The sequence below is a fragment of the Variovorax sp. FG153 genome, from assembly GCF_057809595.1.
Window position 1 is genome coordinate 1 of record NZ_JBMDKG010000011.1, and the last position, 53,605, is coordinate 53,605.

The following is a 53,605-nucleotide window of genomic DNA, read 5'->3' on the forward strand; positions in this document are numbered from 1 at the left end:
GAAGGGCGGGGGACATTCGCGGAGGGAAGTACCCGATGCCCTGTGCACGCGCCCCAGACCCCAAACTGAATGAAACAGAAGAGATGAACCAACCACACCTGGGCCTCATAGTCCCCCCGAAAGCAGGCCAAGTCCCCATCGACGGCCCGCTTCTCTACGGCACCCGCATTCGCTTCAGCGCACGCGGCCTCGGCCTCGGAGAAATCTCGACGCGCGGCTACACCGAGGTCATCGACTCGGTGATCGGCAAGGCGCTGGAACTCAAGGAGGAGGGCGTCAGCGCCATCTCCCTCATGGGCACCTCGCTGAGCTTCTTCCGCGGCGCCGCCTTCAACCGGCAACTCGAAGTCGAGATGTCGCGCGCCACCGGCCTGCCCTGCACCACCATGAGCAACGCCATCGTCGAGGGACTGCGCAGCCTCGGCGTGAAGCGCGTCGCCGTGGCCACCGCCTACATCGACGAGGTCAACGTGCAGCTGCGGCGCTACCTCGAACAGAGCGATTTCGAAGCGCTGGCCATCGAAGGCCTGTCGATCTCCGATGTGCAAGCGGTCGGCCAGGTCGGCACGCAGGTGCTCGTGGACCTGGGCCGCCGCGTGTTCGAAGCGCGGCCCGGCGCCGACGGCATCCTCATCTCCTGCGGCGGCCTCGTCACGCTCGATGCCGTGCGCGAACTCGAATCGGTGTTGAAGGTGCCCGTGGTCTCGAGCTCGCCCGCGGGCTTTCGCGACCTGGTGCGCAAGGCCGGGCTCGATGCGCGCTCGCCGGGCAACGGCCGCCTGTTCGACTGAGCGAAAAACGCGCGCGTCCCGCCTCGCTTCGGACATGTCCTGCACAGGGACGCGCTGCGGTCTTTCCGTCGCGGTCATCGAACGGACTCAGTCTGCTGTCCATTCCCTGAACCATCCTGGAGGACAGCACCATGGCAGACGACCTGAGCCAACGCGGGCAACCCGACCGCTCGCGCATCAACGTGAACGAGGCGCACGAGATGCGCTACTGGACCCAGACCCTGGGCGTGACCGAGGCGCAGCTGCGCTCGGCCGTCGCGGCCGCCGGCGTCGAGGTCAAGGACGTGCGGACCTACCTCGGCAAGCCCTGATCGCCAGCGAGCGAACCTGCGTAGGCAGGTTCCTACACCCGGGCGGCGAGGCGCGGCCGATACTCTGTCGCTTGCCTCGCACCGGGACATCTCCCTTGAACTTCCCCCTCCTCATCGCCTCCCTCGCCGGCCCGACCTCCGGGCATCGCCATCCACATGCCGCCCCCGCGGCCAGAGCCGCGGCGCGATGAAGACCTCTCCCGGAGCGCGCAGCTGGATCGCCGCCGGCGTGCGCCACGAACTCCTGACCCGCGCCTTGCCCGCGCTGCGCCATGACATGGCGGCGCCGGTGTCGGTGATCCGCATGGCGCTGCTGATGCTCAAGCGCCAGCTCGCCGCCGAGACCATCGATCGCGCCGCCAGCGAAGAACGCATGGGCCTGGTCGACGGCCAGGTGTCCGAACTGGTCGAAGGCATCCGCTCGCTGCGCGACTGGGAGCTGGCCACCACCGACGACGGCATCACGCGCGCCGCGCTCGTGGCGCGCTGCGTCGCGCTGATGCGCGCGGCCTTCGACCTGCATGGCGTGTCGCTCGATGTGGACGATGCGCTCGCCGCCGGCGAGGACGACAAGCGCTGGCCCGCGGCGGCCGCGCTGCGCTACCTGTTCCTCGGCGCGCTCGGCTACCTGCACGACGGCGCGCCCGAAGCCGGCGCGATCCGGATCGAGGCGGACGGCGCCGAAGGCCTGCGCTTCGCGGCACTGCCGCGCGAGGCCAGCGCCGTCAATCCGGTGCTCGATGCGCACCGCGCGCCGCGCGCGCTGGCCATCGACGCGGTCGCGCTGCAGAGCCTGGCCGAGGACCTCGGCTACCGCATCGCGCTCGAGCGCGACAGCGTGCGCTTCTCGCTCGGCGCGGGCTGAACACGCGGCCGCGCTGGCGCGGCCTTGCGCACCGCCAGCGGCGCGTGCTTCGATGTTCCCGGGGATGTCGCCGGGCCCGATGCGGGCTTCGCGCTCTTGCGCTGCCGCGTCGCGGCCTGGAGCTCGCGCCGGTGTGCCTGCAGGAAGGCCAGCAGCCGCCGCTCCGCCGCATGCAGCCCGCGCGAGGGCCGCGCGCTGCGGCGTCCCGCGATGCGCTCGAGCAGGGCCGAGGCGGCATCGGCCTCGGTGCTCGCGAGCGCGCTGCCCAGCGACAGCACCGCGGGATGCACATAGGCCTTCTTGCAGACCGCGGGCGTGTTGCCGAGCTGCCGCGCCACGGTCGCGAGGATGTCCTTCGCGGTGTAGCGGCTGCCGTCCGAGGCGACCCGGCCCGGCTCGCAGGCCAGCCGCGTCAGTTCGAGCGCCTGCACCGTGCCGTGCCAGGTGCGGAAGTCCTTCGCGGTGAAGCGCTCGCCGCCCAGGCCCTTCTGGCCCTCGACCGCCTCGCCGAGGTAGTCGTTGACGTCGGTCGACGAGACGCTGTGCGGCTCGCCGTCCTCGCCCACGTACTGGAACAGCGCCTGCCCCGGCAGTTGCTGGCAGCCGCGCACGATCTTCGCCACGCGCGGGTCCTCGAGCGTGGCCTCGTGCATCACGCCGCTCTTGCCGCGAAAGCGCAGCCGCAGCGCCGCGCCCTTCACCGCCGCATGCCGGTTGCGCAGCGTCGTGAGGCCGTAGGAACCGTTGCTGCTCGCGTACTCCTCGTTGCCCACGCGCATCAGCGTGGTGTCGAGCAGCCGCACCAGCGCGGCCAGCACCTGCGCCCGGGCCGGCGCGCCCGTGCCCTTGCCGGCTTGCAGGTCGCGTTGCACCCGCGCGCGGATGCGCGGCAGCGCGCGCGCGAAGGCCTCGAGCCGGTCGAACTTGGTCTCGTCCTGCAGCGCGCGCCAGTCGGCGTGGTAGCGGTACTGCTTGCGGCCGCGCGCATCGAGGCCGGTGGCCTGCAGGTGGCCGTTGGGCAACGGGCAGATCCACACCTCGTCGTAGGCCGGCGGTATCGCCAGCATGCGGATGCGCGAGAGCTCGTCCGCGTCGCGCACCCACTGGCCGCGCGCGTCGCGGTAGCGAAACTTCGTGCCGTGCCGCAGGCGCCGGATGCCCGGCATGTCGGGGTTCACGTAGACCAGCCCGTTCGCGATCGGCGTGGGCTTGGACGGAGGCCGTCTCGCGGAGGATGCAGTGTCCGGCATGGTGGTTGCGTGGTGTAGACAGGCCTGTTGTGCCAGCGCCGACAATGCGCGGCTGTAGGACGCCGCGAGCGCCGCCGGTGCGATGGCCGCGCTAGCGTGTCCTGCCCTCATCCTCGAATCCACGGAGTCCACCCATGCCGTCTTCCCCCTCCCTGCGCTTCGCCCGCCTTGCTGCACTCGCCGCCGCCGCGCTGCTGGCCGGTGCCGCCAGTGCCGCCACCATGCCGCCCGCGCCCGGCGCCGAGGCCCGCGCCGAACTGCCCGTGAAGGTGAAGGTGTTCGTCGCCGCCATGTTCGAGATCGGCCAGAACACGGGCGACCGCGCGGGCGAATTCCAGCACTGGTACGAGCGCTACTGGAAGGGCGCGAAGCCGATGGCCGTGCCCGGCGCGCTGCAGCCCGTCTACTGCAATGCCCACGGCGTCTGCGGCGCGGTGCTCGGCATGGGCAAGGTCAATTCCTCGGCCTCGATGCAGGGGATCCTCTTGAACCCGCAGTTCGATTTCTCGCAGGCCTACTACGTGATCTCGGGCGTGGCCGGCACGCCGCCCTCGCGCGGCACCATCGGCGAGGTCAGCTGGGCCACCTGGCTGGTCGACTACGACCTCGGCCACCGCTGGGCGCCCGAGGAGAACAAGCCCGGCGAGCCCACCTTCATGCCGCGCAAGGGCTACGAGTCGTACCGCCGCTTCAAGCTCAACCCCGACCTCGTCGGCTGGGCCATGAAGCTCACGGCCGACACGCCGCTCAAGGATTCCGAATCGGCGCGCAGCTACCGGCTGCGCTATCCCGATGCCGCGGCGCGCCGCGCGCCCTTCGTCGGCACCGGCACCCACATGACGGGCGACACCTTCTTCCACGGCCCCGGCATGTCGAACCAGGCGCAGTACATCGCGAAGCTCTACGGTGCCGACGACTACGTGATCACCGAGATGGAAGCCGCCGCGATCACGCTCGTGATCCAGCGCACACACGGCACCGACCGCGTGATGAGCCTGCGCGGCGCGGTCAACTTCGACCAGGGCAATCCCAACGAGACCACCTTGCAGCATCTCGACCCCGCGCCCGGCGAAACGGCCGGCGGCTTCGCCGAGACGGTGGAGAACGTCGCGCTGGTGGGCACGCGCATGGTCGACCACATCGTGGCGAACTGGGGTGCGTGGGCGAGCGGCGTGCCCAGGCCCTGAAGTCGGGAGCGGACTTCCGGACGCGGAGGACGCGAAGGTTCCGCGAAGAGCGCGAAAGAACAGCCTTTGAAAGTGGGCCCTGCGTCTGCGGGCGGTGCACCCCTTGCCGGATGCCCCGATCGGTCGCAACCGCCGAACGGCAGCGGCTCACCTTCCTTTGTCTTCCTTTCGCGCTCTTCGCGAAACCTTCGCGTCCTCTGCGTCCGGCTGCCCGCATTTCCAGCCGCTCAAGGCACCCGCTGCAGATGCCACGTCACCGTGAAGTCGAACGGCGTCCAGCGGCTGACCGTCACGCCCGCGCGGCGCAGGCCGCGGCCGGTCCAGGTGTTGCAGGTCTCGAACAGGTGATAGGCGCCGTTGGCCTCGTAGAAGGCATCCTGCGCGTTGTAGTGCGCGCCCGCGATGGCCGTCGCCTGGCCCGCGGGCAGGGTGCTGCGCACATGCTCGATCAGGCGCAGGTACTGCGGCATCGACAGCGGCAGCCGGAACGCGTCGGGCCCGAACTGGTCGCGCCGCAGATAGCTCACGTGCAGCAGCGCGCGGTTGCGGCCCGACAGCGCGCCCAGCGCGCGCGAGACCGTGAGGTCGGCCCAGGTCGGCGTGTGCAGGTAGAACTCGCGGTCGCCCCAGCCCAGCGCCACGTACTCGGCACCGGGCGGCACGGCCGGGAAGTCCGCGAGCGGGAACAGCTTCTGCCAATCGATCAGCGCCGAGCGCACCGGGAACACGTAGTCGGTGTGCACGCCGTTGCTCAGCACCCAGGCCTCGACGTAGGGCGTGGCCGGCGCGGCGGTCTTCGCATGGCTGGGCCAGAACACCAGCGCGAAGGCCGTTCCCACGTAGAGCGCGATCAGCACCACGAGGCCGAGCAGCAGCAGCGAGAAGCGGCGCAGCCAGCGTGCGATGAAGGCCATGGCGTCAGAACAGCGAGGCGGTGGCCGACTCGGGCGCGGCGGCCGAACGCTGCGCGCCGCCCGCCGGTGCCAGCGCCTCGGGGCTGCCCGCGCGCGCCAGCGCGCCCACGCGCACGCCGAGCAGGCGCAGCGGGCGTTCGAGCGGCACGCGTTTCAGGCACAGGCCGCCGGTGCGGCGGATGGTCTTCGCGTCGTCGGTGAAACGGTCGATGGTCTGGTCGCGCGTGGCGATCCTGAAATCGTCGTAGCGCAGCTTGATGCCGATGGTCTTGCCCACGTAGCCCTTGCGCCGCAGGTCCTCGGCGACCTTCTCGCACAGCCGCGTGAAGATCTCGCCGAGTTCCGCGCGGTCGCGCACCGCGTGCAGGTCGCGCTCGAAGGTGGTCTCGCGGCTCATCGAGACCGGCTCGCTCTCGGTCACCACCGGGCGATCGTCGCGGCCCCACGCCACCTCATGCATCCAGGCGCCGGTGGACTTGCCGAAGTGGTCGATCAGCCAGCCGCGCTCGCAGGCCGCGAGCTGGCCGATGGTCTCGATGCCCAGGCGCTTGAGCTTCTCGTCGGCCTTGGGGCCGATGCCGTTGACCTTGCGGCAGGGCAGCGGCCAGATGCGCGTCTCGATGTCGTCCTGGTAGACCACCGAGATCCCGTTGGGCTTGTTGAATTCGCTCGCCATCTTGGCGATCAGCTTGTTGGGCGCCACGCCGATCGAACAGGTCAGGCCGGTGGCCTGGAAGATCGATTTCTGGATCAGCCGCGCCAGCGTGCGCCCGCCCTCGCGCTGGCCGCCGGGCACCTCGGTGAAGTCGATGTAGACCTCGTCCACGCCGCGGTCCTCCATCAGCGGCGCGATGTCGGTGATGATCGACTTGAAGCCGCGCGAGTACTTGCGGATCTCCTCGAAGTCCACCGGCAGCAGGATCGCCTGCGGGCACAGCTTGGCGGCCTTCATGAGCCCCATGGCCGAACCCACGCCGAACTGCCGCGCCGGATAGGTGGCGGTGGTGATCACGCCGCGGCCCACGTAGTCCTTGAGCCGCGCGAAGGCATCGACAGGGATGTCGGCCAGCGTGCCGCCGGGCGGCAGGTGGCGGATCGCTTCGTCGACGCTGCGCCGGCCGCCGCCGATCACCACCGGCAGGCCTTTGAGCTGCGGATAGCGCAGCAGCTCGACCGACGCATAGAAGGCGTCCATGTCGAGGTGGGCGATGCGGCGGATCGGGGGCGTGGCGGCGGGCTTGGAACTCACGGTAACGATTGTCTCGCGCTGCGCCGATGTTCGCCCGGGCCGTGCAAGAATGCATCGGAATTTCAATCCCCCGCGAGGACCAAGAACGTGTTCATGATCTTTTCATGGTGCCCGTTGCCCCGCAAAGCTGGCAGGTGCAAGGCGCAAAGCGCAGCCGGGCTGGTGGCCCGGCGAGCATTTGCAACGCCGCAGATGCCAGCTTTGCGGGGCAACCCGAAGGGCAAGGCAGCAAAGCGCCGCACTCGTCGTTGCGCACCTTGTCCAGGCATCAGCCTGGACTGCGGCGCGCGCCTAGATTGCGACGCTTTGCTGCCTTGCGGGCACCATGAAAAGATCATGAACACGTTCTAGGGAAAGGAATGCGCCATGGGTGACGACGAGGAAGGCGGCCTCTCGGTCGCGCTGACGCCGGTGCAGATGGCGGCGGTGCTCGGTGGCGAGGACGTGCCCGAGTCGGCGAGCCTCAGCAACCGGCTCTGGGGCACCGCGGCGCTGGTCGGCGGCGTGCTCGAGCTGGTCGGCGCGGGCGTGCTGTGCGTCGCGCCCGAGCCCACGATGGCGAGCAAGGTCGGCTGCGTGGTGCTCGGCGCCCACGGCAGCGACGTCACCGCCACCGCCGCGCGCCAGGTCTGGACCGGCCGCTCGCAGCGCACCGCCACCTCCATGACGGCCGATGCCGCCGCGCAGGCCATGGGCGCCTCGCCCGAGACCGGCGCGCAGGTGGGGCTCGCGGTCGACGTCGCGGTGCCGCTGTTCGTGGCCGGCGGCCTGGCCGCGTCGCGCGTCATCGCGGTGCGCGCGAGCCGCTTCAAGCTCGAGCCGGTGCGCCTCATCGAGCACGAGGGCGTGGCCGGTTCCAAGGCCGGCGGCCACACCATCCGCGAGCACGTCGGCAAGTCGGCGCAGGACCTGTTCGACCGCTTTGCGAAGAAGCCCAGCCTGCAGAAGTCCTCGTCCTTCTTCGATCTCGCCACCGCCGAGTCGGCCATCAGCCAGACCGTGCGCGTCAATGCGCGCGCGATCCGCGCCTGGTCGCGCTCGGCGCAGGTGGGCTCCAAGCCGGTGGCCTTCGAGCACGACATCGGCACCGTGGTCGGCATCGGCGTGCAGCGCGGCAGCACGGCCGTGAGCCAGCTCACCAAGGTGCGCGTGACCCTCAACATGAAGGCCTACAACGGCAAGCCCTTCTACATCCTCACCGCCCATCCGTTCTGACAGCCAGCACAACAATAGATCCCACGATGCGATTCGAACTGATCGACCACTTGACCAAGGTCTATTTCGGCCAGGACGCCGACATCCTCTTCGGCGAGACCGGCGCCGAGATCATGGCCTCGTACCGCGAATCGAGCACCCCGGCCGAATTGGCCGCGCTGCGTGCCGAGATCGCCGACTACCGGGGCTCGCACGACGACATCGAGGCCGCGTTCGCGCGCGACTTCGAGCGCGACTACCTGCCCGAGGATTTCGGCCGTACGGCGGCGGAGTTCTTCGACAAGGTGCTGGCGGCGGTGCAGTAGGCACGGCCTCCCATCGCGGCATAAGGCCAAGGCTTGCGCGGGCCCACGGCCGGAGCCATCATCCGCCCCATGCAAACCGTCGCTTCCATTCTCTGGCGCAGGCTCGACGTTCCGGGCCACGATGCCTGCCGTCTCGAACGCAACGCCAGCGCCTGGCAGCTCGACGGCGCCTCGGCCTTCCGCGCCGAGGACGGCCGCGTGGCGCAGCTGCACTACCGCGTGCGCTGCGACCTGCATTGGCATGCGCAATGGGGCACGGTGCGCGGCTGGCTCGGCGACAGCACGGTCGACCTCTCGATCACGCGCGACGCGCAGGGCCGCTGGAAGCTCAACGACGAGCCGGTGCCCGATCTCTCGCACTGCGTCGACCTCGACCTGGGCTTCACGCCCGCGACCAACCTGCTGCAGCTGCGCCGCCTCAGCCTGTCGAACGGCGAAGGCGCGGACGCGCCCGCGGCCTGGATCGACCTCGATGGCGGCGGGCTGGGCGAGCTGATGCAGCGCTACGAGCGCCGCGGCGACAACGCCTACCGCTACGTGGCGAAGCGCTTCGACTACGAGGCGGTGCTGGGCGTCACGGCCGATGGCTTCGTGCACGACTATCCGGGGCTCTGGGTCGCCGAAGCCTGAGCAGCGCCCCGGCCGCGCGATGCGGCCTCAATCGAACTGCGAGCGATCCCCCGCCACCAGCGCCCGGTTGCGCCGCCGGTCCTGCGCGATCTCGCGCGCGAAGTCCTCGCTGCTGCCGCCGGCCGGCAGGTTGTAGGCCTCGCGCAGCCGAAGCCGCAGCGTCTCGCCGCGCAGCAGGCGCTGGATCTCGGCATTGAGCCGCTGCACCACGGGCTGCGGCGTGTGCGCCGGCGCGAACAGGCCGAACAGCGAATCGCGGTTGGCGCGTTCGTAGCCGAGCTCGGCGAGCGTCGGCACATCGGGCAGGGCCTCGATGCGGCGCGGCGCGCCGACCGCGAGCGCCTGGAAGCGGCCGTTCTCGATGTACTGCAGCTGCTGCGCCGCGACGTTGGTCGACAGCACCTCGAACTGGCCGCTCAGCGCGTCGTTGAGCTGCGGCCCGCCGCCCTGGTAGGGGATGTGGGTGATGTCGGTGCGGCTCTGCACCCGCACCTGCGCGAGCACCAGGTGGCCGATGGTGGCCACGCCCGAGCTGGCCCAGCGCACCGCGCCCGGATGGGCGCGCGCCTGCGCGATCAGGTCGCCGAAGCCGCGGCCGGTGAAGGCCTGGGTGCCGACCACCAGCACGGGCGTGCGCATCAGGCTGGCCACCGGCACGAAGGCGCGCAGCGGGTCGTAGGCCACGCGCGCGAGCAGCGGATGCAGGGTGAGCGGGCTGATGGCCGAGAAGGCCAGTGTGTGGCCGTCGGGCACGGCGCGCGCGAGCGCGTCCATGCCCACGCTGCCGCCGGCGCCGGGCCGGTTCTCGATCAGCACCGGCACGCCGAGCGACTGCGCCAGCGGCTCGGCCAGCACGCGCGCCATGCCGTCGCTGACGCCGCCCGGCGGGTAGACCACGATCAGCCGCACCGGCCTGCTGGGCCAGGCCGATGCCGCGCCGGCGCGCGACAGGCCCAGCGCGGCGAGGCCGACGAAGGACGCGCCCGCGCCCAGCAGCAGACGGCGATGCAGCGCCCGCGTCATGGCCGGCCCTTCGCGTCGCCGGCCGCGAGGCCGCGCAGCAGCGCGGCGAAGCGGCGCGCGGGCAGGTTGTCCTCGTCGGCGCGCGACACCAGCGTGAGCGGCGCGTCGAGCGCGCCGCCATCGGCCAGCGGCGCATAGGCGATCGCGTGCGCGTGCACGCCGGTCATCGAGGCCGGCACCACCGACAGCCCGACGCCCGCGGCCACGAGGTTGAGGTTGGTCATCATGCGTTCGACCTCGGCCACCACGCGCGGGCGCAGGCCCTTGGCATGGCACAGCGCGAGCAGCTCGGCATAGAGGCCGGGCGCGCCGGGGCGGCGCACCAGGATCAGGTCTTCCTCGCAGAGCTTCGCCAGCGGCAGCGGGCGGGACGCCGCACGCTGGCTGCGCGCGGTGGCGAAACGGTGGTCGCTGGGCATCGCCACCAGCACCGGCTCGCGCAGCAGGGTCTCGAACGCCAGGCCGGCGGGCCGGTCGACCGGCACGCGCAGCAGGCCGCAGTGCACGCGGCCCGCGGCCAGCGCCTCGGTGATCTCGGCGGCGTTGTTCTCGCTGAGCTGCAGCTCGACGTCGGGGTACTCGCGGCGGAACGCGCGCAAGGCTTCGGGCACGAAGCGGTGCGCCGCGGCCGAACTGGTGAAGCCCACGGCCAGGCTGCCGGCCTGGCCGCTGGCCACGCGCGCCATGCGCTGCCGCATCGCGTCCATGTCCTGCAGCATGCGCAGCGCCTCGGCCTGGAACTGGCGGCCGGCGTCGGTCAGCGCCACGCCGCGCGGATGGCGCTTGAACAGCAGCACGCCGAGTTCGCGTTCCAGCGCCTTGATGGCTTGGCTCAGCGGCGGCTGCTGGATGCCCAGGCGCTCGGCGGCGCGCGTCATGTGGCCGGTCTCGGCGACGGCCACGAAGTAGCGCAGCGGTCTTATCTCCATATTTTTTTCATATCGAAAGTGCTGCTTTATTTTATTTGACCCTAGGTCAGGCTGCTTCTATCGTCCGGCCGCCTGTTCAATGAGCGGCCCCACGAGGCCGCGTTCCGGAGACAAAGACCATGCGCCCAACGCGCCCCCTGCCGACATCCGTGCCGACCCGACTCGGCCTTCCTTCCATCCTGCGCGCCGGTGCCACCGCGCTGGGCCTGTCGCTGATCCTGGCCGCCTGCGGCGGTGGCGGAGGAGGGGGCGGCGGCCTGCCGTTCCTGCCCATCGTGCCACCGGGCAACGGTGGCGACACGCCCACCAACCCGCCGCCAGCCCAGACCGCAAAGGCCTGCGCCGAGCTCGCCGGCATGACCCTGGCCGCCGCGCAGATCAGCCTGCCCACGCAGGGCGCCACCGTGACCAGCGCCACCGCGGTGGCCGCGGGCGATGCCGGCAACAACTACGGCGACTACTGCCGCGTGCGCGGCACCATCCAGCCGGTGGACCCGAATTCGCAGCTGATCAACTTCGCGCTGAACCTGCCCGAGCAGTGGAACCAGAAGACCATCCATTTCGGCGGCGGCGGCTTCGACGGTGTGCTGATCGACGGCACCGAGCAGATCCGCTTCGGCCCGAAGGACAAGCCCGCGCCGCTCGCGCTCGGCTACGCCACTTACGGCGACGACTCGGGTCACCAGTCGAGCAGCATCACCGACGGGAAGTTCGCGGCCAACGACGAGCAGCTCGCCAACTACGGCGGCCTCTCGCTCAAGAAGACACGCGACGTGGCGCAGGCATTGGTGCTCGCGCGCTACGGCGTCAAGCCGAAGAAGGCCTACTTCCTCGGCACCTCGACCGGCGGGCGCGACGCGCTGAGCTACATCCAGCGCTGGCCGCTCGACTACGACGGCGTGATCGCCAACGAGCCCGCGCTCAACTACACGGGGACGCGGCTGTCGAACGTGGCCGTCGGTCGGGCGCTCTACAACAACGGCGGCGCGGGCTGGCTGAACAAGAAGAAGACGCTGCTGGTGCAGGACATGGTTAAGCAGCGCTGCGACAAGCTCGACGGCGCCGTCGACAACATCGTGAGCAATGTCGAGAGTTGCCGCCAGCTCAACGCGCAGATCCTCTCGGACCTGCTCTGCCCCGGTGGCACCGATACCGGCGACACCTGCCTGTCGAAGGCACAGATCGACACGGTGAAGGCCATCGAATCGCCGCTCGAGTTCAGCAGCTACGCCCTGGCCAACGGCGTCAAGCGCGCGGGTGGCTACAACCTGCTGGAAGGCACGCTGGTCGCGGGCCCCTACACCACGCGCGACCTGGGGACGGACAACCAGCCCGACAACCCTGCCGGCACCAACGATGCCAACATGTACGTGACGGGTGACCAGTGGGTCAAGTTCTTCGTCACGCGCATCACCAACTTCGATACCCTGACCTTCGATCCGCTCAACCCCGGTGCATACACGGCGCGCGTGACCGAAGTCTCGAACCTCACCGACGCCACCAACCCCGACCTGTCGCCGTTCTTCGCGCATGGCGGCAAGCTGATCATGCTGCACGGCCTGGCCGACGAGGTGATCAGCAACAACTCGACCATCGACTACTACAAGCAGATGATCGCCACCATGGGCCAGACCATGGTCGACCAGAACGTCCGCTTCTACACCGTGCCCGGCATGGGCCATGGCACCGGCGTGTTCATCCCCAACTGGGATTCGCTCGCGGCGCTCGAAGGCTGGGTCGAAGGCGGTCTGGCCCCGGCCACCGCCGTGGCGGTCGATGCGGTGCCCGCCACCTACGGCCGGACGCGTCCTCTGTGCCAGTACCCGAGCTGGCCCAAGTACGGCGGCAGCGGCAGCCTCGATGCGGCGATCAACTACAGCTGCGTGACGGAAGCCGGCAATCCGCTGGCCTGTCAGAACCTGCCGGCAGCCGTCACCACCTACAAGGGCGGCAACAGCTTCGGCGAGGAACTCAGCGTGCGGATCGATCCGGCCACGATGGACTACACCGTGACCATCGATGCCAGCCTGCAGCGCAATGGGGCTCTCCCCCGCAGCGGCAAGCTGGTGTCGCAGGGACTGTGCAGCTACACCAGCGACGAGGCGGGTGCCGTGTTCACGTTCGCGCCGGGCGGTGTGCTGCAGGGAGGCGTGAAGGCTCCGGTCGGCACCAGCTTCGCGCCGCTGCTCGCGTTCCAGAACACCTTCGACAACGTGCTCGATCCCACGGAATTCAAGCCGGTGTCGGACATCTTCAACACGGTGGGCGTGCAGCAGGGCGCGAGCGGTGCGAAGGTCTATGCAGGGGCCGTGCGTCTGCGCGATGCGGGTACCTTCCAGTACTGCCGCAGCGTGGCGGGTGACGCCGGCAGTTTCATGATCTACAACGCCTCCTGCACGAACACCGAGAAGGGCTACATCACCTACGACGCCACGCACAAGGCATTCAACGTGTTTACCACCGCCAGCACCGCCACCAGCGGAGGCGATCGCACCGGCTCGATGGTGATCGGCCTGGTGAATGGCGCGGCGGTGCCGCTGCACCTGGTGCGCGCATCGACCGAAAATTTCGGCATGCGCTTCTACGCGCTGCAACCGAATGACGGCGAGGAACTGCCTCTTGGCACGGCGGACGGCAGCTACGCCATGTCGAGCGTGTCGGGCCTGAACAGTGCGGCCACGGCGACCGGCACGGACTTTAATCTGGCGGGCTCGGCGGCGACACTGGCCTACAACAAGCCAGTGCGCGGCGTGGTCGAGTCCAGTGCCGGCGCACCGGACCACTTCATCTTCAACAGCGGCGTCATCGGCTACGTGTCCGGCGCGGGCACGAGCGCGGGGCTGCAATTCGGAGTTCGCAATTGACGAAGAAGTCCTCTCGCACGTTGGCCTGGAAGGCACGCCTCGTGTCGACGGCGCTCGCGACCCTCGCTGCGTCGAGCGTTCTCGCACCCACGGCCCTCGCAGCGCCTGCCGGGCCCAGGGCGACCGCGTGTCCGGCATCGGTGCCGCAGGACGCCCGCTGCTACACCGGTGCCGACGGCACGGGCGCGCTCTACTGGATCGCGATCCCCAGGGACTGGAACCGCGGCGTGCTCGTGATGCACGCGCACGGCGGCCCTGAAACCGGGCCCCCCAAGCTCGAGCGCAGCGAGGAGGACCTCAAGCGCTGGGCCGTCACCGTGAAGGCCGGCTATGCCTGGGCCGGTTCCACCTACCGGCGCGGCGGCTACGGCGTGACCATGGCGGCGGAGGACACCGAGCGCCTGCGCCAGCTCTTCGTGCGCCATTTCGGCGAGCCGCGCCGCACGCTGCTGCACGGCCAGAGCTATGGCGCGGGCGTGGCGGCGAAGGCGGCCGAGCTCTATGCGCCGGCCGGCGGTGCCAAGGGCCCCTATGACGGCCTGCTGCTGACCAGCGGCGTGCTCGGCGGCGGCAACAGCGCCTACGACTTCCGGCTCGACCTGCGCGTGGTCTACCAGTACGTCTGCCGCAACCATCCGAAGCCCGACGAGCCGCAGTACCCGCTGTGGCAGGGCCTGCCGCTCGACGCGAAGCTCACGCGCAAGGAGCTGGCCGAGCGCGTGCGCGAGTGCACCGGCGTGGGCCTGCCCGCGGCGCAGCGCACGCCCGAGCAGGCCGCGCGGCTCAAGACCATCCTCACCGCGGTGAAGATTCCCGAGCGCTCGCTGGTCGGCCACCTGAACTGGGCCACCTGGCTGTTCCAGGACCTGACGCAGCTGCGGCTGCGGGGCCGCAATCCCTTCGGCAATGTCGGCGTGAGCTATGCCGCGGCGCCGGCCGAGGCGGCCGCGCTCAATGCCGGCGTGCCGCGCTACGCGGCCGATCCGCAGGCCCAGGGCGCGCTCGCGGCCGACAGTCAGCCCACGGGCCGCACCGCGCTGCCCACCGTGGGGCTGCATGCCATCCACGACCCGACCGCCTTCGTCGAGCTCGAGAACGCCTACCGCCGCATCCGCGACGCGGCCGGCACCGGCGACCTGCTGGTGCAGAGCTTCAGCGACGAGCGCGAGCACAGCTACCTCAGCGATTCGGAATACCCGGCGCTGTTCGCCGCGCTGCTCGACTGGATCGACAAGGGCGAAAAGCCCACGCCCGCGGGCCTCGCGCAGCGCTGCGCCGCGCTGATGCCGCGCTACGACACCGACGGCAAGAACGGCTGCCACATCCAGCCGGCCTGGCAGCCGCCGCCGCTCGAGAGCCGCGTGCCGGCGCGCGCGCCCTGATCCTCTTTTCGCATTCGACCCTTTCAATACCCGGAGACTCCATGACCCAGCGTTTCGCTTTCGCCTTCGCCCTCGCCACGGTGGCCGCCGCCTGCGCGCTCCCCGCGCAGGCGCAGGACTTCCCGGCGGGCAAGCCCGTCACCATCGTCGTGCCCTTCGCGGCCGGCGGCCCCACCGACCGCGTCGCGCGCGACCTGGCCGAGGCGCTGCGCAAGCCGCTGGGCGGCGCGAGCGTGATCATCGACAACGTGCCCGGCGCCGGCAGCTCGATCGGCGCGGCCAAGGTGGCGCGCGCGGCACCGGACGGCTACACGCTGCTGCTCAACCACATCGCCATGGCCACCGTGCCGACGCTGGTGCGCAACGTGCCGTTCAAGGTCGAGACCGACTTCGAGTACCTGGGCATCGTCAACGACGTGCCGATGACCCTGATCGCCAAGCCCAGCCTGCCGGCCAACAACTACGCCGAGCTGTCCTCGTGGGTGTCGGCCAACAAGGGAAAGATCAACATCGGCAACGCCGGCGTGGGCTCGGCCTCGCACCTGTGCGGCCTGCTCTACCAGAGCGCCACCAAGACCGAGATGACGACCGTGCCCTACAAGGGCACGGCGCCGGCCATCACCGACCTGATCGGCGGCCAGATCGACCTCCTGTGCGACCAGACCACCAACACCTCGCCGCAGATCGAGGCCAAGAAGGTCAAGGCCTATGCCGTGACCTCGCCCAAGCGCCTGACCACGCCGCTGCTCAAGGACCTGCCCACCTTGCAGGAGTCGGGCCTGAAGGACTTCCAGGTCACGATCTGGCACGGCCTCTACGCGCCCAAGGGCACGCCGGCGGCGATCCAGAAGAAGCTCAACGAAGCCCTGAAGGCCGCGTTGAAGGACGCCGACTTCATCAAGCGCGAGGAAGCGCTGGGCGCCGTGGTCGCGACCGACGGGCGCATCGAGCCCGAGGGCCACAAGAAGTTCGTGGCGGCCGAGATCGCGAAGTGGAGCCCGATCATCAAGGCCGCGGGGGTGTACGCGGACTGAGCGCCGCGGGCTGTGGGCGGTGCGTCAGAGGTGCTGGGAGATCAGCACCGCGGCGCCCGCGAGCGAGATGGCGCCGCCGACGAGTTTTCTGAGGTTCCTGATGAGCGTCATGGTGGTTCTCCTGGCTGAGGCTCCATGGTGCCGCGCATTGCCTCGGCGCGGGTTTGGAAATCCTCATGCCGGGGATAGCCGGGACCCTCAGGACCCGCGCCGCAGCCACCGGTAGACGCGGCTGCCGAGCCAGCCGCCCACGACGATCGACACGCACTGCACGCCAAGCGCGACCATGTAGAGCGTGCCCAGGTCGCCGTCATTGCGTGCGTGATGGAGTTCGTACCACTGGCCCACAGGCCCGATGAGCTTGTAGAACAGGAAGCCGACGATGAGCGCGCCGGCCACGATGGCTGCGGGGTGCTTGAGGCGGTTCATGGCACGTACCAGAACCAGATGGCCGAGTCGTGTGCCGCGCGCCGCCGGATCGCGCAAGCAGGTCAATGGTCGTGGTGCAGATAGCTGGCCTGCCTCGGCAGCCGCAGGCTCACGAGGAAGGCGATCACCATCATCGCGCTCACGTACCAGAAGAAGGCCGACTCGTGGCCCAGCGACTTCAGGCCCAGCGCCACGTACTCGGCCGAGCCGCCGAAGATCGCGTTGGCCACCGCGTAGGCCAGGCCCACGCCGAGCGCGCGCACCTCGGGCGGGAACATCTCGGCCTTCACGATGCCGCTGATCGAGGTGTAGAAGCTCACGATGGCCAGTGCCACGATGATCAGCACGAAGGCCAGCAGCGGGCTGGTGGTGTGCTGCAGCGCGGTGAGGATCGGCACGGTGGCGATCGCGCCCAGGCCGCCGAACAGCAGCATGTTGTTGCGCCGGCCGATGCGGTCCGACAGCGCGCCGAACAGCGGCTGCATGCACATGTAGGCGAACAGGGCGCCGGTCATCACGTAGCTCGCGGTCTTGATCGGCAGGTGCACCGTGTTCACCAGGTACTTCTGCATGTAGGTGGTGAAGGTGTAGAAGATCAGCGAGCCGCCGGCCGTGTAGCCCAGCACGGTGAGGAAGGCCGGCGTGTGGTGCCTGAACAGGCCGCCGATGCTGCCGGCCTCCTTGTTCTTCTTCGCTTCGTCGCTCTGCGTCTCGTGCAGCGTGCGGCGCAGCAGCAGCGCGACCACCGCGGCGATGGCGCCGATCACGAACGGGATGCGCCAGCCCCAGGCCTTGAGCTCGGCCTCGCTGAGCAGCTGCTCGAGCACCACGATCACCAGCACCGCGAGCAGCTGGCCGCCGATCAGCGTGACGTACTGGAACGAGGAGAAGAAGCCGCGCTGCCCGCGCAGCGCGACCTCGCTCATGTAGGTGGCGGTGGTGCCGTATTCGCCGCCCACCGACAGGCCCTGGAACAGCCGGCACATCAACAGCAGGAACGGCGCCCAGGCGCCGATGGCCGCGTAGGTCGGCAGGCAGGCGATGACCAGCGAGCCGCCGCACATCATCGTGACCGAGATCAGCATCGAGGTCTTGCGCCCGAGCCGGTCGGCGATGCGGCCGAACAGCCAGCCGCCGATCGGCCGCATCAGGAAGCCGGCCGCGAACACGCCGGCGGTGTTGAGCAGCTGCGCGGTGGGATCGGACTTGGGGAAGAAGGCCGGCGCGAAATACAGCGCCGAGAACGCGTAGACGTAGAAGTCGAACCACTCGACCAGGTTGCCCGAGGAGGCCGCCATGATCGCGAACACGCGGTGGCGCTTCTCTTCCGCGCTGTAGTGGGGTGGGGATGCGGAGGCCGCCGGGCTTGCCGGGCCGGCCTGGAGGGGCGTGGTCGCGCTCATGGTGCCTGTGGGCCACCGAACGGGCCGGCGGCCGTGTTGTTGTTGCCGGACCATTCTGCGCCGCACGACGGCCGGGTCGTGTCAGCGGGTGCCGCATCGGCCTATCGCCGACGTGGCCTTGCGCGCGGCCCGTGCCCCTGGCGCGGACCTGCTAGAACGTGCCCGGCAGCAGGATCCCCGAATCCACCGTGTCGATGCTCGTGTGGCCGCAGAACGCCATGGTCACGTCGAGTTCCTTGTGGATGATCTGCAGCGCGCGCGTCACGCCGGCCTGGCCGTAGGCGCCCAGGCCGTAGAGGAAGCTGCGGCCGATCAGCGTGCCGCGGGCACCGAGGGCGCGTGCCTTGAGCACGTCCTGGCCGCTGCGGATGCCGCCGTCCATCCAGACCTCGATGTCGCGGCCCACGGCATCGACGATGGCCGGCAGCGCGCTGATCGAGGAGGGCGCGCCGTCGAGCTGGCGTCCGCCGTGGTTCGACACGATCAGCGCGTCGGCGCCGCTGTTCGCGGCCAGCCGCGCGTCTTCCGCGTCGAGGATGCCCTTGAGGATCAGCTTGCCGCCCCAGCGCTTCTTGATCCACTCGATGTCGCCCCAGTTCAGCGCCGGGTCGAACTGCTCGGCGGTCCACGAGGACAGCGAGGACAGGTCCTTCACGCCCTTGGCATGGCCCGCGATGTTGCGGAAGGTGCGGCGCTTGGTGCCCAGCATGCCCAGGCACCAGTGCGGCTTGGTCGCGAGGTTCAGCAGGTTCTTGATGGTGGGCTTGGGCGGCGTGGTCAGGCCGTTCTTGATGTCCTTGTGGCGCTGGCCGAGGATCTGCAGGTCGAGCGTGAGCTGCAGCGCCGACACGTTGGCCGCGCGCGCGCGGTCGATCAGGCGCTCGATGAAGTCGCGGTCCTTCATCACGTAGAGCTGGAACCAGAACGGATGGCGGCCAGTGTTCTCGGCGATGTCCTCGAGCGAGCAGATGCTCATGGTCGAGAGCGTGAACGGGATGCCGAAGGCCTTGGCCGCGAGCGCGCCCAGGATCTCGCCGTCGGCGTGCTGCATGCCCGTGAGGCCCGTGGGCGCGATCGCCACCGGCATCGCCACGTCCTGCCCGATCATGGTGGTACGGGTGGAGCGGCCCTCCATGTTGACCGCCACGCGCTGGCGCAGCTTGATCTTCTGGAAGTCGCTCTCGTTGGCGCGGTAGGTGCCCTCGGTCCATGCGCCGGAGTCGGCGTAGTCGTAGAACATCTTCGGCACGCGCCGCTTGGCGACCACCCGCAGGTCTTCGATGCAGGTGATCTTGGAAAGGTCGGGCACGGGGAGTCTCCTGTGGAACGGGTTGTTGTCGTGGGCGGGCCTGGGGGCCGGGCCGCCGCCATTATTGGGCAGCAGCCCCTCCCGCAGCGCAACGCGCGGCGCCGTGAGTGTGGCTTCGGCGGGGCCCGGCCGGGCTGAAAAACGCTGGCCGGCGATCTGAAAAGAATTCAGGCGGCCACTTCACACCTCGTCAGCCTTCGAGCGACTGCCGCGCCCAGGCCACGAACGCGGCGCATTCGGGCCGCTCCAGCGCACCCGGCCGCCAGCACAGGAAGTAGTGGTTGGGCGAGGGCACGCTGACCGGCGACAGCCGCACCAGCCGGCCGCCGTCGATCCAGGCGCGGCCCAGGTGCAGCCGCATCAGCGCCACGCCCAGGCCTTCGGCGGCCGCCTCGAGCAGCAGGCCCAGGTCGGTGAACTGGGCGCCGCTGGCGGGCTCGGGCAGGCCGATGCCGTGGGCCGCGAACCAGATGCGCCAGTTCTCGAGCGGGGTGCGCAGCAGCTGGGCGCGCTCCACCTCGGCCCGGGTGGCGAAGCCCTCGAACGGGCCGTGGCGCTTCAGGTAGGCCGGGCTGCACACGGGCGTGAGCGCATCGGCCGGGAACTGCAGGAACTCGCGCTGGCGGAACGGTCCGGCGCCGAAACGCAACTCGATGTCGGCCTCGTCGAGCGCGTTCTCGCGCATTGGCGCCGTCACCTGCATCACCAGCTCGACCTCGGGATGGGCCTCGCAGAAGCGCGCGAGCTGCGGCATCAGGATCTGGCGCGAGAAGGTGGGCGTGACGGCCACGCGCAGCCGCCGGGTGTTGGGCGCGGCCTCGCGGCCGGGCACCTGCTCGAGCGCGAAGATGGCCTCGCGCACCCGCGCCAGGTAGACGATGCCGTCGGCGCTGAGGCTGAAGTCACTGCCCGCGAAGAAGCGCAGGCCGAGCTGCGACTCGAGCTGGCGGATGCGGTGGCTCACGGCGCTGGGCGTCACGCTGAGCTCCTCGGCCGCCAGGTTCACGCTGCGCAGGCGCGCGACGGCCTCGAAGGCGAGCAGGCCCTGGGTCGAGGGGAGGCGCGTGGAAGCCATGAAGGTGCGAAGGCAGTGCGTAGAAGGAGGTTGTACCCGAGGGGGCGGGCCGGCCCACGGTTGTCCGCAGGTGGTGCGCCGCGGGGGTTGCGGGCGTACGATGGTATCGAAGCGCCGCGGGCCCGACCGCCCCGGCGCTTCGTTTCGCCGCGCCGCAGTGCAGTGCAGAGGAGAGAAACGGCAAAGGAGGCTTGAGCGATCGCAGTGTGTTGCAGCGCATCCGTCACATCGAATACCAACAGTACGGAGACAGACACATGGTTTGGCAGCAGGTTTACAACCCGTTCGGGAACATGGTGGTATCGACGGCGCTGGCCGCGATACCGGTGGTGGTGATGCTGGTGTGCCTCGGCCTCCTGCACGTCAAGGCCCACTTCGCGGCCGGGCTCGGCCTCCTCAGCGCGCTGGCGATCGCGGTCTTCGCCTTCGGCATGCCGGCCGACATGGCGGGCAAGGCCGCCTTCCTCGGCGGCATCACCGGGCTGCTGCCGATCGGCTGGATCGTGCTCAACATCATCTTCCTGCAGCAGCTCACGCAGCAGAACGGCAGCTTCCAGGTGCTGCAGGACTCCATCGCCGGCATCACCGAGGACCGGCGGCTGCAGCTGCTCTTGATCGCCTTCGCCTTCGGCGCCTTCTTCGAGGGCGCGGCCGGCTTCGGCACGCCGGTGGCGGTCACGGCCGCCATCCTGATCGGGCTGGGCTTCTCGCCGCTCGCGGCCTCGGGGCTCTCGCTGATCGCCAACACCGCGCCGGTGGCCTTCGGCGCGCTCGGCACGCCGGTGATCACGCTGGCCAAGGTGCACGGCTACGACCTGATGGCCGTCACCGCGATGATCGGCCGGCAGTTGCCCTTCTTCTCGGTGCTGGTGCCGTTCTGGCTGATCTGGGCCTTCGCGGGCCGCAAGGGCATGTGGGAGATCTGGCCGGCGATCCTGGTCACCGGTGTGTCGTTCGCGATCCCGCAGTACCTGGTGTCGAACTTCATCGGTCCCGAGCTGGTGGACATCATCGCGGCCATCGTCTCGATGGTCTGCCTGGTGCTGTTCCTGCGCGTGTGGAGGCCCGCCAAGATCTGGACCTCGGTCTCGCTCAAGGGCCACGAGGCCGACGGCGGCGAGGCCGCGCCGGTGGGCGCGCCCACCAGGCATCCCACCGCCGCGGTGGTGCGGGCCTGGACCCCGTGGCTGATCCTCACGGTGTTCGTGTTCATCTGGGGCCTGCCCGCGGTCAAGACCTGGCTCAACGGCATCTTCGCGCCCAACTTCCCGATCGAGGGGCTGCACAACATGATCGAGAAGGTGGCGCCGGTGGTGCCCAAGCCGACCAAGGAAGGCGCGGTCTACCAGCTGCTGCTGCTCTCGGCCACCGGCACCGGCATCCTGGTGTCGGCGCTCGTGGGCGGGCTGGTCATGAAGTACAACCCGGTCCAGCTCGTGGCCGCCTACGGCCGCACGCTGTGGCTGGTGAAGTTCTCGCTGCTCACCATCGTGCTGATGCTCGCGCTGGGCACGCTCACGCGCTACTCGGGGCTCGACACCACCCTGGGCCTGGCCTTCGCCAACACGGGCGTGCTGTATCCCTTCTTCGGCACCCTGATGGGCTGGCTGGGCGTGGCGCTCACGGGGTCCGACACGGCCTCGAACGTGCTGTTCGGCGGCATGCAGAAGGTGGCGGCCGACCAGCTCGGGCTGAGCCCCAACCTCATGGGCGCGGCCAACAGCTCGGGTGGCGTGATGGGCAAGATGATCGATGCGCAGTCGATCGTGGTGGCCTCGACCGCCACGCGCTGGTTCAACCACGAGGGCGAGATCCTGCGCTACGTGTTCTTCCACTCGATCGCGCTGGCCTGCCTGGTCGGCATCCTCGTGACCCTGCAGGCCTATGTGTGGCCGTTCACCGCGATGGTGGTGAAGTAGGCGCCGCGGCGTCGGCCAGCGCGCGCAGCAGCCGGCGCAGGTCCTCGACCGCCTCGCGCACCAGCTCGGCGCCGCCCATCTGCGCCTTGACGATCGCGCCGTCGATGCCGATGGCGGCGGCCTGCGCGAGCGCCGTGCGCTGCGGCAGCGTGGCGGGGAGCAGGTCGGCGATCACCTCGACCATCTCGCGCTTGTGATCGCGCGCGCGCTCGGCCGCGCCTTCGACGCTGCCGCCGACCTCGGCCACGGCATTGATGAAGGCACAGCCGCGGAACACCGGGTCGGCGAACCATTCGGCCATCACGTCGGCCAGCAGCAGCAGGGCCTGCGCGTCGCCGCTGCGCTCGTGCGCGCCGCGCCGCCCCAGCGCATCGACGAACCAGGCCATCCAGCGCGCATGCCGGTGGTCGAGGAAGGCGCGCACCACGTCGTCCTTCGAGGGGAAGTGGCGGTAGAAGGTGACCTTGGTCACGGCCGAGGCCGCGATCACGCGGTCGATGCCGGTGGCGCGGATGCCGTCGGCATAGAAGAGGTCGTGCGCCGTGAGCAGGATGCGCTCGCGCGCGGGCAGGGCGGAAAGGTCCAGGTCCATGGCGCGATTGTAGGCACTCCCGCCGCCATGTAGACAGGTCTGTCTACATGTGGCACATTGCGGCCGGGCTACACCGCCTCTGCCTTTTTCCAACCTTCTCCTCTTCACCGAAAGACCGCCATGGAATCCGAATCCCGCCCGCCGCTGCCCCCGTTCACGCTCGAGACCGCGCTCAAGAAGGTCCAGGCCGCCGAAGATGCCTGGAACACGCGCGACCCGGTACGCGTGAGCCTGGCCTACACGCCCGACACCGAATGGCGCAACCGCGCCGACTTCGTCAACGGCCGCGAGCAGGTGGTGCAGTTCCTGCAGCGCAAGTGGGTGCGCGAGCTCGACTACCGCCTGAAGAAGACGCTCTGGGCCTTCATGGACAACCGCATCGCGGTGCGCTTCGAGTACGAATGGCACGACGACTCGGGCCACTGGTTCCGCAGCCACGGCAACGAGAACTGGGAGTTCGCGCCCAACGGCCTGATGCAGCGGCGCTACGCGAGCATCAACGACCAGCCCATCGCGGAGTCGGAGCGCAAGTTCCGCTGGGAACGCGCCTGAAACACGGACAGCCGAACGCAGAAGGGAAGACAAAGGAACGCGAAAGTCGCAGAAGCAGAACCCTTTGGTGGTTTTCTTCTGCGACTTCTGCGCAACCTTCGCGACCTCTGCGTTCGGCTGCCCGTGTTTTTCGGCATGCCTGTTGCTTGTACCCATGCACACCACAGGAGCAAGCCAACCATGAACCGCAACGAAGTCACCGAGAAGATCATCGCCACCAAGGTGGCCAAGGGCCTGCAGTGGGCCGATGTCGCAAAGAAGCTCGGCCTCTCGAAGGAATGGACCACCGCCGCCTGCCTCGGCCAGATGACGCTCGACGAGAAGCAGGCCAGGATCGTCGGGCGCATCTTCGGCCTCAGCGCCGAGGAGCAGAAGTGGCTGCAGGTGGTGCCGTACAAGGGCTCGCTGCCCTCGGCGGTGCCGACCGATCCGCTGATCTACCGCTGGTACGAGATCGTCAGCGTCTACGGCACCACCATCAAGGAACTGATCCACGAGGAGTTCGGCGACGGCATCATGAGCGCCATCGACTTCAGCATGGACATCCAGCGCGAGCCCGATCCCAAGGGCGACCGCGTGAACGTGGTGCTCTCGGGCAAGTTCCTGCCCTACAAGACTTATTGAATCAGAAGGCGTACTCGGCCGGCTCCTCGGGCGCGCTGTCCGAGCGGCCGCCCGGCGAGCGCAGCAGCGCGGGCACGGGATGCGCCGCGTAGTAGCCGCCCTCGATCGCGCCGGCGATCGAACGCGCCACCGCGTCGGCCGGCGCCAGCAGGCGCCGCCGCGTCGACATGCGTTCGCCCGCCAGGCCCGCCGCGATGCGCTCCAGGCGCGGATCGCCCGGCGGCGCGAGTTCGGGATGGAGCACGCTCACGCGCACGCGGCCCGCATGCTCCTGGCGCAGGCCCTCGGAGATCGCGTCCACCGCGTACTGCGTGCCGTGGTAGACGGCCGACTCGGCCGTCACGCCCGTGACCGACACCGGCGCGAGGTTCACGATGTGGCCCCAGCCCTGTTCCTGCATGGTCGGCAGCACGGCCGCGATGCCGAGCAGCACGCCGCGCAGGTTGACGTCGATCATGAGCTCCCACTCCTCGATCTTGCGCATCCACAGCGGCGAGCGCGGCATCACGCCCGCGGCATTGACCAGCGCGTCGATGCGGTCGTGGCGCTCGAGCGCCAGTTCGGCGAAGGCCTCCATCTCGGGGCGCAGCGTGACGTCGAGCCGCTGGAAGCTCGCCGAGCCGCCGGTGGCCCGGATCTCGGCCGCGAGCGCCGCGAGCCGGTCGGTGCGGCGCGCACCGAGCACCACATGCGCGCCGCGACGCGCGAGCAGCCGCGCGGTCGCTTCGCCGATGCCGCTGCTCGCGCCGGTGATGAGAACGACTTTGTCCTGGATTGCGGTCATGGATAACTCCTCATGCTTGGGGGATGCACGGTTGCCAAGGGGCTCCCGGCATGCTTGGAAGTGTCGCGCCGCTGCCGCCTCGGGCGTTATCCGGATCGAACGCGGTTCTTGCCTTTTTCTCCGAAACAAGGGCGTCGCGCCGGCGACACCGGCTGGCAGGCGAACTTTCTTCTCGCATGGGCCCATCTTCGGTGCGCGGGCGCTTCGGGGCTGGCCGTTTCCGGCCCTGCGTTTGCCGGTTCTTGCCCGATCCTTCGCGGCCGCGGTGGCGGCCTCAGCGCGCCAGCAGCTTCAGCATGCGCTCGAAGGTCTTGCCGTAGGGCGGCTTGAACAGGCCGAGGCCGTTGAGGCCCGACTGGTGGAACACCGGCTTCATCTTCGAGAAGGTCTGGAAGCCGAACTCGCCGTGGTAGGCACCCATGCCGCTCGCGCCGACGCCGCCGAAGGGCAGGTCGTCCTGCGCGATGTGCAACAGCGTGTCGTTGACGGTCACGCCGCCGGCCACGGTCCGGGCCAGCACGCGGTCGATGTCCGCGCGCTGCTTCTCGAACAGGTAGAGCGCGAGCGGCCGCGGCCGGGCGTTGACGTAGCCGATGGCCTCCTCGAGCGTGTCGTAGGGCACGAGCGGCAGCACGGGGCCGAAGATCTCCTCCTGCATCACGCGCATGCCGTCGTCCACGCCGGTGAGCAGCACCGGCGGCAGCCGCCGCGACGCGGCATCGGCCGGCGCGTCGCCCAGCCGTTCCACCGCGGCCCCCTGCGCCCGGGCCTCGTCCACCAGCGACGCGAGCCGCGCGAAATGGCGCGGGCTCACGATGCTGGTGTAGTCGGTGTTGCGCCCCAGGTCGGGGTAGAGCGAGGCGAACACGCGCCGCGCGGTCTCGACGAAGCGCGCCTGCTGCTCGCGCGGCACCAGCACGTAGTCGGGCGCGATGCAGGTCTGGCCGGCGTTGAGCGTCTTGCCCACGAGGATGCGCTCCACCGCCTTGTCGAAGGCGGCGCCGCGGCCCACGATGGCCGGCGACTTGCCGCCGAGCTCGAGCGTGACCGGCGTCAGGTGTTCGCTCGCGGCGCGCATCACGTGGCGGCCGACCTCGGTCGAGCCGGTGAACAGCAGGTGGTCGAAGGGCAGGCTCGCGAATGCGCGCGCGATCTCGGCGTCGCCGTTGACCACCGCGATCTCGTCGGGCGCGAAGGCCTCGCCCACGAGCCGCGCGAACAGTTCGGCGAAGCGCGGCGTGTACTCCGACTGCTTGAGCATCGCGCGGTTGCCCGCGGCCAGCGCGGCCGTGAGCGGCCCGGCCGCGAGGTACAGCGGGTAGTTCCAGGGCACGACGATGCCGACCACGCCGAGCGGCTGCGGCATCAGCCGCGAGGACGCGGGCTTGAACCACAGCCCGGTGCTGCGGCGGCGCACGCGCATCCAGCGCTTGCCGTGGCGCAGCGCATGGTCGATGCCCTCGAGCGTGGGGAAGACCTCGGCCAGCTCGGTCTCCTGGCGCGGCCGGTTCGAGAAGTCGGCGCTGATCGCCGCGGCAATCGCGGCGCGGTGCTCGCGCACCAGCGCGCGCAGCCGGCGCAGGCGATCGGCGCGCACGCTCCAGGGCGGGGCCTGGTCGCGCAGGCTGGCGGCGCGCTGGGCGTCGAAGAGGGGGCGCAGCTCTGGGGTCATGGAGGCCTCGGCGTGTCGGGGAAGGGCGGCGGCAAGTATGCCGGTCGTCGAACCGTCCGCACCCCGAACCGCAGCAAGCCCGCCCTAAGATCCCGCCATGCCCTTCATCCGCCCCGCCATCGCCGCGCTCTCGTTCCTCGCCGCAACGGCAGCGATCGCCGCCCCCACAGCCAGGTCTTCGACCGCGTCGCCAAGCCGGAATCGGTCGACGCCCAATGGCGCCCCACGTTGTGCGCATTGCTCTCGACGTCCTGCAACGCCGGCGAGCTCGGCCTCTACCGGCCGCGCGGCAGTGCCGAGGGCGAGTACGTGGTGCTGTCGGTGAAGCCGCTCGCCATGGCGCGCGTCCAGAGAAATGCGGACGGAAGCTGGCGCCTGCAGCGGCTGCATGACTTCTCGGCCTACCAGGGCACGCCCTCGAAGCTCGGTGGCGGCCGCGAGGCGCAGCGCTCGCTCGCGCCCGCGCTCTATCCGCTGGCCGACGGCCGCTGGGCGGTCGCGGTGCAGAGCGCCTTCAGCGACATGTATTCGGGCGGTGGCGCCAGCTTCGTGGTGGCCGACTTCGTGCCGATCGACGGCGACCCGGCCGGCGCCAGGGCCGCCTACGAGGACATCCCGTTCTGGTGCTCGCAGATGATCCGTGCCTGCTTCTCCGAGAAGGAATACAAGACCTCGCCGCATTGCCACGACGAGACCGCCGGCAGCCTGCGCATCGCCTATGCCGACGCCGCGCGGCCCGGCGCCGCCTATGGCTGGAGCTTCAGCTGGACCGAGAGCGAATGGCCCGCGAACAAGCCGCGCAGCGCGCGGCGCGCCAGCACGATGCGCTTCACCGCGGCCGACACCTCGGCCGTGCCCTTCTGCGGCGGTCCGCAGTAGCGGGGCGGCTCAGTCCGCGGGCGGCGGTGCTTCCCACGCGAAGCCCACGCCGTACACCGAGCGGATCCAGTCGTGCCCGGGCGTCACCGCGCCGAGCTTGCGGCGCAGGTTCTTCACGTGGCTGTCGATCGCGCGCTCGGTCACGTCCACCGTGTCGTCGTAGGCCAGCTCGAGCAGCTGCGCGCGCGAGAAGATGCGCCCCGGATGGCGCGACAGCACCTGCAGCAGCCCGAACTCGCGCCGCGTGAGGTTCAGCGGCGTGCCCTCGAGCGAGGCGCGCCAGTGCACGTCGTCGAGCACCAGCCCGGGCGCCGCGTCGGTCGCGGCGCGGCCCGGCCCTCCCGGGTCGGACAGGCCCGGCGCGGCGCGTCGCAGCACCGCGCGCACGCGCGCCACCAGCTCGCGCGGCGAGAAGGGCTTGCAGACGTAGTCGTCGGCGCCGAGCTCCAGGCCCAGCAGCCGGTCGACCTCCTCGATGCGCGCCGTCAGCATGATGATCGGATGGGCCGTGTGCTCGCGCGCGCGCCGCAGCACCTCGATGCCGTCGAGCCGCGGCAGCATGATGTCGAGCAGGGTCAGGTCGGGCGGCGCGGCCACGATGCTCTCGAGGGCGCTCTGGCCATCGGCGAAATGCGTGGTCTCGTAGCCCGCGTGGCGCAGGTAGTCCTGCACCACCGAGGCGATGTCGGCTTCGTCCTCGACGATCACGATGCGGGTCATGGGCGGCTCATGGTGAAGTGGCCAGCGGCAGGGTGAGGGTGACGCGCAGCCCGCCCATCGGCGAGGGCGAGGCGTCGATGGTGCCGCCATGCGCCTCGATGGTGGTGCGGCAGATCGACAGGCCCAGGCCCGAGCCGCCGTGCTCGCGGCTGCGCGAGGTCTCGCCGCGGAACAGGCGGTCGAACAGGCGTGGCAATTCGCTCTCGGGCACGCCCGGTGCGCTGTCGTCGAACAGCAGCGTGAGGCTGTGGCCGGTCCACGGCCCCTCCACCGTGACGTCGATGCGCAGCACGCCGCCGGGGTCGGTGTAGGCCAGCGTGTTCTCGAGCAGGTTCATGAAGACCTGGTGCAGCCGGTGCGCGTCGCCCTCGATCGCCGGCTGCTTGCGTGCCGCGATCAGGTCGATGGCGCGCCGGTCGACCGCGATGCCGCGCTGCGCGAAGCGGTCGCGCGTGTGGTCCAGCGCCTCCTTGAGCAGCGACAGCGGATACACCGTCGTGGTCGGCAGGTCGCTCTGCGGCGCGCGCATGCTGCTGCGCAGGTCGTCCACCAGCTGGCCGAGCCGGATCACCTGGCGGTGCAGCCGCAGCGCCGTGCGTTCGTCGAAGGTGCGCACGCCGTCCTGCAGCGCCTCGATCTCGGCGCGCATCGCGGCCAGCGGCGTGCGCAGCTCGTGCGCGGCGTCGGCCAGCCAGGCGCGGCGCGAGGCCTCCACCGTGTCGAGCCGCTGCGCCATGTCGTTGAAGGTCTTGCCCAGCAGCGCGAGCTCGTCCGAGCCCTGCACCACCACGCGCGTCGACAGCCGGCCGCGCGCCACGTCCTGCGCCGCCTGCGTCAGGTCGTCGACCGGCTTGAACCAGCGCCGCGCCAGCAGGTAGGAGAGCGCCAGCGCGAACACCAGGCCCGCGAGGCCCGTGAGCACGATCACGCCCGACTGCCGCGCCAGGAAGGCGCGGTCGGCCTCGCTCTCCAGGCCCTGCAGCGGCGCCAGCGCGAGGTAGCCGATGACGGCCCGGCCGCGCCGTATCGGCAGGCGCGCCGCGTTCTCGGGGTCGATGGTCGCGCCCACCACGCGCGCGCCCTGCGCGTCGAGCACCGCGAGCCGCTGGTAGATCGAGTCGGCCATCGCGCGCGGATCGGCGAAGAAGAAGGGCGGCGGCATCGCCGGCGCCGCGCGCCGCGGCAGCAGCTCGAGCTGGCCCGGCGGCATCGGCGGCGGGCCGTTGTCGGCCGAGCCCTCGGGCGGGGCGCCGCGCGTGCGGTACTCGTACCAGGGCGGCAGCCGGCGGTCGTCGGGCGTGCTCGCGTTGTCGAGCACCGTCGCCACGCGGCCCATCTGCAGCCGGTGCCAGGCCTCGTCGTTGTCGCGCAGGCTCTTCCAGTCGCCATTGAGCACGTAGTGCTTGAGCACCAGCTGCGAGAGCCAGTCCATGCGGCGGATCTCGATCTCGGCCACGTAGGCGCCGAGGCCGCGCTGCAGCGCGAGGATCGACAGCCCCGCGAAGCTCAGCAGCAGCACGATCAGCAGCGCGGCGAGCGCGAGGAAGATCTTGCGGGAGAGGGTCAGGCGCAGGCGCGGCATGGTCTCGGGAGGTGAGGGCCGCATTCTGCGACAGGCGACGCGGGTGGCGCGGGCAGGGCGGACGGGGGCGTCATCGGCAAGCCGCCGATCATGACCGCCAAATGTGGAGGAATCTGGGAGGGCCCATCTCCCATTTTTCTCCCGAATCGGCACGCACGATGGCTGCCATGACACCGTGCATCGACCTCCTGTGGCCCGCGCTCCTCGCGCTGTTCGGGCTGTTCGCCCCCGCCTGGATCTTCGCGATCCACTGGGCCGAGAGCCGCGCCACGCGGCCCTGCGTGGTCGGCGGCACGGCCCTCGGGGAGGAGTCGACGTGAGCCTTGCCGCGCCCGCCGAGCGCCGCGGCAAGCGCATGCAGCGCCTGGCGGGCGCGCTGGCCTTCTGCGGCCTCGCGGCCGGCACGGTGGTCGCGGTGCGCGACGAGTGCCCGCCCGAGACCGGCGGGCGCGGCACGGTGCGCCGCACGCCGGTCTCCACGCTCGCGCCGATCATGGAGATCGAGCGCGCGGCACTGCCGCAGCAGGCCCGTCCCCGGCCCGGCCAGCCCTTCGACAGCTACAGTCCCGCCGCGCCGAAGCCGGGCGCGCGCCGCGGCGCGGGGGCCTGCCGCTACCAGGCCCGTTGAAGTTCAGGCCGGCCGCTCTGCGAAGCTGAAGCCCACGCCGTAGATCGAGCGGATCCAGTCGTGCGCGGGCGCCGCGGCCGAGAGCTTGCGGCGCAGGTTCTTGATGTGGCCGTCGACCGCGCGCTCGTTCACCTCGAGCGCCTCGGGGAACGCGGCCTCGAGCAGCGTCGAACGGCTGAACACCCGGCCCGGGTCGCCCGAGAGCGCGCGCAGCAGCAGCAGCTCGCGCCGCGTCAGCGCCAGCGGCCGGCCCTCGAGCCGCGCCCCGCCCCCGGCGTCGTCGAAGGCCACGGCCGCCGAGGGCCGCGCCGCGTGCCGGCGCTGCGCATGGCGGCGCAGCACCGTGTTCACGCGCGCCACCACCTCGCGCGGCGAGAAGGGCTTGCAGACGTAGTCGTCGGCCCCGAGGTCGAGCCCGCGCAGCCGGTCGGCCTCGCGCGTGCGCGCCGTCAGCATGATGATCGGATGGTCGCTCAGCGAACGCACGGCCTCCAGCACCCGCAGGCCGTCGATGCGCGGCAGCGCCACCTCGAGCAGCGTGAGCGCGGGCGGCGCCTGCAGGATGCGCTCGAGCGCGGCCACGCCGTCGCCGATCCGCTCGACCTCGTGGCCGGCCGCGTGCAGCAGGCCGTGCAGCGCGGCGGCGCTGTCGTGGCGCGCGTCTTCCACCAGCAGGATGCGGGCCATGGCGCTCAGAACGCGGTGCCGATCTGGAACTGCAGCCGCTGCGTGCGGTCGGCCGCGATGCCGTTGGCCGTGTCCTCCTTCTGGTAGCGCAGCGGCACCGCATAGGCCAGTCGCAACGGCCCGAGCGGCGAGATCCAGCTGATGCCCAGGCCGGCCGAGGCACGCAGCCTGTTCTGCGCCTTCCATTGCGCATCGCTCATGCTGGCCGTGCGGCTCGCGAACACGTTGCCCGCGTCGAGGAAGCTGTACAGCCGCAGCGAGCGGTCGTTGCCCGCGCCCGGGAACGGCGTGCTGAACTCGAGGTTGAAGATCGCCTTGCGCGTGCCGCCCAGCGCGCCTTCGGTCACCGCGTCGCGCGGCCCCAGCGAGTTCTGCTCGAAGCCGCGGATCGAGCCCAGCCCGCCCGCGTAGAAGTTCTTGAAGATCGGAAAGGCCGAGTCGCCGAGCGCGCGCGCATAGCCGAGCTCGCCGTTGAAAGCCAGCGTGTACTGCTTGGACAGCGGGAAGTACTGCTGGTACTGGTAGTTGCTCTTGAGGTAGCGCAGCGCGCCGCCCACGCCGACCTCGAGGTTCGCGCTCTGCAGCCGGCCCCGGGTCGGGATCAGCGCGCTGTCGCGGTCGTCGCGCGACCAGCCCAGCGTGGCCGGAAAGGCCACCACGTTGCGGTTGGCGCAGCTCACGCTCGGCGCCGTGCCGGTGCACTGGAAGTAGTCGAGGTAGGCCTGCGGCGTCGCGGTGTAGACATAGGAGCCGTCGACCAGCGTGTAGCTGCCGTTGCTGCCGGGCGTGAACGCATAGCGCTCCACGCCGATGCCCAGGTAGATCCGGTCGAGCTCACCGACCGGGATGCCGAAGCGCACCGAGCCGCCGTCGCTCGCGAGCTTGTAGTTGCCGTCGGCCTCGTAGTAGGGGCGGGTGGTGGTGTGGAACAGGTTGAAGGTGCGCGAGATCCCGTCCTTGCTGAAGTAGGGATCGGTGGCGGTCACCGAGATCGTGCGGTTGTAGGAGCTGGTGTTGACCTGCAGGCCCAGGTAGTTGCCCGAGCCGAACACGTTCTCCTGCGTGATGCCGAAGCTCAGCGAGATCTTGTCGGTGGACGAATAGCCGGCGCCGAGCTGCAGCGAGCCCGTGGGCTTCTCGGCCACCGTCACCGCGATGTCGACCTGGTCGGGCGAGCCGGGGATCTCCTGCGTCTCGACGTTGACGTCGGTGAAGAAGCCCAGCCGGTCCACGCGGTCGCGCGAGAGCTTGATCTTGTTGCCGTCGTACCAGGCGCCCTCGTATTGGCGGAACTCGCGGCGGATCACCTCGTCGCGCGTGCGCGCGTTGCCGCCGATGTGGATGCGCCGCACGTAGGCGCGGCGCGCGGGCTCGGCGCGCAGCACCATGGTCACGCGGTGGCGTGCGCGGTCGATTTCGGGCTCGGCCTTCACGCGCGCGAAGGCGTAGCCGAAGGTGCCGAAGTAGTCGGTGAAGGCCTTGGTGGTGGCCGCGACCTGCTCGCCGTTGTAGGGCTCGCCGGGCCGGACCGTGACCAGGGTCTTGAATTCATCGTCGCGGCCCAGGTAGTCGCCCGCGAGCTTCACGCCGGCCACCGTGAACTTCTCGCCTTCGGTGATGTTGACGGTGATCGCGAGGTCCTGGCGGTCGGGCGAGATCGCGACCTGGGTGGAGTCGACGCGGAACTCGAGGTAGCCGCGCGTGATGTAGTAGCTCTTGAGGGTCTCGAGGTCGGTGTCGAGCCTGGCGCGCGAGTACTGGTTCGACTTGGTGTACCAGCTGAGCCAGCCGCCGCTGTCCTGGTCGAACAGGTCGAGCAGCGTGCTCTCGCTGAAATCCCTGCCGCCGACGATGCGGACCTCGCGGATGCGCGCGGGCTCGCCCTCGGTCACGCCGAAGCTCAGGTTCACGCGGTTGCGCTCGGTGGGCGTGGCGGTGGTGACGACCTGCGCGTTGTAGAGGCCGCGGCCCAGGTACTGGCGCTTGAGCTCCTGCTCGGCGCGGTCGGCCAGCGCCTTGTCGTAGGGCCGGCCCTCGGCCAGCCCGACCTCGCGCAGCGCCTTCTGCAGCGCCGCCTTGTCGAATTCCTTGGTGCCGGTGAAGTCGACGTCGGCGATGGTCGGGCGTTCCTCGACGATCACCACCAGCACGCGGCCGCTGACGTCGATGCGCACGTCCTTGAACAGGCCCAGCGCGAATAAAGCGCGGATCGCTTCGCTGCCGCGTTCGTCGCTGTAGGTGTCGCCGGCGCGCAGGCCGAGGGTCGCGAAGACGGTGCCCGCCTCCACGCGCTGCAGGCCTTCCAGGCGGATGTCCTGCACGGCGAAGGGCTCGGCGGCCCGGGTGGAAGGTGCGATCAGCGCGGAGAGCAGCGCCAGGCCCGCGAGGGACTTCGGAGATTTCATCGGCGCATGGTTTCGTCCAATGTCGGAGAAATTTGGGACGCCGCGCCGAGTTCACTTTCTCTCCTTTATTGCAGTCCGATGGCGTTGGCGGACAGCCAGCCCGGGGCCGCGAGCGGGGCCCGCATGCCGGGGCCGGTGCAGGCGCGGCAGTTGCGCAGGTGCTCCTCCAGGTCGAGGTCGCCCTGGATCTCGAGCAGCCGCTGCACCGTGCGCTCGACCGCCTGCGCATCGAGCAGCGGATAGCTGCGCGCGGTGCGGCCGTTGTTGCGCACCAGCCGCGCGATATAGGGCAGGTCCTGCTGCGTGATGACGGCCGCGGGCATCACGCCCTCGAGCTCCACGCCCTCGCAGGGCAGCAGCACGAAGTACTGCAGCCGCAGGTCGTCGGGCAGCAGGCTGCGCAGCTGCGTGGTCTTGCGCCCGCCCTGCCAGGCCGGGTCCTTCACCTCGCGCGCGCGGTTGCAGCCCTGCAGCCGCAGGAACCAGCGCGGCGGCGCCTGGTCCGACTTCTTGCGGTAGACGAAGGCGTTGCGCCAGGCCTTGATCTCGAACAGGTAGATGCCGGTCTCGCAGACCACCACCGCGTCGATGCGCGCGGTGCGCACCGCGCAGCCCTCGGGCATCGGGATGATCAGGTTGCGAAGAATGCGCAGGTGCTCGAACGCGGGGCGGAATGCGTTGGCGAGCTGTTGCACGCCGAGCGAGGCGGCGAGGTTGCTTTGCAATGCGATGGTCATGGTGGCTCCTTCAGAGCGCGAGCATTGCCTGGCTTTTGGGAGACTTCTGGTAAGGCGAGCGATCGGGGATTGCGCGCAAAAGCAACATTCGCCCCCATGCACCAGATTCCTCCGAATTTGGACGGGAGCATCCGTTCCGGCCGCTCGATGAAGAGCGCCGAAACCGGAGAAACCTGAATGAAGAAATCCCTCACGGCCCTGGCCGCGCTGACCGTCACCGGCCTGGCCTGTGCCCAATCGTCCGTCACCCTGTTCGGCGTCGTCGACGCCGGCGTGAGCTACCAGTCGGCCACCTCGCGCAACGCGATCACCGGCATCACCAGCAAGCAGAGCCAATGGAGCCTGGCCAACTCGGGCTACAACTCCAGCCGCATCGGCTTCAGGGGCACCGAGGACCTGGGCGGCGGGCTGGCCGCGAGCTTCTGGCTCGAGGCACCGATCACCAACGACGACGGCGCGACCGGCATCGCCAACTTCAACCGGCGCTCCACCGTGAGCCTCTCGGGCGGCTTCGGCGAAGTGCGGCTGGGCCGCGACTACACGGCCACCTTCTGGAACGACACCGTGTTCGATCCCTTCGGCACCAACGGCTCGGGCACCAACGTGATCAGCACCGTGGGCGGCAGCACGGGCATCGGCAACAGCAACTATGCGCGCGCCAGCAACATGGTCGCGTACTTCCTGCCGCCCAACCTCGGCGGCTTCTACGGCCAGGTGCAGTACAGCCTGAACGAGAACGTGCGCACCAGCGCCACCGACCTCACGGCCGCCACCAGCAGCAGCGCGGGCCGCTACATCGGCGGGCGCTTCGGCTATGCCAACGGGCCGCTCGACGTCGCGCTGGCCGCGGGCCAGAACGTGGCGGTCGACACCACCGCGCTCACGCGCAAGGTGCAGACCGTGAACCTCGGCGCCTCGTACGACTTCGGCCCGGTCAAGCTGTTCGGCGAGCTCTCGAACGTGCAGAACAAGTTCGACACCGGCTTGACCAACACGCACGACAGCTACAAGGGCTACCTGATCGGCGCCACCGTGCCGGTGGGCCCGGGCCTGATCCGCGCCTCGTATTCGGCGGTGCGCTACAACGAGGGCGCCACCGGCCTCTACGGCGAGGATCCGCGCGTCAACAAGCTAGCGCTGGGCTACGTGCACAACCTGTCGAAGCGCACCGCGCTCTACGCCACCGTGGCACGCGTGAGCAACCGCAACGACGCGGCCTACACCGGCAGCCTCACGGCCGCCAGCACCACCGGCTACGGCAGCACGGGCGTGGGCTACACCGGCCTGCCCAAGTCCTCGACCGGCTACGACTTCGGTATCCGCCACGCGTTCTGACGCCGCCGCGCGCCCGCATGCCTCGCGGCGCGCGGGCCCTGCGCGAATGCAGAAAAAGAAGAGGAGAAGCTTTCATGACCTTGCGTATCAAGCACCTGGCCGGCGCGCTCGCCGTGGCCAGCCTCGGCGGCTGCATCGTGCTGCCGCCGCCCATGCCCTACGGCCCGCCGCCGGCCTTTCGCGGCGAAGGTCCGCCGCCGCCGATGCCGCTGCACATGGCGCTGCCCGGCGCGATGAACACGCGCGCGCTGCCGGCCTGGGACATGTGCGAGGGCGAGCCCGAGGGCGCGCGGCCGGTGCCGCCGGGCCCGCGCGGCGACGCGCTCGCGGGCCGCTGCGAGCGCACGCCCTCGGGCTCGCTCGAATACCGGCCGGGCGCGCCGCGCTGAAACCGGCATGGCCATGCAGACCGGCAACCTCGGCTTCGCCATCGCGAGCGTCATCGGGCTCGGCTTCGCGGGCGTGTTCGGCCTCATGGGCTCGCTGCTGGTCGCGAACCTGCGCGACGGTGCGCGGGCGCGCGAGGCCGCGGCACGCGCGCGCGACGAGGCCCTGCAGCGGTTCGGCCGCAGCGCGGTGCACGACTTGCGCGCGCTGCTCGGCGCGGCGCTGCCGCGCGCCGCCGTCGAACTGCCGTCGCAGGCCGTACCCGTGCTGGCGGTGGAGAGCGAGCTGCGCGAGCTGCTCGCGCAAGTGGCTGCGCAGGCCGCCTCGGCCTCGACGGGCGCCGCGCCGCGCGTGCATGCGCGCATCGAGGGCACGCAGGCGGTGGTGCACTGGCGCGATGTCGGCGCGGCGCCGCTGCGGGCCTGCGAGCGCATCGCAGTCGGCCTGGGCGGGCGGCTCTATGCGGCCTCGCACGCGGGCGGTCCGCTCGGACTCACCTTGCGGCTGCCGCTGCACGGCGGCCCGGCCTCGCGCTGAGGCTCAGCCCGGCAGGCGCCGGGCCCAGGGCACGATCACGTCGAGCGGTCCGGGCCGCGCGAGGTGGTAGCCCTGCATCAGAGGACAGCCGAGCGCATTGAGCGCCTCGAGCTCCTCGACGGTCTCCACGCCCTCGGCCACCACGTCGATGCGCAGCGAATGGCCGAGGCGGATCACCGATTCGACCAGCACGCGGTTGCCCGGCGAGGCGGCCAGCCCGAAGATGAAGCTGCGGTCGATCTTGACCTGCCGCACGTACTTGCTGCGCAGCGAGGCCAGCGAGGAATAGCCGACGCCGAAATCGTCCACCACGATCGCCACGCCCGCGTCGGCCAGCGCATGCAGGCGCGCGCTGGCGGCGAAGGTGTCGAGCGCGATCTCCTCGGTGATCTCGATCTGGATGCGGTGCGGCCCGATGCCGTGGCGCGCGATCTCGCCGAGCACGATGCGGTCGAGCGCGAGCTGCGACATCTCGCGCGGCGACACGTTCATCGCCACCGGCACGGCCTCGAAGCGCGGGTCGGCCGCGGCGAGCTCCTGCAGCCCGACGCAGATCTCGGCCAGGATGTGGCGCAGCAGCGATTCGGCCAGGCCGGTACTCGCGGCCGCGCGGATCACGTCCTCGGGCGGGATCCAGCCATGGCGCGGATGCTGCCAGCGCAGCAGCGCCTCGAGGCTGTGCAGCCGGCGGCCGCCGTCGGCCAGGATCGGCTGGTACCAGACGCCGATGGCGCGCGAGGCGACCGCGGCGGGCAGGTCGCGCTCCACGTCGCGCCGCGTCACCAGGCGTTCGCGCAGGGCCTCGTCGAAGCGGCGGCAGCGGCTGCGGCCCGCGCGCTTGGCCTCGTGCAGCGCCTCGTCGGCCGAGCTCAGCATGTCGGCGATCGGCACGCCGCGCTCGACGCACAGGCCCACGCTCGCGCTCAGCTTGCCGCCGTACTGCGCGGTGGCCGAGGCGATCGATTCGATCAGCGCCTGCGCCACCTGCTCGGGCGAGGGGCCGCCATCTTCGGCGACGAACAGGGCCGCGAACTCGTCGCCGCCCCAGCGGCCCAGGATGGCGTCGCGGCCGGCCAGCTCGCGCTGCAGCCACTGCGCCACGTCCTGCAGCACGCGGTCGCCCATCTTGTGGCCGAAGGCGTCGTTGACGGCCTTGAAGCCGTCGATGCCGAGGATCAGCAGGCCGTGCTCGCGCTCCTTGCCGCCGGCGTCGATGCGCAGGCTCGAGGCCTGCGTGAAGCCCTCGCGGTTGAGCAGGCCCGTGAGCGCGTCGTGCGCGACGCGGAAGGCGAGCTGGCGCGTCGATTCGAGCGACAGCGCATGCGACTGCCGCAGGCGCGCGGCCATCGACACGGCCTCGTTCTTGAGCCGGCTGCCTTCGCGAAAGCCGCGTGCGCTCTGCAGCGCCGCGCGCATCAGCGCCGCGAGATAGACCAGCACCATCGCGGCCAGCATCAGGCGGTCGAAGCCGCCGGCCCAGACCAGGCAGCCCATCACGGAAAGCAGGGCCGGCGTGATGAAGCTGACCGGCACCGGCGCGTAGGCGATGCCGTAGGTGACCGAGCCGGCGCAGATGCCGCAGACCACGGTCAGGTAGAACAGGGTCTCGGGCGAGGTGTAGCCTTCGCAGAGGATCGGGATCAGGGCCCAGACCGAGCCCGACAGCAGCGCGAACAGCCAGGCCAGCCGCAGCTCGTGGTCGACCGAGGGATCGGTGCCGTCGGCGTTGGGCGCGGGCACGAAGGGCCGGCGGCAGACGAAGATGCGCGTGACGTTGACGGCCAGCGAGAGCGCGAGCCAGGCCAGGCCGAGCGCGGTCAGCTCCGAGTGGTGGGCCAGCAGCGCCACCGTGAGGCTCAGCACCAGGTTGACCGGGATCGCGGCGAGCACGCTGCGGCGCACCGCCAGCATCTGCTCGGTGCGCACCATGCGCGACAGCGCGAGGCCGTCGGGCGAGCCGGCGGTTTCTTCTTCCTGCGGAGGGGAGGAGGCGTTCATGGAATGGATCGGCGACGCATCATGCACCGGTCCGCCGCATCGCGCAGCGCGGCACGGCCGCCGCGGGCGGCCTGCGCGGTCCCCTCGGGGTCACCGCGCGCGGGAAAGCAAGCGCAACGGCACGCTTTTTCAGCGCACCGTCGACATCACGGTCGCGCGGCAGCGCGGCTGGTCGCGCGGTGCGAGCAGGACGCAGTTGTCGAGCGCGCGCTGCTGCATGTCGCTGAGCTTCGGCGGTTCGCCGCGGTAGACCGGCGGGGGCGGCGGCGCGGCATAGCGCTGGCGCTGCTCGTATTCCCAGCGGCTGCGGTCGTCGCGGCTGCGTTCCCAGCGCTCGCGTTCCCAGCGGTCGCGGTCGCGCTGGCGGTCGAAGCGCAGCCGGTCCATGCAGGAGTGGAAGTCCATGCCCGAGCGGCCGCTCGCGCAGTAGCGGCGGTCGGCTTCATAGACGTCCATGTCGCGCTGGGCCAGCGCGGGGGCGGTCTGGATCAGGCCCAGCAAGGCCAGGGCGGCAAGTTTCTTCATGGTGCGCTCGTCGAAGAGAAGCCGTGAGGCGGGTGGATCGGGGCGGTGCCTGCTTGGGGCCGCAGTCTGACCGTCGGCATGGGACGAAGTTTCTCATGCTCCGGACCCATCGCCCTTCGGACGCGCGAGCTTCTTGCTGTAGGCGCGCGCGGACCCGGGTACCGCGTCGCGCCAGCACCACGCTAGCGTGGTACCGTGACCGCGCCCACGTGCAGGGTGCGGCCCGCGCCGATGCCCGCGATCACCAGCGCGACACCGACCCCGACGAACAGCCACGAGGCGGCGCCGAAGCTGCCGGTCCAGCCGTGCAGCAGCCCGGCCAGCAGCGGGCCGAAGGCCGCGATGACGTAGCCCACGCCCTGCGCCATGCCCGACAGGTGCGCCGCCACGTGCGAATCGGGCGAGCGCAGCACGATCATGGTGAGCGCCAGCGCGAAGGTGCCGCCCTGCGCGATGCCCAGCAGCACGGCCCAGACCCACACGCCGCCGAGCGGGGCGAACAGCTGGGCCAGCATGGCGGCCACGGTGAGCAGCGCGAGCGCCACGGCCAGGCCGATCTGGTTGCGCAGCCGGACCGCGAGCGCGGGCACCACGAGGCAGGTCACGACCTGCGTGATGACCGAGACCGAGACCACGTAGCCCGCGACGTCGCTGGCCAGGCCGCGCTCGCGCAGGATGGGCGCGAGCCAGCCCATGACGATGTAGGCCAGCGCGGACTGCAGCCCCATGAAGCAGGTGACCTGCCAGGCCAGCCGGTCGCGCCACAGGCCGCGCACGGTGAAGCCCGATTCGCTGGCGATCGGCTTGCGCGCCAGCGCCTGCGGCGCCCACAGCAGCGTGACCAGCGCGGCCGGCAGCGCCCAGACCGCGAGCGCCGCGGTCCAGCCGCCGCCCAGCGCATGCTCGATCGGCACCGTGAGGCCGGCCGCGCTCGCGGCGCCGCCGCACACGGCCATGGTGTAGAGGCCCATCATCAGCGCCGCCTGTCCGGCGAAGTCGCGCTTGACCAGCCCCGACAGCAGCACGTTGGCGACCGCGATGCCGCTGCCGGCGATCGCCGAGGCGAGGAACAGCAGCGGCACGTGGCCGGTGCCGCGCAGCAGCGTGCCGACCAGGATCAGCGCCATGCAGCCCAGCAGCGTGCGCTCGGTGCCGAAGCGCCGGCCGAGGCCGGGCGCGAGCGGCGCGAACAGGCCCAGGCACAGCACGGGCAGGGTGGTCAACAGGCTGGCGGCGGTGGCCGACAGGCCGGTGGCGCGGACGATCTCGGGCAACACCACCGAGAGGCTGGCGAACACCGGCCGCAGGTTGAAGGCGATCAGCACCACGCTGGCGCCCAGCAGGATGCGGCGGCCGCGGCTCGGAGCCGGGGTGGGAGGCGGCGCGGGCTGGCTGTCGATCTCGGCGTCGATCAGCAGCTGGCCGGCCTCGGCGGCGGGCGCGTGGCGCAGGGTGGCCGTGGCGGCGGAAGGGAAAGTGCTGGTGGCGGTCATGGACGGGACGGCGCGCGTGGGGCGCCGGTGGAGGTGTCGGAGCCGGCGGCGAGGGCCGCGATCATGGGCGTCATGAAGGCGCGCACGGCGGCGTCGGCGCGCTCGGGGTCGCGGCTGGCGATGGCCTCGGCCACGGCGCGGTGCGCGGCGTCGTCGGGCTCGGGCAGCAGCGTGCCCATGGTGCTGGCGATCGTGTCCTTGATGTAGCCGCCGATGAAACGCACCGTCTCGGCGAGCGCGAGGTTGCCCGCGATGTCGACGATGGCCAGGTGGAAGGCGAGGTCGCGCTCGATGAAGGCCTTGCCGCCGTCGTCGGGCGCGGGCGTGCCGCGGCGGTCGAGCAGGGCGTGGAGCTGGCGCAGGTCCTCGGGCGTGTGGCGCAGCGCGGCCAGCCGCGCGGCCTGCACCTCGAGCGCGCAGCGCACCTCGAACTGGTCGAGCAGGCTGGCCAGGCGCAGCTTCTGCAGGCTGGCGCCGGGATCGAAGCCCGAGCGCACATAGGTGCCCGAGCCCTGGCGCACCTCGAGCAGGCCGCGCGAGACCAGCGTCTTGACGGCCTCGCGCACGGTGCCGCGGCTCACGCCGAGCAACTGGGCGAGCTGCGGCTCGATGGGGATGCGCGCGCCGACGGGCCAGCGGCCGGCGGAGATCTCGGCGCGGATGCCGTTGGCGGCGGCTTCGACCAGGGAGGTGCGGGGGGCTTGGGCTAGCATGAGGTGCTAATTCATTGAATCATCGGATGAATTGTGGCCGGGGGGCGGTAGGCCTTGTGGCGGGAGGGGCTTGGGCCGGGGCGTTCCCCCGGGTCGTCCGCTACCAGCTTCCCGAGGCGCCGCCGCCGCTGCTCGAGCCGCCCGAGTCCGACGAGGACGACGACGAATCCGACGACGAGGAGGACGAGGACTCGTACGAAGAGGAGGACGAGGAACTGCTGCTGCCCCATCCGCTGTCGCCGTAGTCGTTGCCGTGCCCGCCGCCCCCGCCGCCATCGGCCGGGAAGAAGGCCACGAGCAGCGCCACCACCGTGACGGCCGCCAGCACGAGCAGGAACAGCTGCGGCTCGAGCTCGTCGTGCGCCATCCCGACGAACAGGCCCACCACCACGCACACCACGATCCAGCGCGAGACGAAGCTGCGCACGCCCTTGCCCCAGGCCTTGCGCATGCCGGTCACGATCAGCAGCCCGACCAGCACTGCCGCGCCCAGCGCCAGCATGCCGAGCAGCGACCAGCCCACGCGCTCCCAGCCCAGCTGCCGGCCCGCGACCGCCACGCCCGCGATCAGCAGCGCGATGCCGGCGACGACGAGGCGCATGGTGCGCCACAGGCCGCAGCCATAGCCGATGCCGAAGCCCATCGGCACCGGCATCATCCCGAGCGCGATCGCGAACATCGGTTCGCCGAGCGTGGCGGCCGCGGCGACCGGCGCGACCGCGAGCGCGCCGAAGGTCCAGGGCCAGCGCCGCAGCGTCCTGCCGGGCGCGGCCGCGGCAAGGGCCGAGGCGCTTTCCAGCTCGGCCGCGACGCCGGCCTGCGCGCGGCGTGCGCGCTTCGACGAGCGGCGCGCGCTGCTGCGGGCCTGCCGCGCGCGCCGCCGGGCGAGCTGCTCGGCGTCGGTGCGCAATTCGGCTGCGCTTTTCTTCTGCCGGCTCTGCCAGAGCCCGACCAGCGCCGACCAGCCGATCACGGCGAAGAAGGCCCAGCCCTCGGGCGTGACGTGCCATCCGCGCGGCTCGGGCGGCGTCGATTCGACGGGCTCGCCCGGATCGATCAGCGGCAGCTCCTGGGCCATGGCCATCGGCTCGCCGCGGATCAGCTGCGCGATGCCGTCGACCGCGGCATGGAGGCCGCCATCGAAATCGCCGGCGCGAAAGCGCGGCGTCATCTCCTGGTCGATGATGCGCGCGGCCTGGATGTCGGTGATGCGGCCCTCGAGGCCGCGGCCGACCTCGATGCGCATGCGCCGGTCGCGGATCGCCACCAGCAGCAGCACGCCGTCGTCCTCGTCCTTGCGCCCGAGCTTCCACTGCGCGAACACGCGCGTGGCGTATTGCTCGATGCTGTCCTCGCCGGTGGTCGGCACGATCAGCACCGCGAGCTGGGCCCGGGTCTCGCGCTCGATGTCGGCGATGCGCTCGCGCAGCGCCTCGGCCTGCGCGGCGTCGAGCGTCTTGTTCTGGTCGATCACGCGCGACTTCATCGCCGGCACGGGCACGGGTTTGGCCTGCGCGCCGAATACCGCGGCGAACAGCAGCACCAGACACAGCCAGAGGTGCAGGCCGGGTCGGGAGTTCGGGGTCGTCGCCTTCATCGCTGGGCGCTCTTCGTCACGACGCCCGCGCCGCGCACCTCGAGCCGGCGCTGGTCCACCACCTTGCCGCCGGCATCGACCAGCTCGATCAGGTGGCGGCCCGGCCAGGGCAGCCACTGCGCGCTGTTGCCGCGCGCGAAGTGCTTGCCGTCGATGCGCCATTGCACGCCGCGGCCTTCCGATTCGAAGCGCACGCGCTGGCGCAGCGGCGGGATGTCGGGATCGAGCGCGATGATCGTGCCGTCGGCCGGCGCGGTGATGCGCGCGATGGCGGCCGTGCCCGCGGCGCCGGGTTCGTTCGCGAGCGCGAACAGCGGCTGCTCCGTGCCCTGCACGAACCATTCGTCGCGCGCGGCCTCGAGCGCATTGCCGTCGGGACCGGGGCCGAAGTCGATGTGCGTGCGCACCAGGCCCGGCGGCGGCGCGGGCGCCCGGCTCGGCTCGCGCGCGTGCAGGAAGCGCATGACCTCGGCCCAGACCGGCGCCGCGCCGCTGGTGCCGCTCACGTCCCACATCGACTCGCCGCTCGCGTTGCCGACCCACACGCCGACCGTGTAGCGCTGCGACCAGCCCACCGCCCAGTTGTCGCGCATGTCCTTGCTGGTGCCGGTCTTCACCGCGCTCCAGAAGCGGGTCGAGAGGATGCTGTCGAGGCCGAAGGTGCGGGTGCGCGCGTTGGGGTCGGACAGGATGTCGCCGACGATGAAGGCGGCGCGCGGGTCGAGCACCGGTGCCGGGGGGCTCTTTGCGGTGGCGGCGGTGGTCTTCCTCGACTTGTCGGGCGCCGCCGGCGCCAGCAGCGTGGTCGTGCCGTAGCGCCCGCCGTTGGCCAGCATGCGGTAGGCATTGGTCAGCGACAGCAGCGTGACCTCGGCGCTGCCGAGCGCGAGGCTGTAGCCGTAGTAGTCGCCGCTCTCGCGCAGCGGCAGGCCGGCCGCGCGCAGCCCGCGCGCGAAGGATTCGGGCGACACCATCACCAGCGTGCGCACGGCCGGCACGTTGAGCGAGGCCGCGAGCGCGGTGCGCGCCGACACCGGGCCCTTGAAGCGGCGGTCGTAGTTCTGCGGGATGTAGAGGCCGCTCGCGGTGTTGATCTGCGCCGACGAGTCCTCGATCAGCGAAGCCGCGGTGAGCCGCCGTTCGGCGATCGCCTGGCCGTAGAGCAGCGGCTTGAGCGTCGAGCCCGGCTGGCGCATCGCGATCACGCCGTCGACCTCGGCCGCCTGGCTCAGCGGCCCCGAGGAACCGACCCAGGCCAGCACCTCGCCGGTGGCGTTGTCGAGCACCACCAGCGCGCCGTCCTCCACGTGCCGGCCGCGCAGCTCGCGCAGATGCCGCTGCAGGGTGCCGAGCGCGAAGCGCTGCAGCGGCGCGCGCAGCGTGGTGCGCACGCTGCCGTCGCCGGTGTCCTTCGCCGCCGCCCTGGCTTCGCCCGGCGGCGTGTCTTCCTGCCCGGGCTCGCGGCCCTCGCGCGCCTGGCGCAGCGCGCGCCGCGCGGCATGCGGCGCGATGCCTTCGCTGGCCTCGAAGGCGCGCCGCTGCACCGCGGCGCTGGTGAACATGTCGAGCGCCTCGCAGTCGGCCTTGCGCTGCGGCTCCATGGTGCGCAGCACCTCGCAGGCGCGCTGCGCCACCAGGGCCGGCCGCGCGTTGGGCGCGCGCACCAGCGCGGCGGCCACGGCGGCCTCGCGCGCGTCGAGGCCGCTCGGCGCCTTGCCGAACAGCGTGCGCGAGAGCGCGTCGATGCCCACGATCTCGCCGCGGAACGGCACGCTGTTGAGGTAGGCCTCGAGGATCTGGTCCTTGCGCCACTGGCGCTCGAGCTGGGTCGCGGCCACGGTCTGGCCGAGCTTCTGCGTCAGGCTGCGGCCGCCGCCGCCGCGCCGCAGGTCCTCGTCGAGCAGGCCCGAGAGCTGCATCGTGATGGTCGAGGCGCCGCGCGTGCGCGTGTTCCAGAGGTTGCCCCAGGCCGCGGCCGAGACCGCGCGCCAGTCGACGCCGCTGTGCTCGTAGAAGCGCCGGTCCTCGCTGAGCACCATCGCCGTGCGCAAGGCCGGCGAGATATCGGCCAGCGCCGTCCACTGGCCGCGCCGCACGCTGGCGTCGGTGCGCACGCGCTGCAGCAGCTCGCCGTTGCGGTCGAGCACAGCGGTGTCGGACGAGCGGAAGTCGCGCTTCACCTCCTCGAAGCTCGGCACGGCCCATGCGGCCTGCGCCGTCAGCATCAGCGTGGCGAGCGCCAGCGTGAGGCGCGGGAGCGCGGGGGAATGAAACAGGGCGATGGGCGTCGGCATCAGGGCAGGGGTGCGCGCGGGGAATGCGCGGGGCTGGAAAGCGGCAGCCATTCTCGGCCATGCGCATCGGGCTGCCGTCCTGCCGAAAGATGTAGACGGAAGTTCGAACCCGTGCCGCGCGGCATGCGCCTACCCACGGACGCGGGGCGCGCCGCCATACCGAAGGCGGGTGGGTCGTTCACAGTCTGCGGCAGCGGCCACATCCGGTCACAAGACTTCACCGAGGCGCAGCCATCGCGACATCGCGGCCCGACCGGCGTGGCCTTCAATGCGCTACCGCCGCGGCGCCCAGAGGCAAGCCGGTGCGGTGTTCCACAACCATTCCAAGGAGAGATGCATCATGAAGAACAACAGACTCGCCACCCTGGCCGTCGTGCTGTCGGCCTCGGCCGTGCTGGCCGGCTGCGTCGTCGCCCCCGGCTACGACCGTCCGCCGCCGCCGCGCGCCGGCTACGGCGACCGTGACCGCGACGGCGTGCCGAACCGCTACGACCGCGATCGCGACGGCGATGGCGTGCCCAACCGCTACGACCGCCGCCCCGGCGATCCGACGCGCAACTGAGCGATCAGGCCGGCCGGCGCGCCATCAGCGCCCACAGGCCCGCGGCGCTCAGCAGCGCGCCGCCGCCGAGGTTGAAGCGGCGCTGCGCGCGCGGCGAGGACAGCAGGCGCCGCGCCGAGCCCGCGAACACCGCGTAGAGCGTGGCGTTGAGCGTCGCCATCGCGACGAAGGTCAGCGCCAGCACCCACATCTGCGGCGCGACCTCCGCCTTCTGGCTGATGAACTGCGGCAGGAAGGCCACGAAGAACACGATGCCCTTCGGGTTGAGCGCCGTCACCAGGTAGGTGTTGGCGAACAGCCGCCAGCGCGAGGCGGGCGCTTCCGGTGTCGCGATCTCGGCGCTCGACACGCCCGCGCGCAGCAGCTTGATGCCCAGGTACAGCAGGTACAGCCCGCCCACCCATTTCACCGCGTTGAACCAGAAGGCCGAGGCCGCGAGCAGCGTGCCCAGGCCCAGCAGCGACACCACCAGCGCGGTCGAGTCGCCGAGCGCCACCGCGGCCACCAGCGGCACGTTGGCGCGGCGGCCGTGCGACATCGAGTAGCTGATCACCGTGAGGATGGTCGGACCTGGAATGACCAGCAGCACGGCCGAGGCGGCCACGAAGGCGAGCCAGAGTTCGAAAGGCATGAGGGTGTCTCCTGTGGATTGTGGTTGTCTGTCTGTTGATCGTCGTCTCAGGGATCGATGGCCGTGCGCGCCACGTGCCAGGTGCCGCGGTGGCCGTCCACGTACTGCAGCGGCGAGTTGACGAGGTCGTCGAGGTCCACGTCGTCGAGGCAGGTCACGTTCACGCCGTAGGCATGGGCGCCGGTCTCGGGCGAATGCCCCACGCCGAAGGAGCGCACGCCGCAGAGCTTGCAGACGATGTAGTGGCTGTTGCGGGTGTCGAGCATCTGCTCGCTGAGCTCGGATTCGCCCTCGAGCAGGCGGAAAGCCCCGGGCTCGACGATGGCTGGCCAGAAGCGCGTGCGGGTGCAGATCGCGCAGTTGCAGCGCAGCGTGCCCAGGCTCAGGTCGATGTCGGCTTCGAAGCGCACGGCGCCGCAGTGGCAGCCTCCGATATAGGTCTTTCTCATTCGGTCGATGTCCGCGTCTTCTTGAATGTGTTTCGGCTTGCAAGGCACGATACCAAAGGCCTTTTGGACCTGCGCCGCGGCAGGCGCAAAAACCGTGCGCGGCGAAGGCCGAACGCGGCGGGCTCGGGCGCGTGCGCCGGTGGCGGTCAGGAAAGCTGCGTGCCGAAGCGCGCGGCCGAGCGGGCCCTGGCGCGCTCGGCCTCGATCTCGCGGTCGCGCGGCTCGGCCGTGGTCACCAGCGATTCGAGCAGCCGCGCGGCGCTGGCGCTGACTTCCTCGACGGCGCGTTCGAACGCGGCCTCGTTGGCGCGCGAGGGGACGTTGAAGCCGCTGAGCTTGCGCACGAACTGCAGGGCCGCGGCGCGGATCTCCTGCTCGGTGGCGGGCGGCTCGAAGTTGTAGAGGGTCTTGATGCTCCTGCACATGGTGTCGTGTCTCCGGGCTCTTGTCGGGTACGGAGCAGTCTAGTGGGGTGCGGTGGCCTCGGTGGCGAGCAGGGCCATGGCGTGGACGTCGTGGTAGATGCCGTCGACGCGCATCGCCTGGCGTTGCAGGCCTTCGTGCTGGAAGCCGAAGCGTTCGTAGAGGGCCTTGGCGGGGAGGTTGTCGTCGCGCACCGTGAGTTCGATGCGGGTGAGGCCCCTGAGCCAGGCGGCTTCGATGGCGGCGCGCAGCAGCTGCGGACCGAGTCCGCGGCCACGTGCCTGGGGGTGCATCGCGATGCCGAGGGTGCCTGCGTGGGCGCGGGTCTGGCCGAAGGTGGGGGCGATGTCGCACCAGCCTATGACCTGGTTGTTTTCTACGGCTACGAAGTGAGGGGAGTGGGTGGCGCGCAGGTGGCGGTAGAAGTCGGTGGTCGAGTCGTAGGGCGGGGCCTCGGTGAGGGCCAGGTACTTTTTTTCTCGGGCCACCGTGTCGAGGGTCTGGTGGAGGGAAGGGTAGTGATGCGCTTCTGCGGGGAGGATGACGGCTTGAGGCATGGTGTGGGGCAGTTTGCCAGCGGTCTTGGTTGTGTGACGGTGCTCTTCTTGTTGAGGTTGTCGGCCGGGGCGAGACCCGGCCAACAGCCTCACCAAAGAAAACAACCCCAAAAACAAAAAACGCACCTCCCCCGTGCCGCAAGGCACCAAACAAGGGTAAGTCCCAGTCCACTGGCACCTCCCCCCTCCCACCCCTGGCACTTTGCACCCCACCCCCAACCATGCACAGTACCCCTCGCCCCGAAGCCTCGGCCAGCGCCGCCCGCAACAGACAAGGAGAACCCGGATGAACACGCGTCGATCCCTGCACCGTGCAATCGCAGCCACAGCGCTGCTCGTGCTGGCCACCACCGGCACCGCTTTCGCCCAGAAGGCCAAGGAACTCACCTTCGCCCATCAGGACATGCTCGTCCCGCTGCGCCTGGTCATGGAGTCGGGCGAGGTCGAGAAGGCCACCGGCTACAAGATCAACTGGCGCATGTTCTCGGGCGGCGGCGACGTGATCCGCGCCATGGCCTCGGGCGACGTGCAGATGGGCGAGACTGGCTCCAGCCCGCTCACGGCCGCGGCCAGCCAGGGGCAGGACATCAAGCTGTTCTGGATCTCGGCCGACATCGCCGACGCCGAGGCGCTGGTGGCGCGCAATGCCTCGGGCATCGCGAGCCTCAAGGACCTCGCGGGCAAGAAGGTGGCCACGCCCTTCGTCTCCACCGCCCACTATCAGCTCATGGCCGCGATGAAGATGGACGGCGTGGACGCGAAGAAGGTCAACGTGATGAACATGCGCCCGCCCGAGATCGCGGCGGCCTGGGAGCGCGGCGACATCGACGCCACCTTCATCTGGGACCCGGTGCTCTCCAAGATCCGCTCCAGCGGCAAGGTGATCGCCACCTCGGGCAGCATCGGCAAGCGCGGCGCGCCGACCTTCGAGGGCATCGTAGTCAACGCCAAGTGGGCGGCCGAGAACGAGGCCTTCATGGTGGCGTTCGTGAAGGCGCTCAACCGCGCCAACGACGAGTACAAGGCCTCGGGCAAGAGCTGGACGCCCGACTCGCCGCAGACCAAGGCGATGGCCAAGTGGACCAAGGCCAATCCGCAGGACGTGGGCCCGGCGATGGCGCTCTACAGCTTCCCGACCCTGTCCGAGCAGCTCTCGCCGACCTGGCTCGGCGGCGGCGCGGCCAAGGCGATGGCCAACACGGCGGTGTTCCTCAAGGAACAGGGCCGGGTGCAGGAGGTCAAGCCCGACTACTCGGCCTACGTGACCACCACCTACGTCGAGAAGGCCCTGGCGGCCAAGTGAGCGCGGCCCGGTAAACAAAAAAGCCCATGCCCACGCTCGACATCCGCGACCTCACGGTCAATTACGCCGTCAAGGGCGGCACCCTGCAGGCGCTCGCGCCGGTCAACCTGCGCATGCACGACGGCGACTTCGTGGTCGCGCTCGGCGCCTCGGGCTGCGGCAAGACCACGCTCTTGAACTGCATCGCCGGCTTCCTGCCGCCGTCCACCGGCGAGATCCTGCTCGACGGCCAACCCGTGGCCGGCCCGGGCGCCGACCGCGGCGTGGTGTTCCAGAAGCATGCGCTGATGCCCTGGCTCAACGTGCGCGACAACGTGGCGCTGGGCTTGAGGCTCGCGGGCGTCGACCGCGCCACGCGCGACCGCGTGGCGGAAGAAAAACTCGCGCTGGTCGGGCTGCAGAAGTACGCCGACCGTGCGGTGTACGAGCTCTCGGGCGGCATGCAGCAGCGCGTGGGCATCGCGCGCGCGCTGGCCAGCGATCCGGCCGTGCTGCTGATGGACGAGCCGATGGGCGCGCTCGACGCCTTCACGCGCGAGCAGGTGCAGGAGATACTGCTGCAGGCCTGGTCGACCTCGAACAAGATGGTGTTCTTCATCACCCACTCGGTGGAGGAGGCGCTGTTCCTTGCCACCCGGCTGATCGTGATGAGCCCGAGCCCGGGGCGCATCTCGCACGTCTACGACGAGGTGCCGTTCTCGCGCCAGTACCTCTCGCACGGCGATTCGCGCAAGGTGAAGTCCGAGCCCGAGTTCATCCGCATGCGCGAGGAAGTGCTCTCCATCATCCACCACCGCGAGGCCGCCCATGCCTGAGGCCAGCATCGCATCGCCGGTTCCCATGACGCCTCCCACCAAGCCCACCGCCGTCCCGCCGCCCGCGCCCGGCGCCAAGCTCAAGACCAGCGCCTTCAAGGTGCCGGGCGAAGGCTCGAGCTTCACGATCAGCGTGGTCACGGTGCTGACGCTGATCGCGCTGTGGTTCCTGGTCACCAACATGGGCTGGGTCAAGCCGCTGTTCCTGCCAACGCCGCAGGCGGTGTTCCAGCAGTTCTACGAATACCTGACCGGCCAGGCCAACGACAAGCCGCTGTGGCAGCACTTCCTCGCGAGCATGTTCCGCGTGTTCTCGGCCTTCCTGCTGGCCTGCGTCACGGCCATCCCCGTGGGCATCGCGATGGGCATGAGCCGCTTCTGGCGCGGCATCTTCGATCCGCCGCTGGAGTTCTACCGGCCGTTGCCGCCGCTGGCCTACCTGCCGCTGATCATCATCTGGTTCGGGATCGACGAGCTGCCCAAGGTGCTGCTGATCTTCCTGAGCTGCTTCGCGCCGCTGGCGCTGGCCGCGCGCTCGGGCATGCGCAGCGCCTCGCAGGAGCAGATCAACGCGGCCTACTCGATGGGCGCGAGCTACCTGCAGGTGATCCGCCACGTGATCCTGCCCTCGGCGCTGCCCGACATCCTGGTCGGCATGCGCATCGCGATCGGCTTCGGCTGGACCACGCTGGTGGCCGCCGAGATGGTGGCGGCCAACATGGGGCTGGGTCAGATGGTGCTCAACGCGTCGAACTTCCTGCGCACCGACATCGTGATCATGGGGATCGTGGTCATCGGGGTGGTGGCGTATCTGTTCGACCTGCTGATGCGCTGGCTCGAGCGGCGCCTGGTTCCCTGGAAAGGGCGCATGTAGCGGAAGGCGCGGCGGGCGGCGAGACCGGCACGGCCGGCGGCATCGGCGAGGGCAACCCGCCGTCGGGTCCCATCGACTGCTCGAGGAAGTCAAGCATCGCGCGCATCGCCGCGCTGTTGTGGCGCCGCTGCGAATAGGCGGCATAGAGCCAGTGGTCGTGCGGCATGTGCTCGCGCAGCACCGGCACCAGCGCGCCGCGCTCCAGGTGCGACTGGGCCAGCGGCTCGGGCACGTAGGCCACGCCCACGCCGCGCAGCGCCAGTTCGATCAGCGCGACCGCGTCGTTGGCCTCCATGCGGCTGTGCACCGGCACCTCGTAGGCCTCGCCTTCGGTCTCGAAGGGCAGGTGGGTGGTCGGGGCGGCCGAATAGCTGAGCACGTCGTGCCGGCTCAGGTCGGCCGGCACGCGCGGCATGCCGCGCAGCGCCCAGTAGGCCGGGGTGGCGCAGACCACCATGTCGAACTGCACCAGCCGCCGCACGATCAGGTTCATGTCGTCGATGCGCCCGCCGGTCAGGTGGATGTCGATGCCCTCGCCGATCAGGTCGACCGCGCTGTTGGTGAAGACCAGGCTGACGTAGACGTCGGGGTAGCGCTTGATGAATTCGGCGATCACGTCCGAGAGCCAGCCGGCGATCAGCCCGTGCGGCGCGCTCATGCGCAGCCGGCCGCGCGGGTGGGCGCCGTGGGCCTGCAGGTCGTTGAGCGTGTTCTCGGCCATGTCGACCAGCTGGGTGCTGCGCTCGAGCAGCACCTCGCCGGCGTCGGTCAGGCTCAGCGAGCGGGTGGAGCGGTTGAGCAGCCGCACGCCGCTGCGCTCCTCCAGTTCGGCCACGTAGCGGCTGACGGTGGCCTTCGACATGCCCAGCGACAGGGCCGCGCGCGAGAAGCTGCGCCGGAACGCGACTTCGCGAAATGTCTTGATGAGATCGAGTCCGTCCATGAGAGTGGGCGCATTGTTCCAGTTCGGCCAGAGGCCCGCGCCGGCGCAGGGGCATGGCGCAACTTTGGTTTGCGCCCGCCGGATGCATCCGGTTGCATCCGGATCGCCGCCGGCTGCGTACAGGGGGTGATCGGTCCCGGACGGCGGGGCCCGCCAACACGCACGAGAAGGAAGAAGAAGCCATGCCGCAGGACATCGCGTTCGCCATCCGCTGGGTCGAGAAGGGCCTGGTGCCCGATACCGTGGTGCGCCGCGGCATCCGGCGCCTGCTCAAGGACCGGCTGTCGGAGTTGTATGCCGGCAACACCCCGGCCGTGGCCGAGCTGACCCAGGATTTCGTCGGCCGCATGCGCTCGGCCAGCCTGGCGCCGCTGCCCGAGAAGGCCAACGCCCAGCACTACGAGGTGCCGGCCGCCTTCTTCGGCCAGGTGCTCGGCAACCACCGCAAGTACAGCAGCTGCTACTGGCCCGAGGGCACGCGCACGCTCGAGGAGGCCGAATCGGCTGCGCTGGCCAGCACCTGCGAGCGCGCCGGGCTGGACAACGGGCAGGACATCCTCGAGCTGGGCTGCGGCTGGGGCTCGCTCACGCTGTGGATGGCCGCGCACTACCCGGGCAGCCGGATCACGGCGCTGTCGAACTCGGCTTCGCAGCGCGAATACATCGAGGCCGAGGCCGCGCGGCGCGGGCTGGCCAATGTGCGGGTGCTCACGCGCGACATCAACGTGTTCGACACCGAGGAGCGCTTCGACCGCGTGGTCTCGGTCGAGATGTTCGAGCACCTGCGCAACTGGCCGCAGGCCTTCGCCAACGTGGCGCGCTGGCTGCGGCCCGGCGGGCGCTTCTTCATGCACGTGTTCGTGCACCGCGAGGCGCCCTATCCCTTCGAGGTGCGCGACGCCAGCGACTGGATGAGCGAGCACTTCTTCTCGGGCGGCATGATGCCCAGCGACGACCTCGCGCTGCACTGCCAGGACGATCTGCGGCTGCTGCGCCGCTGGCGCTGGGAAGGCCGCCACTACCAGCGCACCGCCGAGGCCTGGCTGCGCAACATGGACCAGCGCCGCGAGGCGCTGCGCCCGCTGTTCCAGGCCACCTACGGCGACCAGGCCAACGTCTGGTGGACGCGCTGGCGCCTGTTCTTCATGTCGGTGGCCGAGCTGTTCGGCTACGAGCACGGGCAGCGCTGGTGGGTCAGCCACTACCTGTTCGAGCGGCGCGCCTGAAGCCGGACCGATGAGATTCAGCGCCCCGGAAGCCGCCTTCGCCGGCCTCGCCTTCACCGCCGCGGTCGCGCTGGTGGTCTGGCTCGAGAGCCTGGCGCGGCGCGACGCAAGCCTGATCGACCGCTTCTGGCCGGTGTTGATCGCGGGCGCGGGCCTGGTCTACCTGGTGCTGCTGCCGAACGCGCCGCTGCACGAGCCGCGCGGCCTGGCCATGGCCGTGCTCGCGCTGCTGTGGGGGCTGCGGCTGGCGCTCTATGTGGCCGCGCGCAACTGGGGCCATGGCGAGGACCGGCGCTACGAGGCGATCCGCGCGCGCAACCAGCCGGGTTTCGGACTCAAGAGCCTGTACCTGGTGTTCGGGCTGCAGGCGGTGCTGGCCTGGATCGTGTCGGCGCCGCTGTTCGTCGGCATGGCGGGCGCGCGGCCGCTGGGCTGGCTCGACATCGCGGGCGGCGCGCTGGCGGCCTTCGGCATCGGCTTCGAGGCCATCGCCGATGCCCAGATGTCGCGCTTCAAGGCCGACCCCTCGCAGCGCGGCCAGGTGATGGACCGCGGCCTGTGGCGCTACAGCCGCCATCCCAACTACTTCGGCGAGGCCTGCGTCTGGTGGGGGCTGTGGCTGATGGCGCTGGGCGCGGCCGGCCTCGGCGGCGCCTGGAGCGTGGTGTCGCCGCTGCTCATGACCTGGCTGCTGCTGCGCGTGTCGGGCGTGCGCCTGCTCGAGGCCGACATCGGCCACCGGCGGCCGGCCTACCGCGACTACATCGCGCGCACCAACGCCTTCGTGCCGGGGCCGGTGCGCCGGCCGCCGAAATGAGGGGGCGCCATGCCGGCCTGGCGCTGCTGTGCGTGCTGGCCTTCGCGGCGGGCGCGCAGCCGGTGGCCTCGCCCGCCACGGGCGAATGGAATTTCCGCGTGCTGCTCGACGACGCGCCGATCGGCGAGCACCGCTTCGTGCTCACGGCCGCGGGCGACGAGCGCCGGCTGAGCAGCGAGG

The 53,605-nt window shown here is 70.6% G+C and carries 54 protein-coding genes (1 of these 54 cut by a window edge); 26 read left to right on the forward strand and 28 right to left on the reverse strand.

Annotated elements, in window-relative coordinates; genetic code table 11:
• Positions 1-83 precede the first annotated feature (83 nt).
• The 3 genes from ACODT0_RS14385 (at position 84) to ACODT0_RS14395 (ending at position 1,967) form a co-directional block, all read left to right on the forward strand.
• On the forward strand, positions 84-791 hold the full coding sequence (locus ACODT0_RS14385) for an arylmalonate decarboxylase (protein ID WP_261215694.1): 708 nt from the start codon (positions 84-86) through the stop codon (positions 789-791).
• Between the two features lie 131 nt (positions 792-922).
• A complete protein-coding gene (locus ACODT0_RS14390; protein ID WP_203204764.1) occupies positions 923-1,102 on the forward strand; it encodes a DUF3606 domain-containing protein in 180 nt (59 codons plus the stop codon).
• A gap of 187 nt (positions 1,103-1,289) precedes the next feature.
• Positions 1,290-1,967: a hypothetical protein gene (locus tag ACODT0_RS14395; RefSeq protein WP_057592922.1), complete on the forward strand. Its 678-nt coding sequence runs from the start codon at positions 1,290-1,292 to the stop codon at positions 1,965-1,967.
• On the opposite strand, the gene ACODT0_RS14400 is transcribed toward ACODT0_RS14395, so the two are convergent.
• Positions 1,913-3,217, reverse strand: a complete 1,305-nt coding sequence (locus ACODT0_RS14400; protein ID WP_489041556.1) for a DNA topoisomerase IB — start codon at positions 3,215-3,217, stop codon at positions 1,913-1,915. The genes ACODT0_RS14395 and ACODT0_RS14400 overlap by 55 nt on opposite strands.
• 134 nt (positions 3,218-3,351) lie before the next feature.
• On the opposite strand from ACODT0_RS14400, the gene ACODT0_RS14405 reads away from it, so the two are divergent.
• Positions 3,352-4,404 (forward strand): purine-nucleoside phosphorylase, encoded by a 1,053-nt coding sequence (locus ACODT0_RS14405; protein ID WP_489041557.1) that lies wholly within the window; start codon positions 3,352-3,354, stop codon positions 4,402-4,404.
• A 227-nt stretch (positions 4,405-4,631) separates the two neighbouring features.
• On the opposite strand, the gene ACODT0_RS14410 is transcribed toward ACODT0_RS14405, so the two are convergent.
• Together ACODT0_RS14410 and ACODT0_RS14415 are read right to left on the reverse strand one after the other, a co-directional pair.
• A complete protein-coding gene (locus tag ACODT0_RS14410) occupies positions 4,632-5,318 on the reverse strand; it encodes a TIGR02117 family protein (RefSeq protein WP_489041558.1) in 687 nt (228 codons plus the stop codon).
• 4 nt (positions 5,319-5,322) lie between these two features.
• Positions 5,323-6,513: a Y-family DNA polymerase gene (locus ACODT0_RS14415; protein WP_057592928.1), complete on the reverse strand. Its 1,191-nt coding sequence runs from the start codon at positions 6,511-6,513 to the stop codon at positions 5,323-5,325.
• Positions 6,514-6,933: 420 nt separating this feature from the next.
• On the opposite strand from ACODT0_RS14415, the gene ACODT0_RS14420 reads away from it, so the two are divergent.
• The 3 genes from ACODT0_RS14420 to ACODT0_RS14430 all read left to right on the forward strand — a co-directional run bounded on the left by ACODT0_RS14420 (position 6,934) and on the right by ACODT0_RS14430 (position 8,717).
• Entirely contained in the window at positions 6,934-7,782 is an 849-nt protein-coding gene (locus ACODT0_RS14420) for an RNase A-like domain-containing protein (protein WP_057598104.1), read from the forward strand.
• A 26-nt stretch (positions 7,783-7,808) separates the two neighbouring features.
• Positions 7,809-8,087 (forward strand): contact-dependent growth inhibition system immunity protein, encoded by a 279-nt coding sequence (locus tag ACODT0_RS14425; protein WP_057595297.1) that lies wholly within the window; start codon positions 7,809-7,811, stop codon positions 8,085-8,087.
• A gap of 69 nt (positions 8,088-8,156) precedes the next feature.
• A complete protein-coding gene (locus ACODT0_RS14430) occupies positions 8,157-8,717 on the forward strand; it encodes a putative glycolipid-binding domain-containing protein (protein WP_489041559.1) in 561 nt (186 codons plus the stop codon).
• A gap of 27 nt (positions 8,718-8,744) precedes the next feature.
• On the opposite strand, the gene ACODT0_RS14435 is transcribed toward ACODT0_RS14430, so the two are convergent.
• Together ACODT0_RS14435 and ACODT0_RS14440 are read right to left on the reverse strand one after the other, a co-directional pair.
• Positions 8,745-9,740: a Bug family tripartite tricarboxylate transporter substrate binding protein gene (locus tag ACODT0_RS14435; protein ID WP_057595295.1), complete on the reverse strand. Its 996-nt coding sequence runs from the start codon at positions 9,738-9,740 to the stop codon at positions 8,745-8,747.
• Positions 9,737-10,669: a LysR substrate-binding domain-containing protein gene (locus ACODT0_RS14440; protein WP_413762697.1), complete on the reverse strand. Its 933-nt coding sequence runs from the start codon at positions 10,667-10,669 to the stop codon at positions 9,737-9,739. The genes ACODT0_RS14435 and ACODT0_RS14440 overlap by 4 nt, the downstream gene beginning before the upstream one ends.
• Before the next feature lie 149 nt (positions 10,670-10,818).
• Here ACODT0_RS14440 and ACODT0_RS14445 point away from each other — a divergent pair, with 149 nt between their 5' ends.
• The 3 genes from ACODT0_RS14445 to ACODT0_RS14455 are packed head-to-tail and all read left to right on the forward strand — an operon-like array spanning position 10,819 to position 15,949.
• Positions 10,819-13,533 carry a tannase/feruloyl esterase family alpha/beta hydrolase gene (locus ACODT0_RS14445; protein WP_489041560.1) on the forward strand — a complete coding sequence of 905 codons (2,715 nt, stop codon included), beginning with the start codon at positions 10,819-10,821 and terminating at the stop codon, positions 13,531-13,533.
• Positions 13,534-13,553: 20 nt separating this feature from the next.
• Entirely contained in the window at positions 13,554-14,915 is a 1,362-nt protein-coding gene (locus tag ACODT0_RS14450; RefSeq protein ID WP_489041629.1) for an alpha/beta hydrolase family protein, read from the forward strand.
• Positions 14,916-14,956: 41 nt separating this feature from the next.
• Complete coding sequence (locus ACODT0_RS14455; protein ID WP_489041561.1) at positions 14,957-15,949, forward strand: tripartite tricarboxylate transporter substrate-binding protein; 993 nt, start codon at positions 14,957-14,959, stop codon at positions 15,947-15,949.
• A 198-nt stretch (positions 15,950-16,147) separates the two neighbouring features.
• Here ACODT0_RS14455 and ACODT0_RS14460 read toward each other — a convergent pair whose 3' ends face one another.
• The 4 genes from ACODT0_RS14460 to ACODT0_RS14475 form a co-directional block, all read right to left on the reverse strand.
• Positions 16,148-16,378, reverse strand: a complete 231-nt coding sequence (locus ACODT0_RS14460; RefSeq protein WP_489041562.1) for a hypothetical protein — start codon at positions 16,376-16,378, stop codon at positions 16,148-16,150.
• A 62-nt stretch (positions 16,379-16,440) separates the two neighbouring features.
• Positions 16,441-17,781, reverse strand: coding sequence for an MFS family transporter (locus ACODT0_RS14465; protein WP_057595288.1), 1,341 nt, complete (start codon positions 17,779-17,781; stop codon positions 16,441-16,443).
• A 151-nt stretch (positions 17,782-17,932) separates the two neighbouring features.
• Entirely contained in the window at positions 17,933-19,090 is a 1,158-nt protein-coding gene (locus tag ACODT0_RS14470; protein WP_057595287.1) for an alpha-hydroxy acid oxidase, read from the reverse strand.
• 190 nt (positions 19,091-19,280) lie between these two features.
• Positions 19,281-20,165, reverse strand: a complete 885-nt coding sequence (locus ACODT0_RS14475; RefSeq protein ID WP_057595286.1) for a LysR substrate-binding domain-containing protein — start codon at positions 20,163-20,165, stop codon at positions 19,281-19,283.
• Between the two features lie 257 nt (positions 20,166-20,422).
• On the opposite strand from ACODT0_RS14475, the gene ACODT0_RS14480 reads away from it, so the two are divergent.
• Positions 20,423-22,084, forward strand: coding sequence for an L-lactate permease (locus ACODT0_RS14480; protein ID WP_296735365.1), 1,662 nt, complete (start codon positions 20,423-20,425; stop codon positions 22,082-22,084).
• Here ACODT0_RS14480 and ACODT0_RS14485 read toward each other — a convergent pair.
• Complete coding sequence (locus ACODT0_RS14485; RefSeq protein WP_489041630.1) at positions 22,062-22,670, reverse strand: TetR/AcrR family transcriptional regulator; 609 nt, start codon at positions 22,668-22,670, stop codon at positions 22,062-22,064. The two genes, ACODT0_RS14480 and ACODT0_RS14485, sit on opposite strands and share 23 nt — an antisense overlap.
• A 126-nt stretch (positions 22,671-22,796) precedes the next feature.
• Between ACODT0_RS14485 and ACODT0_RS14490 the strand changes: the two genes are divergently transcribed.
• Together ACODT0_RS14490 and cynS are read left to right on the forward strand one after the other, a co-directional pair.
• Positions 22,797-23,228, forward strand: a complete 432-nt coding sequence (locus tag ACODT0_RS14490) for a nuclear transport factor 2 family protein (protein WP_057595284.1) — start codon at positions 22,797-22,799, stop codon at positions 23,226-23,228.
• A gap of 180 nt (positions 23,229-23,408) precedes the next feature.
• The gene (gene cynS, locus ACODT0_RS14495) at positions 23,409-23,852 is read left to right on the forward strand and encodes a cyanase (RefSeq protein WP_489041563.1); all 444 of its coding nucleotides are present in this window, start codon (positions 23,409-23,411) and stop codon (positions 23,850-23,852) included.
• Position 23,853: 1 nt separating this feature from the next.
• Here the strand turns inward: cynS and ACODT0_RS14500 are convergent, their stop codons facing one another.
• Entirely contained in the window at positions 23,854-24,636 is a 783-nt protein-coding gene (locus ACODT0_RS14500; protein WP_261215741.1) for an SDR family oxidoreductase, read from the reverse strand.
• A 274-nt stretch (positions 24,637-24,910) separates the two neighbouring features.
• Positions 24,911-26,308 carry a coniferyl aldehyde dehydrogenase gene (locus ACODT0_RS14505; protein ID WP_261215743.1) on the reverse strand — a complete coding sequence of 466 codons (1,398 nt, stop codon included), beginning with the start codon at positions 26,306-26,308 and terminating at the stop codon, positions 24,911-24,913.
• Between the two features lie 228 nt (positions 26,309-26,536).
• On the opposite strand from ACODT0_RS14505, the gene ACODT0_RS14510 reads away from it, so the two are divergent.
• On the forward strand, positions 26,537-27,187 hold the full coding sequence (locus tag ACODT0_RS14510; protein ID WP_489041564.1) for a hypothetical protein: 651 nt from the start codon (positions 26,537-26,539) through the stop codon (positions 27,185-27,187).
• 9 nt (positions 27,188-27,196) lie between these two features.
• Here ACODT0_RS14510 and ACODT0_RS14515 read toward each other — a convergent pair whose 3' ends face one another.
• A complete protein-coding gene (locus tag ACODT0_RS14515) occupies positions 27,197-27,907 on the reverse strand; it encodes a response regulator (protein WP_489041565.1) in 711 nt (236 codons plus the stop codon).
• Between the two features lie 7 nt (positions 27,908-27,914).
• On the reverse strand, positions 27,915-29,489 hold the full coding sequence (locus ACODT0_RS14520) for an ATP-binding protein (protein ID WP_261215747.1): 1,575 nt from the start codon (positions 29,487-29,489) through the stop codon (positions 27,915-27,917).
• A gap of 167 nt (positions 29,490-29,656) precedes the next feature.
• Between ACODT0_RS14520 and ACODT0_RS14525 the strand changes: the two genes are divergently transcribed.
• Together ACODT0_RS14525 and ACODT0_RS14530 are read left to right on the forward strand one after the other, a co-directional pair.
• On the forward strand, positions 29,657-29,809 hold the full coding sequence (locus ACODT0_RS14525) for a hypothetical protein (RefSeq protein WP_489041566.1): 153 nt from the start codon (positions 29,657-29,659) through the stop codon (positions 29,807-29,809).
• Positions 29,806-30,117 (forward strand): hypothetical protein, encoded by a 312-nt coding sequence (locus ACODT0_RS14530; protein ID WP_057595278.1) that lies wholly within the window; start codon positions 29,806-29,808, stop codon positions 30,115-30,117. The genes ACODT0_RS14525 and ACODT0_RS14530 overlap by 4 nt, the downstream gene beginning before the upstream one ends.
• 3 nt (positions 30,118-30,120) lie before the next feature.
• On the opposite strand, the gene ACODT0_RS14535 is transcribed toward ACODT0_RS14530, so the two are convergent.
• The 3 genes from ACODT0_RS14535 to ACODT0_RS14545 form a co-directional block, all read right to left on the reverse strand.
• Complete coding sequence (locus ACODT0_RS14535; protein WP_489041567.1) at positions 30,121-30,804, reverse strand: response regulator; 684 nt, start codon at positions 30,802-30,804, stop codon at positions 30,121-30,123.
• 5 nt (positions 30,805-30,809) lie between these two features.
• Positions 30,810-33,209, reverse strand: a complete 2,400-nt coding sequence (bamA, locus tag ACODT0_RS14540; RefSeq protein WP_489041568.1) for an outer membrane protein assembly factor BamA — start codon at positions 33,207-33,209, stop codon at positions 30,810-30,812.
• Between the two features lie 65 nt (positions 33,210-33,274).
• On the reverse strand, positions 33,275-33,946 hold the full coding sequence (locus ACODT0_RS14545) for a nuclease-related domain-containing protein (RefSeq protein WP_489041570.1): 672 nt from the start codon (positions 33,944-33,946) through the stop codon (positions 33,275-33,277).
• A gap of 177 nt (positions 33,947-34,123) precedes the next feature.
• On the opposite strand from ACODT0_RS14545, the gene ACODT0_RS14550 reads away from it, so the two are divergent.
• The 3 genes from ACODT0_RS14550 to ACODT0_RS14560 all read left to right on the forward strand — a co-directional run bounded on the left by ACODT0_RS14550 (position 34,124) and on the right by ACODT0_RS14560 (position 36,205).
• On the forward strand, positions 34,124-35,281 hold the full coding sequence (locus ACODT0_RS14550; protein ID WP_057595274.1) for a porin: 1,158 nt from the start codon (positions 34,124-34,126) through the stop codon (positions 35,279-35,281).
• Positions 35,282-35,355: 74 nt separating this feature from the next.
• A complete protein-coding gene (locus ACODT0_RS14555) occupies positions 35,356-35,670 on the forward strand; it encodes a hypothetical protein (protein ID WP_057595273.1) in 315 nt (104 codons plus the stop codon).
• Between the two features lie 7 nt (positions 35,671-35,677).
• Complete coding sequence (locus tag ACODT0_RS14560; RefSeq protein ID WP_489041571.1) at positions 35,678-36,205, forward strand: ATP-binding protein; 528 nt, start codon at positions 35,678-35,680, stop codon at positions 36,203-36,205.
• 3 nt (positions 36,206-36,208) lie between these two features.
• Here ACODT0_RS14560 and ACODT0_RS14565 read toward each other — a convergent pair whose 3' ends face one another.
• From ACODT0_RS14565 to pbpC, 6 genes are all read right to left on the reverse strand, one after another.
• Positions 36,209-38,203 carry a putative bifunctional diguanylate cyclase/phosphodiesterase gene (locus tag ACODT0_RS14565; RefSeq protein ID WP_261215768.1) on the reverse strand — a complete coding sequence of 665 codons (1,995 nt, stop codon included), beginning with the start codon at positions 38,201-38,203 and terminating at the stop codon, positions 36,209-36,211.
• Between the two features lie 129 nt (positions 38,204-38,332).
• A complete protein-coding gene (locus ACODT0_RS14570; protein ID WP_057595271.1) occupies positions 38,333-38,728 on the reverse strand; it encodes a hypothetical protein in 396 nt (131 codons plus the stop codon).
• Positions 38,729-38,910: 182 nt separating this feature from the next.
• Positions 38,911-40,221, reverse strand: a complete 1,311-nt coding sequence (locus tag ACODT0_RS14575; protein ID WP_489041572.1) for a CynX/NimT family MFS transporter — start codon at positions 40,219-40,221, stop codon at positions 38,911-38,913.
• Positions 40,218-40,934: a FadR/GntR family transcriptional regulator gene (locus ACODT0_RS14580; RefSeq protein ID WP_489041573.1), complete on the reverse strand. Its 717-nt coding sequence runs from the start codon at positions 40,932-40,934 to the stop codon at positions 40,218-40,220. The genes ACODT0_RS14575 and ACODT0_RS14580 overlap by 4 nt, the downstream gene beginning before the upstream one ends.
• A gap of 100 nt (positions 40,935-41,034) precedes the next feature.
• Complete coding sequence (locus tag ACODT0_RS14585; RefSeq protein WP_489041574.1) at positions 41,035-42,531, reverse strand: TPM domain-containing protein; 1,497 nt, start codon at positions 42,529-42,531, stop codon at positions 41,035-41,037.
• Entirely contained in the window at positions 42,528-44,825 is a 2,298-nt protein-coding gene (gene pbpC, locus ACODT0_RS14590; RefSeq protein ID WP_489041575.1) for a penicillin-binding protein 1C, read from the reverse strand. The genes ACODT0_RS14585 and pbpC overlap by 4 nt, the downstream gene beginning before the upstream one ends.
• A gap of 340 nt (positions 44,826-45,165) precedes the next feature.
• Between pbpC and ACODT0_RS14595 the strand changes: the two genes are divergently transcribed.
• Entirely contained in the window at positions 45,166-45,387 is a 222-nt protein-coding gene (locus ACODT0_RS14595) for a hypothetical protein (RefSeq protein WP_057597769.1), read from the forward strand.
• Positions 45,388-45,391: 4 nt separating this feature from the next.
• Here the strand turns inward: ACODT0_RS14595 and ACODT0_RS14600 are convergent, their stop codons facing one another.
• The 4 genes from ACODT0_RS14600 to ACODT0_RS14615 all read right to left on the reverse strand — a co-directional run bounded on the left by ACODT0_RS14600 (position 45,392) and on the right by ACODT0_RS14615 (position 47,447).
• Positions 45,392-46,018: a LysE family translocator gene (locus ACODT0_RS14600; protein WP_261215774.1), complete on the reverse strand. Its 627-nt coding sequence runs from the start codon at positions 46,016-46,018 to the stop codon at positions 45,392-45,394.
• Between the two features lie 47 nt (positions 46,019-46,065).
• Positions 46,066-46,467, reverse strand: coding sequence for a GFA family protein (locus ACODT0_RS14605; protein WP_057597766.1), 402 nt, complete (start codon positions 46,465-46,467; stop codon positions 46,066-46,068).
• A 146-nt stretch (positions 46,468-46,613) separates the two neighbouring features.
• Positions 46,614-46,892 carry a DUF2277 domain-containing protein gene (locus ACODT0_RS14610; RefSeq protein ID WP_057597764.1) on the reverse strand — a complete coding sequence of 93 codons (279 nt, stop codon included), beginning with the start codon at positions 46,890-46,892 and terminating at the stop codon, positions 46,614-46,616.
• A 39-nt stretch (positions 46,893-46,931) separates the two neighbouring features.
• The gene (locus tag ACODT0_RS14615; RefSeq protein WP_057597762.1) at positions 46,932-47,447 is read right to left on the reverse strand and encodes a GNAT family N-acetyltransferase; all 516 of its coding nucleotides are present in this window, start codon (positions 47,445-47,447) and stop codon (positions 46,932-46,934) included.
• Between the two features lie 286 nt (positions 47,448-47,733).
• Between ACODT0_RS14615 and tauA the strand changes: the two genes are divergently transcribed.
• Genes tauA through ACODT0_RS14630 form a run of 3 tightly spaced genes read left to right on the forward strand, consistent with a single transcriptional unit; the run spans position 47,734 to position 50,439 of the window.
• Positions 47,734-48,750, forward strand: coding sequence for a taurine ABC transporter substrate-binding protein (tauA, locus tag ACODT0_RS14620; RefSeq protein WP_261217535.1), 1,017 nt, complete (start codon positions 47,734-47,736; stop codon positions 48,748-48,750).
• 26 nt (positions 48,751-48,776) lie between these two features.
• Positions 48,777-49,565, forward strand: coding sequence for a taurine ABC transporter ATP-binding protein (locus ACODT0_RS14625; protein WP_057595008.1), 789 nt, complete (start codon positions 48,777-48,779; stop codon positions 49,563-49,565).
• Positions 49,558-50,439, forward strand: a complete 882-nt coding sequence (locus tag ACODT0_RS14630) for an ABC transporter permease subunit (RefSeq protein ID WP_057595007.1) — start codon at positions 49,558-49,560, stop codon at positions 50,437-50,439. The genes ACODT0_RS14625 and ACODT0_RS14630 overlap by 8 nt, the downstream gene beginning before the upstream one ends.
• Here the strand turns inward: ACODT0_RS14630 and ACODT0_RS14635 are convergent.
• On the reverse strand, positions 50,357-51,382 hold the full coding sequence (locus ACODT0_RS14635; protein ID WP_413762713.1) for a LysR family transcriptional regulator: 1,026 nt from the start codon (positions 51,380-51,382) through the stop codon (positions 50,357-50,359). The genes ACODT0_RS14630 and ACODT0_RS14635 overlap by 83 nt on opposite strands.
• A gap of 182 nt (positions 51,383-51,564) precedes the next feature.
• Here ACODT0_RS14635 and ACODT0_RS14640 point away from each other — a divergent pair, with 182 nt between their 5' ends.
• The 3 genes in view from ACODT0_RS14640 to ACODT0_RS14650 are tightly spaced (at most 10 nt apart) and all read left to right on the forward strand, a layout consistent with a single transcriptional unit that may run on beyond the window.
• Entirely contained in the window at positions 51,565-52,608 is a 1,044-nt protein-coding gene (locus ACODT0_RS14640; protein WP_057595005.1) for an SAM-dependent methyltransferase, read from the forward strand.
• 10 nt (positions 52,609-52,618) lie between these two features.
• Complete coding sequence (locus ACODT0_RS14645; RefSeq protein WP_057595004.1) at positions 52,619-53,425, forward strand: DUF1295 domain-containing protein; 807 nt, start codon at positions 52,619-52,621, stop codon at positions 53,423-53,425.
• On the forward strand, positions 53,422-53,605 hold the start of the coding sequence (locus ACODT0_RS14650) for a DUF6134 family protein (protein WP_489041576.1). It continues 479 nt past the right edge of the window; only the first 184 of its 663 coding nucleotides appear in the window; the start codon lies at positions 53,422-53,424; its stop codon lies beyond the right edge, outside the window. Before ACODT0_RS14645 ends, ACODT0_RS14650 begins: the two co-directional genes overlap by 4 nt.

What these genes read in the sequence shown, in the direction of transcription:
- ACODT0_RS14385 (WP_261215694.1), top strand. Translation starts at nt 84, where the DNA reads ATGAACCAACCACACCTGGGCCTCATAGTCCCCCCGAAAGCAGGCCAA.
- ACODT0_RS14390 (WP_203204764.1), top strand. Translation starts at nt 923, where the DNA reads ATGGCAGACGACCTGAGCCAACGCGGGCAACCCGACCGCTCGCGCATC.
- ACODT0_RS14395 (WP_057592922.1), top strand. Translation starts at nt 1,290, where the DNA reads ATGAAGACCTCTCCCGGAGCGCGCAGCTGGATCGCCGCCGGCGTGCGC.
- ACODT0_RS14400 (WP_489041556.1), bottom strand. Translation starts at nt 3,217, where the DNA reads ATGCCGGACACTGCATCCTCCGCGAGACGGCCTCCGTCCAAGCCCACG.
- ACODT0_RS14405 (WP_489041557.1), top strand. Translation starts at nt 3,352, where the DNA reads ATGCCGTCTTCCCCCTCCCTGCGCTTCGCCCGCCTTGCTGCACTCGCC.
- ACODT0_RS14410 (WP_489041558.1), bottom strand. Translation starts at nt 5,318, where the DNA reads ATGGCCTTCATCGCACGCTGGCTGCGCCGCTTCTCGCTGCTGCTGCTC.
- ACODT0_RS14415 (WP_057592928.1), bottom strand. Translation starts at nt 6,513, where the DNA reads ATGGACGCCTTCTATGCGTCGGTCGAGCTGCTGCGCTATCCGCAGCTC.
- ACODT0_RS14420 (WP_057598104.1), top strand. Translation starts at nt 6,934, where the DNA reads ATGGGTGACGACGAGGAAGGCGGCCTCTCGGTCGCGCTGACGCCGGTG.
- ACODT0_RS14425 (WP_057595297.1), top strand. Translation starts at nt 7,809, where the DNA reads ATGCGATTCGAACTGATCGACCACTTGACCAAGGTCTATTTCGGCCAG.
- ACODT0_RS14430 (WP_489041559.1), top strand. Translation starts at nt 8,157, where the DNA reads ATGCAAACCGTCGCTTCCATTCTCTGGCGCAGGCTCGACGTTCCGGGC.
- ACODT0_RS14435 (WP_057595295.1), bottom strand. Translation starts at nt 9,740, where the DNA reads ATGACGCGGGCGCTGCATCGCCGTCTGCTGCTGGGCGCGGGCGCGTCC.
- ACODT0_RS14440 (WP_413762697.1), bottom strand. Translation starts at nt 10,669, where the DNA reads ATGGAGATAAGACCGCTGCGCTACTTCGTGGCCGTCGCCGAGACCGGC.
- ACODT0_RS14455 (WP_489041561.1), top strand. Translation starts at nt 14,957, where the DNA reads ATGACCCAGCGTTTCGCTTTCGCCTTCGCCCTCGCCACGGTGGCCGCC.
- ACODT0_RS14460 (WP_489041562.1), bottom strand. Translation starts at nt 16,378, where the DNA reads ATGAACCGCCTCAAGCACCCCGCAGCCATCGTGGCCGGCGCGCTCATC.
- ACODT0_RS14465 (WP_057595288.1), bottom strand. Translation starts at nt 17,781, where the DNA reads ATGAGCGCGACCACGCCCCTCCAGGCCGGCCCGGCAAGCCCGGCGGCC.
- ACODT0_RS14475 (WP_057595286.1), bottom strand. Translation starts at nt 20,165, where the DNA reads ATGGCTTCCACGCGCCTCCCCTCGACCCAGGGCCTGCTCGCCTTCGAG.
- ACODT0_RS14480 (WP_296735365.1), top strand. Translation starts at nt 20,423, where the DNA reads ATGGTTTGGCAGCAGGTTTACAACCCGTTCGGGAACATGGTGGTATCG.
- ACODT0_RS14490 (WP_057595284.1), top strand. Translation starts at nt 22,797, where the DNA reads ATGGAATCCGAATCCCGCCCGCCGCTGCCCCCGTTCACGCTCGAGACC.
- cynS (WP_489041563.1), top strand. Translation starts at nt 23,409, where the DNA reads ATGAACCGCAACGAAGTCACCGAGAAGATCATCGCCACCAAGGTGGCC.
- ACODT0_RS14500 (WP_261215741.1), bottom strand. Translation starts at nt 24,636, where the DNA reads ATGACCGCAATCCAGGACAAAGTCGTTCTCATCACCGGCGCGAGCAGC.
- ACODT0_RS14505 (WP_261215743.1), bottom strand. Translation starts at nt 26,308, where the DNA reads ATGACCCCAGAGCTGCGCCCCCTCTTCGACGCCCAGCGCGCCGCCAGC.
- ACODT0_RS14515 (WP_489041565.1), bottom strand. Translation starts at nt 27,907, where the DNA reads ATGACCCGCATCGTGATCGTCGAGGACGAAGCCGACATCGCCTCGGTG.
- ACODT0_RS14520 (WP_261215747.1), bottom strand. Translation starts at nt 29,489, where the DNA reads ATGCCGCGCCTGCGCCTGACCCTCTCCCGCAAGATCTTCCTCGCGCTC.
- ACODT0_RS14525 (WP_489041566.1), top strand. Translation starts at nt 29,657, where the DNA reads ATGACACCGTGCATCGACCTCCTGTGGCCCGCGCTCCTCGCGCTGTTC.
- ACODT0_RS14535 (WP_489041567.1), bottom strand. Translation starts at nt 30,804, where the DNA reads ATGGCCCGCATCCTGCTGGTGGAAGACGCGCGCCACGACAGCGCCGCC.
- bamA (WP_489041568.1), bottom strand. Translation starts at nt 33,209, where the DNA reads ATGAAATCTCCGAAGTCCCTCGCGGGCCTGGCGCTGCTCTCCGCGCTG.
- ACODT0_RS14545 (WP_489041570.1), bottom strand. Translation starts at nt 33,946, where the DNA reads ATGACCATCGCATTGCAAAGCAACCTCGCCGCCTCGCTCGGCGTGCAA.
- ACODT0_RS14550 (WP_057595274.1), top strand. Translation starts at nt 34,124, where the DNA reads ATGAAGAAATCCCTCACGGCCCTGGCCGCGCTGACCGTCACCGGCCTG.
- ACODT0_RS14555 (WP_057595273.1), top strand. Translation starts at nt 35,356, where the DNA reads ATGACCTTGCGTATCAAGCACCTGGCCGGCGCGCTCGCCGTGGCCAGC.
- ACODT0_RS14560 (WP_489041571.1), top strand. Translation starts at nt 35,678, where the DNA reads ATGGCCATGCAGACCGGCAACCTCGGCTTCGCCATCGCGAGCGTCATC.
- ACODT0_RS14565 (WP_261215768.1), bottom strand. Translation starts at nt 38,203, where the DNA reads ATGAACGCCTCCTCCCCTCCGCAGGAAGAAGAAACCGCCGGCTCGCCC.
- ACODT0_RS14570 (WP_057595271.1), bottom strand. Translation starts at nt 38,728, where the DNA reads ATGAAGAAACTTGCCGCCCTGGCCTTGCTGGGCCTGATCCAGACCGCC.
- ACODT0_RS14575 (WP_489041572.1), bottom strand. Translation starts at nt 40,221, where the DNA reads ATGACCGCCACCAGCACTTTCCCTTCCGCCGCCACGGCCACCCTGCGC.
- ACODT0_RS14580 (WP_489041573.1), bottom strand. Translation starts at nt 40,934, where the DNA reads ATGCTAGCCCAAGCCCCCCGCACCTCCCTGGTCGAAGCCGCCGCCAAC.
- ACODT0_RS14585 (WP_489041574.1), bottom strand. Translation starts at nt 42,531, where the DNA reads ATGAAGGCGACGACCCCGAACTCCCGACCCGGCCTGCACCTCTGGCTG.
- pbpC (WP_489041575.1), bottom strand. Translation starts at nt 44,825, where the DNA reads ATGCCGACGCCCATCGCCCTGTTTCATTCCCCCGCGCTCCCGCGCCTC.
- ACODT0_RS14595 (WP_057597769.1), top strand. Translation starts at nt 45,166, where the DNA reads ATGAAGAACAACAGACTCGCCACCCTGGCCGTCGTGCTGTCGGCCTCG.
- ACODT0_RS14600 (WP_261215774.1), bottom strand. Translation starts at nt 46,018, where the DNA reads ATGCCTTTCGAACTCTGGCTCGCCTTCGTGGCCGCCTCGGCCGTGCTG.
- ACODT0_RS14605 (WP_057597766.1), bottom strand. Translation starts at nt 46,467, where the DNA reads ATGAGAAAGACCTATATCGGAGGCTGCCACTGCGGCGCCGTGCGCTTC.
- ACODT0_RS14610 (WP_057597764.1), bottom strand. Translation starts at nt 46,892, where the DNA reads ATGTGCAGGAGCATCAAGACCCTCTACAACTTCGAGCCGCCCGCCACC.
- ACODT0_RS14615 (WP_057597762.1), bottom strand. Translation starts at nt 47,447, where the DNA reads ATGCCTCAAGCCGTCATCCTCCCCGCAGAAGCGCATCACTACCCTTCC.
- tauA (WP_261217535.1), top strand. Translation starts at nt 47,734, where the DNA reads ATGAACACGCGTCGATCCCTGCACCGTGCAATCGCAGCCACAGCGCTG.
- ACODT0_RS14625 (WP_057595008.1), top strand. Translation starts at nt 48,777, where the DNA reads ATGCCCACGCTCGACATCCGCGACCTCACGGTCAATTACGCCGTCAAG.
- ACODT0_RS14630 (WP_057595007.1), top strand. Translation starts at nt 49,558, where the DNA reads ATGCCTGAGGCCAGCATCGCATCGCCGGTTCCCATGACGCCTCCCACC.
- ACODT0_RS14635 (WP_413762713.1), bottom strand. Translation starts at nt 51,382, where the DNA reads ATGGACGGACTCGATCTCATCAAGACATTTCGCGAAGTCGCGTTCCGG.
- ACODT0_RS14640 (WP_057595005.1), top strand. Translation starts at nt 51,565, where the DNA reads ATGCCGCAGGACATCGCGTTCGCCATCCGCTGGGTCGAGAAGGGCCTG.
- ACODT0_RS14645 (WP_057595004.1), top strand. Translation starts at nt 52,619, where the DNA reads ATGAGATTCAGCGCCCCGGAAGCCGCCTTCGCCGGCCTCGCCTTCACC.